Source organism: Enterococcus sp. 125944 (assembly GCF_051909435.1).
Lineage (GTDB): Bacteria > Bacillota > Bacilli > Lactobacillales > Enterococcaceae > Enterococcus_D > Enterococcus_D gallinarum.
In genome coordinates, this window is sequence record NZ_JBQASY010000022.1 from 1 (window position 1) to 42,960 (window position 42,960).

Here is a 42,960-nt window from a genome sequence, read left to right on the forward strand (position 1 = left end):
CCCTTTCTCTTTTGAGAGCCCCTCAATACCTGCTTCTCTGAAATTACGCATCCAATTGGCAATAAGCGCAGGGTTGTTCATTTCTAAAGTGCTAGCAACTTCTCGATAGGACATCTCACTTGTTTGATATAACTCTAGCGTATTTAACTTAAATTGAACAGAATATTTCTGATTTTGATGCTTTCTCAATAGACCTTCCTCTCCGTATTCACGATAGACATTCACCCAATTACTTACTTGAGACTTGCTTGAAATACCGTATTTGTTGGCAAGATACCGATATCCGCCCACGCCACTAAGATATTCTTTAACGATTTTTAGTTTTAATTCAAAAGGATATTTTGCCATACAAATAACGACCCCCAAAAGTTAGATTTTTTGGTCTAACTTTTGGGGGTCGCTTCAAAAACTGCGATCGTGCGGCTTTTTTCTTTTTTTAAAAAATACCAGACATTGTTTCGATGATCAAGCGAATGTTGAGGACTGTTAATGCGATGGCGCAAATCCAGCCCAGAGAAGTGACCCACAGAGGGTTCTTGAACTTTTCGCCCATGATTTTTTTGGAACTAGTAAAGTAAACCAATGGAATCATTGAGACTGGTAATGCAATACTCAAAAAGACCTGTGAATAGATCAAAAGATTATCTAGTGCCTGTTCATTACCGCCAAAGTAGAGGGTACATAGTAAAACAGGTACGACAGAAAGGCCACGAGTGATCAATCGTCTTGCCCATGTTGGAATCTTCATATGGATGAAGCCTTCCATGACGACTTGTCCTGTCAGTGTTCCAGTGATAGTTGAGTTTTGTCCGGAAGCCAGTAATGCTACGGCAAAAAGAACACTAAGGGCTGGACTAGCCACCGCTCCCGCGATCGCTGAATTTTGTAAGGCATCATACAGCGCTGAAAAAGTACCGACTTCTTCGCTGTGACCGAAGAACAATGCGCTCCCTAAAATCAGCAACAGACAATTAACGACAAAAGCAGCCGAAAGCTGAATATTTGAATCCCATGTGGCAAAGCGAACAGCTGTAGCGACTTCTTGCGGATTCGTCCGATCAATCTTTCTTGATTGTGAAATCGACGAATGCAAATACAAATTATGGGGCATGACGGTCGCGCCAACGATCCCTAATGCCATGGTCAGCTGTCCAGGGTTCAATACTTGTTTTTGGGGAATGAAGCCTTGAACAAGTGCCGGAAGATCAGGTTGGGCAATAATCACTTCGTAAACAAAAACAAGCAGAATCACCAATATTAAGGTCATTACGATGGCTTCGATTTTTCGAAAGCCTAATTTCATCAAGAAAAGCAGTAAAAAGACATCGAAAATCGTCAAAAAGACCCCTACAACTAATGGTAGACCGAATAATAGATTCAAAGCAATTGCTCCACCGATTACTTCGGCGATATCTGTTGCCATGATCGCCAACTCGGTAATAATCCAAAGGAAAAAGCCCAGCTTTTTACTGGTGTGTTTACGGGTTGCTTGTGCGAGGTCCATATGGGTGACAATCCCTAGTTTAGCTGCCATGTATTGGAGCAACATCGCAATCAGACTTGAAATCAAGATGACGGATAGCAGGAGATAACCATATTCGGCACCACCCCCGATTGAAGTGATCCAGTTACCAGGATCCATATACCCAACCGCGACTAACGCTCCGGGACCAGAAAAAGCTAAAAGATTACGCCAAAAATTCCCATCCTTGGGAATAGCTACGGTATTGTTTATTTCTTCCAAGCTAGGTCCATTTGCTGCCTGGATCAATTTTTTTTCTTCATTCATTCTGTCACATCCTATCTTTTTAGGTGTACCTAAAAACAATCTTATTGTATTCCTTGTTTATGAATTTTTCAAGAGAAAAACTTCTGAAAGTTTGCATTAACTAAAAAAACAGATATTAGAAAAGGACAGATTTCGTTTGCCAAGGTGATTGGTGATTGTTGGATTGATCAATCCTAATCTAAAATAGGGAATGTTGCTCTACATAGAATTGATGAATGAAGGAAATCTATTTGATCCCACTTGTTTAGAAAGACCGAAAATTTTCTTAAGAAACATAAAAAAACAAGAAGCACTCAAAATTGATGATTTTGAGTGCTTCTTGACGCTGGATTGTATGTCGAGGATGAATGAACTTTTATCAGGATCTTTTTTATATTCTTATTATGTCAAAAGAACAAGAAGAGCAGCCTTTAGAATGTTAATAACCAAGTTTATTAATCAAAGAACAGCCAAGAGGCTGCCCACTATTGTGCGACGTGTATGGCTATCAATAATAAAAAGTATCATTGTTTTGTGTTGTTGCTGATAAAACACTGTGTCAGCGTGTCTACAAATTCATCGAAGGTGGTTATGGCACTTAATTTATGAATGTTTTGTTCATCTGTACAAATCATGGCCAGATCATCAAAAATTTCCCGAAACACATGACGGTTATGGTAATTGATGGAAATCAAAAAAACCAATGTGACACGATTATTTCCCCACTGGATCCCCTTTGGATTGACGGCAATCGCAACCCCCGTACGATTGGCATTCATTGTCAGTGAATGTGGAATAGCCACTGAACCAAAGGCAGTAGAAGAAAGTTGCTCCCTCTCAATTACTTGTGGATAAAAGGTCTCGTCCACGATTCCTTCTTCTTTCATTTGACCACATAATTGTTTGAGCAATTCTGCGGAGTTTTGATTTTCAGTTGTATATGAGAATCGCTTTTTATCAACAAGCGATAGAAAGGTTTTCACAAATTGTTCTTTTCGTTTTTTTTCTTTGATATCAAAGATCTTGGCGGTAATTTGTTGCCGATCTTCAAGGGTAAAAAAAGGATTAATGATCACGTATGGGGTAGCGATCACTTGCTTCAGTTTAACAGCAGACACAATCAGTTCTGTATCTACATACTGCAACTCTTTTTCACTAGTAAGAATATTCTGGATCTCAAGGTCATCAGAGAAATTTTTCTGAAGCTTTTCCATCACCTGAATATTCATGTTGTAGTAATGAGGCACTAGAATCGTGCAGTTTATTTTATTCGTACGCTGTTTTTGAATTTCTAACGCATAGCCTAAATGAAAAGCTATGTAGGCAATTTCGTCTTCACTAATCGTATAACCGATTTCTTTTTGAATGACATGAGAAACCTGGACGGCACAATCATAGATGAGCGGACATTCTTTTTTTAGTGTTTCTGTCATTGGGTTTCTACAAGAGTAGCCGTTATTGATCCGATACAGTAAATTCTTTATATGGAGGGCAAATCGAATGAAGAACTCAGGTTCATTGCCATCAATAAAGTATAATTCATCCACTTTTGCTAGAATTTTTCTTACTAAGTCAAGGCAGTTTTTGTCCGTGACCTTCTCTAACTCATCAGGTGAAATTTGAGTGAAATTCACGCTAGTTCCATTCGCTGAAATTAGGATAGCTAAATCACGAATTTCTTCTTTGGGAAAACGAATACCGTACCGTTCCGCTACTTTTTCCGCGATTTTTTCGGAAATTTTTAGTACTGTCGGATGGATTGAGTGAGGCGCTTGAGCTTCTGCTTCAGGAGACTGAAAATTTCCTTTCATACGGTCTACGGCAATTGCTAGATGAATAACTATATTTGTTAACGCATAATCATTCGTGAAAAAATCATAGTCTGAAAAAAGTTCGGCAATAATTTCCTTGATATAATCAAGGTCAAAATCTATAAAACTTTCTTGTAGCTTAGTCATATCAACGAAATGATTATCCAATTCGGATAGCAATGTCTGATGGATTAATTGTCTTTTCGCTTTTTCTGTCCCAATCAACTGTAGTGTATCTTTGGTTAGTCTGACTTCGATAGCCAGTTCAGAACATTTTTTTTTAAGTTTTTTTGCATCACTCAATAATGTGGACTCGCTGATAAATAGTTCTTCTGCTAGATCATAAACAGATAGAGCTTCCTCGGTTGAAATCAGTCGCAAAAGGAGATAAGCAGTTCGTTCAGTAGGTGTTTCAGGGACACTTGTTTCTGTGTTATTGAAAAAAGTGACCAGATTACTTGCTATCACTCGATAGCCTTTGTTTGAAGAAAGGATCAAATCAGATTCATTGTCTTGAATATCTGCGATATACGATTTTATCGTCCGTTTGGATAACCCAAATTTTTCCGCTAATTGAGTGGAGGAAACCCAATTGTCTTGCTCATTTAGATAGTGAAGAAGTTTTATATACTTTGCTTTCATTGGCTGACACCCTCTCTTTCACCACTGCAGTGCAAAAGAATATTTGTTTCACCGCTGTAGATTGACTATAGTATAACTGTAATTGATAGCGCTATCAATGAAAATTGAATTGGGGGAGAAAAATCATGAAAAAATTGAATGTTTTACTTGTGTGTGGATCTGGAGCCAGCTCAGGTTTTATGGCTGCTAATATTCGCAAAGCTGCTGCTGAAAAAGGATTGGACATAAAAATTACTGCTCGCGGTGAAAGTGAGATTGAAAACTACATTGACGACATTGATGCGTTAATGGTTGGTCCCCATCTGGCGTATATTTTGGATGAAGTAGAAGAATTTGTTGGTGATGCACCAGTGAAAGTGATTTTGATGAAGCCTGAATACTATGCCACATTAAACGGAAAACAAGCTTTGGATCACTTGTTGGAAGAGGTACAGTAGCTTTCAGAATGGAGGGAATAAAATGCAATCCTTAATTAACTGGCTGGAAAACAGCTTTACGCCCAAAATGAATAAAATCAATCATAACGTTTGGATCGTGACTCTTAAAGACTCAATCATGCAGGCTTTGCCATTAATTTTCTTAGGATCGGTCTTTTGTATGCTGGCAATTTTAAATGATTATTTTCCAAGTTTACCCAATTTCTGGACGCCATACGGATGGACGATGGGGATGATCTCACTTGTCATATCTTTTCTGATTCCTTTCAACTTGATGGAGAAAAAAAGACTGCGTAAGCAAAGAATCAATGCTGGAATGTCTGGAATCATCTTATTTTTGATTATTATTTCTCCACAAGTCATTGCTGACGGAGAACCTGGTTTTAGTCATAGTGCGCTTGGTGCAGGGGGAATGTTTATTGCAATTGTTGCAGGACTATTCGCTGGTATGGTGTTGAATTTATTTGGAAAGTTTTCTTTTTTCAGTGAGGAATCGGTGATTCCCGATTTTGTCCGCTCTTGGTTTGATGCTATGCTGCCAATCGGTATTGTTGTCCTTACCGGATGGATCTTCGTTGATCTTCTTGGCTTTGATGTCTACAATGCTGTTCTAGCCATCTTTATGCCATTACAAAGTGTGATTGAGACGCCATGGGGCTTTTCATTGATGATGTTGATTGTTTGTTTCCTCTATTCGTTGGGAATTTCAACATGGGTATTAACGCCTGTTTTAAATCCAGTTTTATTGACTGCTATTCAAGCAAATATTGACGGAAAGGCAATGAATTTAGTAACTGATCCAACTATTTATTCTGCTTATCTATGGATTGGCGGTATCGGCTGTACAATGCCTCTTGTTTTTATGTTGATGCGCTCCAAATCAAAAAAATTAAAAGCCTTGGGTACGGCTTCGGTTGCTCCGACGATTTTTAATATCAATGAACCGATTGTTTTTGGCTGTATTGCTTGGAATCCACTATTGATGGTCCCGATGTGGTTACAAGGGTTGATATTGCCATTAATTGTCTGGTTATTTACGAAAGTCATTGCTTTTGCACCTATTCCAACAGTCATGTTTCAAATGTGGTACTGTCCATTTCCGATTGCCACTTGGCTAACTACCGGAACAATTTCAGGCATTCTGCTAATGCTGATTGTTTTTGTCGTGGCGGCAGCGATTTGGTATCCATTTTTTAAAGCCTATGAAAAACAAGAATGCGAAAGAGAAGCTGCTGAAGCAACTGAAAGAGTATAGAAAGATAATTGTGAAAGAAGGTCTTAGAATGGTGAAAGAACAAATCGTTCAACATGCCATGCAGATAATTCTACATGCTGGAGATGCCAGAAAGCATTGTATGGATGCCTTGAAAGCGATTGAATCATATGATTTTGCACTGGCTGAAGTGGAAATAAAGCAAGCAAATGAGGAGATTGTACAGGCACACCGCATACAGACAGATGCAATTACGGCTGAAACATCTGGTGAAGATGGAGAGTATTCTGTGTTGTTCGCACATGCACAGGATACATTGATGACTATTTACAGTGAGATAAATATTGCTAAACGCATGCTGGCAATTTTTAAAGCCTATGATCGGCGCATTGAGCAATTGGAGAGTAGACTGGAAAGAGAGGAAGAAAATGACTAAAATACCTGAAGGTTTTCCAAAAGATTTTTTATGGGGCGGTGCTATTGCAGCTAATCAAGCTGAAGGTGCGTGGGATGTAGACGGAAAAGGCTGGTGTGTGGCAGATATTAATGAGTTTCTTCCAGATGTTGACTTAGAAAAGAAATCTAATATGGAAATAACGACAGCTTATATCAAAGAAGCAATGAACAGTACAGAGCGAATTTTTCCAAAACGGTGGGGAATTGATTTCTATCACACGTATAAAGATGACTTGAAATTGCTTGCTGAATTAGGGCTAAAAACATTTCGGACTTCTATCAACTGGGCAAGAATTTTTCCAAACGGAGATGAGTTGGAGCCGAATGAAGCGGGTTTGCAGTTTTATGACGATTTATTTGATGAAATAATAAAAAATGGTATGGAACCAATGATCACAATGTCTCACTATGAAATGCCACTTCATTTGACAACTTCGTATAAAGGCTGGTATTCAAGAGAAGTTATTGATTTCTTTGTCCGTTATGGTCAAGTTCTGCTAGATCGCTATCATGACAAAGTAAAGAAGTGGATAGTGGTTAATCAAATCAATTTAATTGTCCATGAATCGTTCAATCATCTTGGAATTCCTGAGGATGCAGTAGAGGATTTGCTTTCTGCTAAATATCAAGGAGTACACAATGAAATGGTTGCTAGTGCATTGATTACAAAATATGCGCATGCACATTATCCAGATAATGAGATCGGCATGATGCTTTGTGGCGGTCCATCTTATGCCGCATCTAGCAAGGCGGAAGATGTTCTAGCTGCATTAAAATTAAATCAAATGGAGTATTTCTTTGCAGACGTCTTACTTCGCGGCCGCTATCCTGGTTATGCTTTCCGTTACTTTGATGATAAAGGCATTCATGTAACTTTTGGAGAAGATGACGAAGAAGCACTGAAGCATACGGCAGACTTTATGTCTTTTTCTTACTACTATACACAAATATGCGATCAAGACTCTTACGATAAGGATTTAGGACCACACAGAAATAAGGAACTACCAGCAAATCCTTGGGGGTGGACAATTGATCCCATTGGCTTGAGAATTCTTTTAAATGAGTTTTATGATCGCTATCAGTGTCCAATTTATATCACTGAAAATGGGATTGGCTATTTTGATAAATTGGAAAATGGGAGCATTCATGATTCCTATCGTATAGAGTATTATCGAGATCATATTCGAGCCATGAAAGAAGCAATCAAAGATGGTGTGGATCTGCGCGGTTACTATGCTTGGGGACCCATTGATATAGTCAGCTGTTCGTCTAGTGAAATGAGCAAACGCTATGGATTTATTTATGTAGATAGTGATGATTATGGAAAAGGCAGTGGCGAAAGAATCAAAAAAGATAGCTTTGCTTGGTATCAAAGAGTTATCCGCAGTAATGGAGAAATCATTGACTAAGATTAAAGAGAGTTAAAGAGAATAGAAGATAAGTGCTGGCTGCTCTAGCTGAATGCTTTCTTTTAGTGGAAGCAGACCATCCACAAACTCAAAGGAGCAGTCCTCTATAACCCGGATTTTCAGGTTACAAAAGAGCTTATCGCAGGCATAAAACAAAAAGTACTCGAAAATGACTTTTCGAGTACTTTTTGTTTTGCTGAGAGCACCATTAACTGACAGCTGCAATGCTCTCTTTAGCTGTGACTAGTTAGAAAGAATTAATCTGCCCGCAAAGCGATCGCAGCATCTTTTTTTGCTGCCATCCGTGCTGGGATATGGCCGCCGATCATGGTTAGGATCGTGCTGACCAGAATTAAGATCAATCCATGGACTGGATTCAGTTGTGCAACATTTTCCAGATCAGTCATATTGTATAAGACCGCGTTGATTGGGAAAGTAGCTAACCAAGCAATCAAGACACCTAATGCACCAGAAGCAATCCCAAGGATACATGTTTCAGCATCGAAGACACGAGTGATATCTTTTTTACGCGCACCTAAAGCTTTTAGGACGCCGATTTCTTTCGTACGTTCCAAAACTGAAGTATAGGTGATGATACCGATCATAATCATGCTCGTCACTAATGAGATAGCGGCAAAAGCAATCAGAACATAAGTGATGGCATCCATCAAGCCGCCGGTCAATTGCGTCATGGTTCCAGCTAAATCAGAATAAACGATTTGATCTTTACGATCTTTGCCTTTGTTGTAAGCATCAAGATAGTCCAAGATTTTTTCTTTGGAACTAAAATCATTTGGATAGATCATAATACTGTTTGGCAAGTCGCTGCCACCTAAGTAATCGATTAGAGAATCGCGCGTGCTAGCATCGATTTTTTCGTTGGTCATAACATTGATATCACTGTCTTTTTGGGCTTTGACGATTGCCGAGTTTTTGTTTTCTTTGATAACTTCTTGGGCTAATGCATCGCTATAAGCGATCCCGGTAGAAAGCAAATTCATCGTAGATTTTTCTTTGATACGTAAAATCCCGCTGATTTTTAATTCTTTATTTGCACTGTTGTCATAAACAGCTGTTAAATCTTGATTTGGGATAAAGTTCCCAGTTGGCAATTCAGTATAAAAGGCATCGTTAAGTGCCAACTTGACTGTTGTTCCTACGATATCATCGAAAGACACTTTATCGCCGTCTTTGATATCAAATCCTAAGTTGATCAATGCGTTGACGTTCGTCACGTTGTTCTCGTCAACGATCAGTACAACGTCATTTGCTGATGCAGGATATTCTCCCTGCAGCAAATCATAGTTGTCTTTCAGGAAGTTGCCGTTTTCCTCAGATAGTTGTTCTGGGAAGGTTGAAACGCCGATTCCCGTCGAAGCACTCATTGCGGACATCATGGCATTTGTCTGCTCGTTATCAGCTGAAGCATTTGAAAAGCTGACTTGTTCTACTTTATCATCGACCTTACGCAGTAAGTTCAACGAAGTCGAACGAGTGTAGCCAATGTTGTTGCTTAACTCAGGATCAATTTTATTGAGATAGTCAAGAAAGTCCTGATCAATATTATTGATATGGGTTGCCCGGTCAGCGTCACTCAGTTTTGCGGTCACTTCTTTAGTGGACGGGAAATTCTCTTCTTTAGTACGAGTACTGATTGCAGAAGGGTCTTGTTCCGTCGTTACTTTAGAGATCGTGATCGGGAAACGGGCCAATGTTTCAGACTGTGTATTATCGATTTGCTTTTGGAATCCGGTCGATAAAGACAAGACGATGGCAATGCCGATGATCCCAATGCTTGAAGCAAATGCCGTTAAGAAAGTTCTGCCTTTTTTTGTCCGGATATTATTGAAAGAAAGACGCAATGCAGTGAGGAAACTCATCTTCGTGTGCTTTAATTCAAATTGATCTTTCTTTTGTTCTTCAATATGCGGGTTAGAATCTTTTAAGATTCGACCATCCTTGAACTCAATGATTCGATCCGCATACTGATTCGCTAGTTCCGGGTTATGGGTAACCATGATTACGAGCTTTTCATTGGAAAGCTCTTGGATCAGCTTCATGATTTGGACGCTAGTCTCTGAATCCAACGCACCCGTCGGTTCATCACAAAGCAGAATATCTGGGTCGTTGGCTAATGCTCGGGCAATCGCTACCCGCTGCATTTGCCCACCAGAAAGTTGATTTGGCTTTTTGTGCATATGGTCCGCAAGACCAACCCGTGTCAGCGCATCTTCGGCTTTCGCTCGTTTGACTTCTTTTGAAACACCGCTTAGTGTCATTCCTAGCTCAACGTTATCAATAATCCCCAAATGACTGATTAAATTGTAACTTTGGAACACAAAACCGATCGAATTGTTCCGATAGGCATCCCAATCACGGTCCTTGAAAGATTTGGTCGATTTTCCATTAATGACCATGTCTCCAGAGTCGTAGTTGTCTAATCCACCGATCACATTTAGCATGGTGGTTTTTCCAGAGCCGCTTGGTCCCAAAATGGCTACAAACTCTTGTTTTCGGAAAGCAACCGAGACACCGTCCAATGCTTTGGTGGTACTTGATCCTACTTTATAATACTTCTTGATATCTTTTAATTCTAGCATGCTGTCACTCTTTTCTTGCCATTTTCATGTTTTTTTCATCCTGTTTAAAAGCTATCATAACAGTTAACAAAAATCAACAATCGTTATTGTTTTGCAGAAGTTCTTATACTAAACTATAGAGAAGAAAAGAGGGAGAAAATGACAAAAGCGATAGAGAAGTTTGATATATCAGTATTTGCAGAAGTTTTCTCACTACTGGGAAACCTTTTGTTTGAAGAAGTTGGGTTTGAAGATTTAAAATTGACAAAGATGGAAATACTTGAATTGGTTATCATCGCAGCTAATGAAGGGATGACGATGTCGGAATTAGCAAGACAAATCGGCACATCGAAGGTCCAGATTAGTCGTTCGATTGCTGGATTGGAAAAAGCTGGGTTTGTCATTCGCAAAACCAATGAAACGAATCGGCGCAGCGTCAATGTCTTTATGTGTGAAGCGGGAAGAGAATTGTTTAGTCGCAAAAAACAACAAATTGAGGATCGCTTGAATGAGAAGGTTTCGGCAATGCGCCCTTCGGATTTTACAGAGCTTTATCAGGCGCTGACTACAGTGATTGGTTTGTTGCGGAAGTATGACATTTTAAAAGAACACGCTTGCTCGAACAATTCTAAACCAAGTAAATGATCCCCAATTTATAGCAATGCAAACGATTGCTTCGTTTGTGTTATTTGATGTTTCTATTATATTTCTCGCCCTTTTGTAAAAAGAAGAGGATAAAGCAATCGATTGCATATTTTGCTTGTATTCTCTTCTTGTGTGTGGGAAAATAGAGGCAACAAATAATTAAAGGAGTCTGCTATGAATACTACTGCTATTTATCATCGTCCAGAAAGTGAATTTGCTTATTTATTTGAAAAAGACAAAATGCACATTCGGCTGCGCACAGCTCGTCAAGATGTGCGTCACGTGCAATTATTATGCGGGGATCCGTATACCTTATACAAAGAAGCTTGGTACCAACGAAGGATCGAAATGGATAAAATCTTGTCTACGGACTTGCATGATTATTGGCAAGTGACTGTAAGTGCAGAATTTCGCCGATTGTCTTACGGCTTCTCAATTGAAAGTTTTGACGGTCTCCATGTTTTTTATGGGGATCATGGGGTCTATCCTTTTGAAGAGCAATACTTAGAAATGAACAACAATTATTTCCGGATGCCTTACTTTCAAGAAGCGGATCGGTTCAAAGTGCCGGAATGGGTCAAAGAAACCGTCTGGTATCAAATTTTTCCGGAGCGCTTTGCCAATGGCGATCCATCGAATGATCCTGAAGGCACATTGCCCTGGGGGTCCAAAAATCCTGATCGGCAAGATTTTTTTGGTGGAGATTTACAAGGTGTGATCGACCATCTGGATTATCTCGTTTCGCTAGGGATCAATGGGATATATTTCTGTCCGATTTTTGAAGCCTACTCCAACCACAAATACGATACCATCGACTATTTAGCGATTGATCCGGCATTTGGGGATAACGAGACCTTTAAACGGTTGGTGGAGGAATGTCATAAACGAGGAATCAAGGTCATGCTTGACGCAGTTTTCAATCACATAGGAGATACTTCCCACCAATGGCTCGATGTCATTAAGAATGGTGCAGATTCTCCCTTTGCCGATTGGTTCCATATCAATGAATTCCCTGTCAATTATAAAGAAGGCGAAGATTTTGAAGATGCTTATGATATCACGTATGATGTGTTTGCATTTACCCCGCATATGCCGAAGCTGAATACAGAGAATCCGGATGTTCAAGACTATCTCCTGAAAATTGCTCGTTACTGGATCGAAGAATTTGATATCGATGCTTGGCGCTTGGATGTAGCCAATGAGGTGAGCCATAATTTCTGGAAGAAATTTCGTCAGGTCTGTGATGAAGCCAAAGACGATTTTTATATTTTAGGAGAGATATGGCATTCTTCTCAAAGATGGCTCCAAGGGGACGAATTCCATGCAGTCATGAACTATGCTTTTACAGATGCAATCATTGAATACTTCGTCAAAGGCGAAATATCAATGACAAAGATGGTCTCGGAACTAAATAATCAATTGATGCTTTATCGGGACCAGACAAATCAAGTCCAATTCAATATTTTGGATTCTCACGATACGCCGCGTCTATTGACATTGGCACGAGGCGATAAGGACCTGATGCGGCAGGTGATGGCTTTTACCTACTTGCAGCAAGGGGTTCCCTGCCTGTATTATGGCGATGAAATCGGCTTGACCGGGGATATGGATCCGGATTGCCGGAAATGTATGGTTTGGGAAGAAGAAAAACAAGACCGCGATTTGTTGCGCTTCACAACTGATTTGATTCATTTGCGCAAGAGTCATCAAAAAATCCTTTCAGAGGGCTCTTTGAATTGGAACGTGATTTCTGAAGAAGAAGGATTGATCATTTTTGAGCGGGAATTAGGTGCGCAACGAATCATTGGAATCTTTAATACCGGGGAAGACCAACTCACATTGTCTTGCCCAGAGGAAATTTTATTAGATCAGTTTATGCAGATCGAAGATGAGACAATGATCATTGATAATAAAGGATTTGTCATTGCAAAAATCAACAATGAAATCAGCAATAATTAAAAAATAAAATGAGGCAAGATCTGTTAAAACAGGTCTTGCCTCATTTAGGCTGATTGGGTTTTATTTCCCCATGCACGTTGGAAAGAATCTTCCCCAAAATTCTTTCTACTAATATTATAGCCTATAACCCGTAGATGTGACAAATAATAACAGTCGAAAAATAACCCTTTTTTGAAAAAAAGCGAAAGAAGAGGGAATTTTCAGATTTTTTCTTTTTCTTTCTGAGAATGCTTATGTAAGGTCTTTTCTTTTTGCTTAAATATGATAAACTAGTAAAAATGTATTTTTATTCGAGGAGTGATCAAATGGATAGAGGGTACCGGGTAGCTGTTGTTGGTGCGACTGGCGCAGTTGGAACAAAAATGATTGAGATGTTAGAAAAGACTACATTGCCGATCAAGGAATTGATTCTATTGGCTTCAAAGCGATCAGCTGGGAAAACCTGTGTCTTCAAAGGAGCCACTTTGGTCATTCAAGAATTAACTACGACCTCATTTATTGGAGTAGATTTGGCTTTATTTAGTGCTGGCGGCAGTATCTCCAAGCAATTTGCCCCAGAAGCGGTTAAAAGCGGTGCGGTCGTAATCGACAATACGAGCTACTTCCGAATGGATCCGAATGTCCCTTTAGTGGTTCCCGAAGTAAATGCTCATGCTTTAGCAAAACACCAAGGGATTATCGCAAACCCAAATTGTTCAACGATTCAGATGATGGTGGCATTAGAACCGATTCGGCAACACGCAGGTTTATCGCGGATCATTGTTTCGACGTATCAAGCTGTTTCAGGTGCCGGTGCTAAGGCAATGGCAGAATTGACACGGGAATCTCAAGCTTACTTGTCAGGAACACCAGCTGATCAGTTGGCACCAGAGATCATGCCAGCGGGCGGTGACAAGAAACACTATCCCATCGCATTCAATGCCTTGCCGCAGATCGATGTTTTTGCGGAAGATGATTACACCTATGAAGAGTGGAAAATGATTAATGAAACCAAAAAGATCATGGAAGACTCAGCGATCCAAGTAGCGGCTACTTGTGTTCGGATCCCAGTCTTTAGCGGGCACTCAGAATCTATTTATATCGAAACAAAACAACCTGCGGAATTGACTGCAGTCAAAGAGTGGATCAAAGCAGCTCCCGGAGCAGTTCTGCAAGACGATCCAAGTCAGCAGATTTATCCACAAGCACTGACGAGTGTCGGTAAGACAGAGACCTTCGTCGGTCGGATTCGAAAAGATTTAGATGTAGCGAATGGTCTGCACCTTTGGGTGGTAGCGGACAACTTGCTGAAAGGTGCTGCCTGGAACTCTATCCAAATCGCAGAATCGCTGCATGAACAGTCTCTAGTTCGAGTGTAAATCATAAGTTTTTCAGAAAAGTGTAGCGAATGCCACGCTTTTCTTTTTTTTGTTGTATAATGAAAGAGACGGCTTAGGCTAGGGAAATAAATAGTGTAAAAAAATCAAGAGGTGAATAGATTGGAAACTATCAAAATCATTCCTCTCGGTGGTGTACGTGAAAACGGAAAAAATATGTACATTGCTGAAGTTGGAGAGGATATATTTGTTCTGGATTGCGGTGTCCGTTATCCAGAAAACGAGTTATTGGGAATCGATACGGTCATTCCTGATTTCACGTATCTAGAAGAAAACGCAGATCGCGTAGCGGGGGTCTTTTTGACTCATGGACATGCCGACGCCATTGGGGCGCTGCCCTATTTCTTGGAGAATGTTCCAGTTCCGGTGTTTGGAACAGAGCTAACGATCGAATTGGCAAAATTGACCGTAGCAAAAAACGAAGCAACAAAGAAATTCAAAGATTTCCATATCATTGATGAACATTCAGAAATCGATTTTGGTCATGCAACCATCAGCTTTTTCCGGACAACGCATTCGATTCCTGATTCTGTCGGAATCAGCGTCAAAACCAGCGCTGGAAATATCGTCTATACAGGGGATTTCAAATTTGATCAAACAGCTATCCCAATGTATCAAACGGATTTCGGACGTTTGGCAGAGATCGGTAAAGAAGGCGTTCTGGCATTGCTGAGCACCTCAACAAATGCAGAAAACCCAGCACCGATTGCTTCTGAATTGACGATTCAAGATGAAGTGTTTGACAACATTCGCTATTGGGAAGGTCGGATCATTGTGGCAAGTGTAGCCAGCAATCTGCAGAGGGTTCAACAAGTGCTGGATGCAGCATATCGTTCCGGACGAAAAGTAGTTTTGACTGGTCAGGACTTTGGACGGATCATCCGCACTGCGATGAAGTTGGGTAAACTAAAATTACCAGCAGAGGATTTGCTGATCACCCAAAAAGAAATGAAAAAGTATGCCAATGAGCAATTGCTTATTCTAGAGACTGGCCGTATGGGTGAACCGATCAAAGCATTGCAGAAAATGGCGAACGGAACACATCGTACATTACGGATTCAAGAAGGGGATCTCGTTTATATTACGACGACGCCTACGACAGCTATGGAAACGGTCGTTGCCAAAACGGAAGATATCATTTACCGAGCGGGTGGAACCGTGAAGCAAATTTCAGATAATTTTCGTGTTTCCGGTCATGCGAATCCGAATGATCTGCAATTGATGCTGAATTTAATGAAGCCAACGTATTTCCTACCAATCCAAGGAGAATATCGTCAGTTGGCAGCACATGTGGACTTGGCTCATGAAGTGGGCATTCCGTTGAAGAATATTTTCATTACCGCACGCGGGGATGTTTTAGAATACAAAAAAGGCGAAATGCATTCAGCTGGTGCTGTACCAGCTGAGAATGTCATGATCGATGGGATCGGTGTCGGTGATATCGGCAATATTGTTTTACGCGATCGTAAAGTCTTATCTGAAGACGGTATTTTCGTCGCAGTCGTAACGATCAACCGTCGCGAAAAGAAAATCATTGCAGCACCGCAAATCACTTCCCGTGGCTTTGTTTATGTCAAAGCAAGTCGTGATTTGATTCGGGAAAGTGGTGAGATCGTTGCAGAGATCGTTGAAAAACATTTGCATGATGAAGAGTTTGAATGGAGTAAATTGAAACAAGACATTCGAGATCGCTTAAGCCGCTTCTTGTTTGAACAGACAAAACGCCGACCAGTGATCTTGCCTGTGATCATGGAATCCAGTCAAAGAAATCGATCACGCAAATAAAACATCCAGAAAACTAGGACGCCAGCTACAAACGTCCTAGTTTTTGCTTTGATTTTTGTGGTGTCTCTTTAGATACATAGCGCAGAAATACGAGAACATTGTCCGATCGATAATATCTAGGTCTTCATTGACAGGGTGTTGTCTAAAGCAAGTGTTCCAATAACCAAACATTGAAATTGCTCCTGTTTTCCGGTGCGGATTGGTGGGGTCTCTCAAGGCGTGTCAGTTATTTTTGTTAGTCTGGCTAATTTGACTTGTCCGAATGCTGGAGTGATGTCTGGATAAAAAACAATTCCACGAAGAAACTCGTGTTAAAAGAAAATTGATTGGATCGAAAGGATGGTTTTGAGTGAAAAGTTATCAAGAAGATACGCTTGTCCAGCAGAGAAAATGGTGGATCTTGATTGCTGTTGCGATGTTCACGTTTATGTCTACATTAGACGGCAGCATCGTGAATATTGCGTTGCCGACGATATCGGCAAATATGTCCGTACCCATGAACCAAGCGGAATGGGTCGTGTCGGTTTATTTGATGGTGGTTTGTGCTTGTTTGTTGCTATTTGGTAAGATTGGCGATAGTTGGGGGAAAATCAAGGTCTTTCGTCTCGGCATGTTGATTTTTACCATCGGTTCTTTATTGTGCGGGTTCAACCATTCGTTGGCTTTTTTGCTCTTTGCACGAGTCGTCCAAGCGATCGGTGCAAGTATGACGATGGCAACAAATACTGGAATCATTACGGAAGTATTTCCTATTAGTGAGCGAGGACGGGCACTGGGGATGATCGGCGCTTTCGTGTCGCTAGGATCAATTGCTGGTCCAGGACTAGGCGGGATCATATTGTCTCATTTTTCATGGCCTTATATTTTTTGGATCAATGTTCCTGTCGGAATTCTGACTATGATTGCCGGGGAGAAAATTTTACCCAAAGATATCACCATGAGCCGCAACTCCATCGATAAAAGTGGATTTGGTCTATTCTCTGTGGCGATCTTGACCTTTTTCGGTGGAATTTTCATCGGTCAGGAGCAAGGCTTCTTGACATGGTTGCCATTAGTATTGATTTTCGTTGCAATCATTGCTTTTATTGCTTTTATTCAAGTAGAAAAACGGGTGGCGATGCCGCTGATTACTTTCAGCATTTTCCGAAATAAAATTTTTACGTTAAGTTTGTTTACGGCACTTCTGATCTTTTCTGCTAATTTTTTTGTTAATGTCGTGATTCCATTTTATCTGCAAAATGCCCGTGGGTTGACTCCAAGTGTAGCCGGGATGTTGATGATGGTCTTTCCTTTGATGATGGTTATCGGATCGCCTATCAGCGGTTATTTGACAGACCAAGTCGGTCCAGAAATCTTGGTGTTGATTGGCTTGGCCTTACTATCGATTACCCAACTGATGTACATGTTTATGAACCAGCATACACCTATTTGGTATTATGTGGTGGCTACAGCAATCATGGGATTAGGAAATTCCTTGTTCCAATCGCCGAATAATACCATGGTCATGAGCAGCGTGACCAAAGAAAATTTGGGAGTGGCCGGTAGCTTGAACTCTTTTGCTCGTAATCTAGGCATGGTGCTAGGGATTGCAATGTCCACAACGATTCTATATTCTGCGATGAGCAGTGCCTATGGTCAGCATGTGACGACATATATCAATGGACGACCAGATATCTTCAATTATGGAATGAAAGTTACTTTCTTCGGTGCGTTTCTTTTATGTGCTGTGGCCCTATTGATGACTATGTGGCGTATCAAAAAACAAGGTGGCTTCCAGAAACATTCTCTGTAAGCTGCGAACCTAAAAAAACTGTTCTAGTTCTTTTTTCTGAAGACTAGAACAGTTTTTTTGTGATTTCTTGACTAAGAGAAGAATAACGTCATGAATGAAATGGATACACCGAATTGATTGTTTGGAATTTTGTATTAGTCTGTTATAATAGAAAATATTAGTCTGTATTACTTATGAATAGGAAAGGGGTAATTGTTGTGAAGATTACTTTTCATGGACACGCGGTTCTTTCGATCGAGTTGGAAGATGGACAAAAGTTGTTGTTTGACCCTTTTATAAATGGAAACGCTATGACTGATCTGGATGCAGAAACAGTTGATCCAGACTGGCTGCTGATCACTCATGGGCACAGCGACCATGTAGGAGATATGGTGGCGATTGCCAAACGTACAGAAGCACCTATTATCAGTGTAGTGGAAGTTTGTCAGTATGCAACAAGTAAGGGAGTAACGAAGACTCACGGTATGAATATCGGCGGCTCATATACTTTTCCCTTTGGCAAGGTACGGTTCGTTCAAGCTCAGCACAGTTCCGGTCTGGAAGAAGACGGCAAGATGATCTATATGGGAAACCCAGCGGGAATCATTTTAGAAGCGGAAGGCAAAACAATATATCACGCGGGGGATACAGCCCTCTTTGGTGATATGGCACTGATTGGCGAACAATTTGCGATCGATGTGGCTTTCTTGCCGATTGGTGATAACTTCACTATGGGACCTAAAGATGCAGCCGCAGCTGCCCACTTATTGAAAGCAAAAAAAGTTGTACCAGTTCACTACAACACATTCCCACTGATCAAACAAGATCCCGCCGCTTTTATCGACTTGCTGCCTGAGGGAGTAGGCACCGTTTTGGCTGTGGGAGAATCGATTGATTGTTGACCGTCTGATTGACGGATTTTATTAACTAGGAGAAAATTATGGCGACGAAACATGACTTGATTTTAGCGCATATCGAAAGTTTGCCGGTAGGAGACCGTATTTCAGTACGGGGAATCGCAAAGGATTTAGGTGTCAGTGAAGGAACCGCCTATCGGGCAATCAAAGATGCAGAAAATATCGGTCTGGTCTCTACCATTCAACGGGTAGGAACCATTAGGATCGAGCGTAAGTTAAAAAAACATATTGAAAAATTGACCTTTGGAGAAGTCGTACAAATCATTGAAGGAGAGGTTCTAGGAGGCGCAGCCGGTCTAGATAAGGACTTGAATAAGTTTGTTATCGGTGCGATGAAAGAATCAGCAATGGAACGATATATCACCCCGGGATCGCTCGTGATCGTAGGGAATCGAAATGAAGTTCACCAATTAGCATTAGAAGATGGTGCTGCTGTCTTGATCACTGGTGGGTTTGAAACATCAGAAGAAAACTGTCGTTTGGCCGATAAGCTGGAACTGCCAATATTGCAGACGACTTATGATACGTTTACCGTTGCAACGATGATCAACCGGGCATTGAGTGACCAGCTGATCAAAAAAGATATTATGCTCGTTAGCGATATCTATATGCCGCTGGAAAAAACAAAGTATCTGCATACGTTTGACACTGTCAAAGACTATAAACGTCTTTCAGAAGAAACCAATCATTCTCGCTATCCGGTAGTTAACAAGAACATGCGCGTGGTTGGGATCATTACGGCAAAAGATGTTTTGGAAAAACCCGATACGCAAATCATTGAACGAATCATGACTCGTGAACCGCGAGTCGTGAAAAAAGAGATGAGTGTTGCTTCTGCCAGTCATCAAATGATTTGGGATGGCTTGGAAGTGATGCCAGTAGTAGCAGATGACTTATCTTTGATCGGAATCGTGACTCGGCAAGACATTATGAAGGCGATGCAACTAGTCCAAAGACAGACCCAGATTTCCGATACGATCTCTGATCAGATTTCTGGTCAGATCCAAATCATTGAACAAGATTTTGAAGGCAATAAATTGGCACAGCCAAACTTTCGTTTCGCTGTGACTCCACAAATGGTCAATGAAGTAGGAACGATTTCTTTTGGTGTGCTCAGTGAAGTGATCGCCAATGCTGCCAAACGAACGATGCAAGTCAATCAGCGGCGAAACAGCTGGATCGAACAAGTGAATCTACACTATTTCCGCTTGATCCAATTAGAAAGTGAGATCATTATTCAGCCCAAAATTTTGGAGCTGGGGCGCCGATCTGCTAAGATCGATATTGAAGTCTATATCGAAAATTCCATGGTAGCTAAAGCAATTGTCGTCTGCCAAGTAATGGAGCGCCCTTAATTCGAACAGCAGTCATCAGATAAATGCTTAGAAAATGGAGATATGCAATGAACGTACAAGAGGAAATATTGACAGCAATTAAGGAATATCAGACAATTATTATTCACCGCCATCAGCGACCTGATCCGGATGCACTAGGGTCACAAGTTGGATTGGCAGAAATTTTACGAGCTAGTTTTCCTGAAAAAGCGATCTATCAAGTGGGAGGGCCTGTTGAAGGGCTAGACTACTTAGCAGAAATGCAGGAGATTTCGGATGAAGTCTACAAAAATGCCTTAGTGATCGTGACCGATACCGCCAATTCACCAAGAGTCAGTGATCAGCGCTATGCCAATGGTGCAAAATTGATCAAAATCGATCACCATCCTAATGACGAACCTTATGGAGATTTGGTCTGGGTGGATACTACTGCTAGCAGCTGCAGTGAAATGATTACGGCATTCTGGAAAATGTTCGCTGAAGAACTTACTATGTCGCAAGAAGCTGCGCGCCTGCTTTATGCCGGAATCGTAGGGGATACGGGTCGTTTCCTGTACCCAGCAACGACCTCCGCGACATTGCGTTACGCAGCTGATTTGTTGGATTATGGTTTTGATGCACCAAAAATCAATCGTGAGATTGATCAGGTTTCGAGAGCAGTGGCTCGTCTTTCCGGCTATGTCTTTGAAAATTTAGAAGTTGATTCACTAGGAGCTGGCAAAGTGATTCTGACAAATGAGATTCAGCAGCGTTTTGGCGTTGTTGATTCAGAAACATCTGCTATCGTGTCCTTACCAGGGAAGATTGAAGATGTCTTAGCATGGGCAATTTTTGTTGAGCAGCCAGAAGGCTATTATCGGGTCCGGATGCGTTCGAAAGGACCTGTGATCAATGAGATCGCCAAACGTCATCATGGTGGCGGACATCCGCTTGCCAGCGGAGCGAATGCAGCGGATCTGGAAGAAGTGGCAGCCATCTATCAAGAAATCCAGACCGCAGTTTCAGCTTTTCGAGAACAAGCATAGACTTTATTCGTCGTGATCAGTGTTCTTTTGCAGAAGAAAAAACCAACAGCGAGGAATCTTAGGACTTGCTAGGGGAATGATCGGTGAGTTTTTGATTGTAGTAAATAACTGTAGTAAAAAATTACGCAAATAAAAAAAGCGTATGACTCGCGGGTCATACGCTTTTTTGCAAGTTGCAACAGGCGAGATCAGCCCCGCAAGTCGTCAAGAAACTCGGTTTTACTAGCCGTCTTTTCATCTTTCATCTTGATGACTTTAGCCGGGGAACCAGCAACTACAGCCCCTGCCGGTACATCTTCTGTGACTACAGATCCAGCAGCAACCACAGCACCTTCACCGACACGAACACCTTCAAGGACTACGGCATTGGCGCCGATCAACACATGATCTTCGATAATCACTGGGCTAGCTGAAGGTGGCTCTAAGACACCAGCTAAAACAGCCCCAGCTCCGATATGGGCTTTTTTACCGACAGTAGCCCGGGCGCCTAAAATCGCCCCCATATCGATCATTGTTTCTTCGCCGACAACGGCACCAATATTGATGACCGCTCCCATCATGATGACCGCATTCTTCTCAATGATTGCTTGATCACGAATGAAAGCCCCTGGTTCGATCCGAGCATCGACTGTTGTTAAGTCCAACAGAGGGATCGCAGAATTCCGACGGTCATTTTCTAAATAGAAATCAGTGATTTTATCTTGATTGGCCGTTAGAAAATCAGCTACTTCTTGACTGTCTCCAACAATAAAGTAAAAGGAGCCAGCCCCAAAAATTTTCAGTGTCTCGGAAGAACAGGTAGATAGATCACCATTCAAATAGACTTTGACTGGGGTCTGCTTATTGGCTTCTTTGATGTATTTGGCTAATTGATAAGGATCAGAAAATTGTAATTCAGTCATACGTTACCACCTTTACTTGTCAAGTAGATTTTCCATGTCATATAGTCCAGCAGGTTGTTGTGCAAGATATTCGGCAGCCTTCAACGCACCATTGGCAAAAATATCCCGTGATAATGCGGTATGTTTCAGCTCAATGATCTCGTCTGCTCCTGCATAGATCACCGTGTGTTCGCCCGGGATCGTGCCACCGCGAACAGCGTGAATACCTAATTGTTTTCGATCATTGGTCAGATCGTTGCCAGAACGGCCATAAAGATATTCTTTTGGTTCTTGACAACTTTCATTGATGCTGTCTGCCAGTAACAATGCAGTTCCGCTTGGCGCATCGATTTTTTGATTGTGATGTTTTTCAATGATTTCAATATCGAAATCTGCTTCCAAAGGTGGGGTGATCGCTTTTAGGGCTTTGATCAATACATTGATCCCCACGGACATATTCGCAGAATAAAAAACAGGAATCTTTTGAGCAGCGGCGACCATTTTTTCTTGGGTTGCTTGACTTAAACCAGTCGTAGCCACAACGATGGGCAGTTGGTTGGCAACACAGAAGTCAAGGAGGCCTGCTACATTGCTATGATGTGAAAAATCGATCACCAAATCAACAGGTTCTTTGACTGCTTCTGGTGCAGAATAGATTGGAAAGTCGCCAGTTGCTTCCGTGTGACGGTCTAATCCAGCACTGATCACAAATTCAGCATGTCCAGCAATCATGTGCTGCAAAACTTTTCCCATTCGACCATTGGCACCGCTCAATAAAATATGTCTCACTTGATTGCCTCCTTATAAAAGCCCATAAGCGGACATTTCTTTTTTTAGACGGTTGATTGTTTCTTTCTCAGGCGGTCCTAATGGCAACCGATAGTGCAAGTCAGACTTTCCTAATAAGGAAACTGCCGCTTTGATGGGCACTGGATTGACTTCACTAAAAATCGCATCGATCAAAGGTTTTTGTCGTAACTGCTCCTGAATCGCTGCTTGAATATTTCCAGAAAGAAAATCTGCCACCAAAGTCGCTGTTTGTTTAGGGGCAATATTACCGATCGTCGAAATCACACCAGAACCGCCTAATGCTAAGATTGGTGTGACTTGATCATCATTGCCGGAATAGAGAGAAAATTCATCATCCACTAGTTGCGCGATAGACGCAATTTGTGAGATATCTCCACTGGCCTCTTTGATTCCTTTGACATTCGGAATCTCTTTTAATTCAGCAACCATGTCGTAAGTCAAGTTCATTCCTGTTCTTGATGCGACCGAATATAAGATGACAGGCAGTTCAACGCTTTGACAAATTGCCTTGTAATGAGTAACCAAACTCTTTTTTGTTGCTTTGTTGTAATAAGGGGTTACAACCAATAATGCGTCGGCACCGACACGCTCTGCTTCTTGGGAAAGATGGATCCCATGTTGCGTATTGTTTGAACCAGTGCCACCGATCACAGGAATGCGGCCCGCAGCCTGCTTGACAACCGCCTCGATAACAGCAATGTGTTCTTCATCGTTCAATGTTGAGGCTTCACCGGTCGTTCCACAAGCGATCAATGCATCGCTACCTTGCTGGATATGCCACTCAACCAGTGACTTCAACTTGTCGAAATCCACCGAACCATCATGAAACATCGGGGTGATCAATGCAACGCCAGAACCTTTAAAAATCGTCAAACTACTCCACATCCTTTCAACCTTTTTATTCTTTCTCTAATTGTACTAAAAATCAAAAAATTTTGATTATTTATACTATAGATTATTCGAATTATATACTATAATATTATCCAATATCAATGGAAATGTGGATATCCATACATTTTCAGCCGATATTGCTGATCAAATGAAAGAAAGGTGCCCACGAATGCAATTATCTCAAGCAGTAATGAAATTAACCGAAGACGTGGTTCGTTTTCGACGGGAACTACATAAGATTCCCGAGTTAGGATTAGAAGAATTCAAAACGAAGGAATATTTGCTTAAACAGTTGCAGTCTTTCGGGATCAAAGAAATTTATCCGGTTCTGGATACCGGATTGATCGCTGTTTTTCGCAGTGAAAAACCAGGGAAGACGTTAGCATTCCGCACGGATATCGATGCATTGCCTATCAAGGAAGAAACGAATGCTCCTTTTGCCTCGCAACATCTCGGCAAAATGCATGCTTGTGGACATGATGGACATATGGCGACGCTTTTAGGTTTTGCAAAGTACTTATCCGATTACCCGGAAGCTGTTCGCGGGACCATTGTGTTGATTTTTCAGCCAGCAGAAGAAGGCCCTGGTGGTGCGCAGCTAATGATTGATGAAGGAATCTTAACCGATTTTGCGATTGATCAGATTATCGGTCTGCATGTTTTTCCAGACTATCCTGAAGGTGTGATTGCTTGCCGCAAGGGACCAATGATGGCTCGAAATGGCGAGATCACGATTCGAGTCCTGGGAGAAAGTGCTCACGGGGCCCAACCTCATCAAGGCAGCGATGCGATCTTAGCGGCAGCTGCGGTCATTCAAGGTCTCCATGCAATCGTTTCTCGCAACATTAGTCCATTGTCTTCGGCCGTCATTACATTCGGCAAGATTCGCGGAGGAGATGCAGAAAATATTATTCCCGGAGAAGTCGTGTTGAACGGAACGATGCGGGCTTTTGAAGATGGGGTCTATGAAACATTGACGCAACGAGTAAAATTGGCGGCTGAAGAGATTGCTAAAGGGTATGGCTGTTCAGCAGAAGTTTCTTTCGAACACTTGTATCGGGTGGTAGACAATGATCCAGACATGGTAGATGCTGTTCGGTATGTTGCTGGCGACAGTTATATCGAGACACCGCCGTACATGTTAGCGGAAGATTTCTCCATGTACCAAAAAGAGATCCCTGGTGTCTTTTTCTTTGTCGGGACTCGGGATGAAGAAAAAGGGTATACCTATCCGCTGCACAGCAGCAAGATGAATTTTGATGAGAAAGTCTTATTAGGAGGCATTGAGTGCTACCTGCGATTGATTGAAAGATTGAATCAGAGTCAGGTACTAAGAGAGGAGCGCAGTAATGATCAAAGAGATTAAAGACAATCACCTGTTTTGGGATGGATGCGATACAGTGGCATTAGCAAAAGAATTTGGCACACCCTTGTACGTTTTTTCGGTGACCGAGATTCGCACTCAATGTCGTGCTATTCGCGAGGAATTTCTGTCTCGCTATGAAAACACCCGAGCTGCCTATGCTTCGAAAGCCTTCAATACACTAGCCATGCTGCGGTTGATTGATGAGGAAGGCCTGTCTTTGGATGTTGTTAGTGGCGGTGAACTATACACAGCCATCCAAGCAGGATTTCCAGCGGAACAAATCGAATTCAATGGCAACAATAAATCTATTGATGAATTGGCATTAGCGATCGATTATGGTGTAGGTCGGATCATTGTCGATGGCAGTCAGGAGATCGGTTTGATTCGAGCGCTATGTCAAGAGAAACAGCGGAAAGCAAAAGTGATGTTCCGAATCACACCAGAAGTGAATGTCCAGACCCATGCGTTTATTTCAACTGGACAGAAAGATTCGAAATTTGGGATCCCATTGGATGAAGAGATTTTATTTCCTTTGATTGAAGAAGTGATTGACGCACCGGAAATCGATTTTTATGGGTTGCATTTCCACATCGGAAGTCAATTGTCTGACAATCATTCCCATATTGCTGCGACAGAGGCTGCGCTAGCATTAGTTCTAGAAATCCATCATCGATTTGACTATACTGTTAAAGAGTTGAATGTTGGCGGCGGATTTGGTGTCCGCTATACGGAAAAGGATATTCGTCAACCCTATTCTTACTTTTTGGATCCGGTGATGGCGACGATTGAAACGTTTTGCCAAGCGCATCAGCTCCAACGTCCGACTGTGGTGATCGAGCCTGGGCGTAGTATTGTAGCGGAAGCAGGTATCAGTCTGCATACTATTGGTACGATCAAGACATTGCCACAGATTCGAACCTATGCCAGTATTGATGGCGGCATGACAGATAACATTCGTCCCGGTCTTTATCAAGCTGAATATACGGGGATTCTAGCCAATCGGGCAGCAGAAGCTGCCACAGAGACAGTTACGATTTCTGGCAAGGCTTGTGAAAGCACGGATATCTTAGTCAAAGATCTGCAATTACCCAAAGTAGAGACGGGAGATCTTTTTGCGACTTTTGCGACGGGAGCATATGGTTATTCAATGGCTAGCAATTACAATAAACTTGCGATTCCAGCGGTAGTTTTTGTTGAAAAGGGGCACGCGGAATTGGTGGTTGAACGTCAGACTTTCCAGCAGTTGATTCAAAATGAACGTATCCCTTCGTTTTTGATGAAAGAATAAAAAAAAGCAGGTGAAATCATGGAAATCGTTTATACCAAGATGCAAGGTGCCGGAAATGATTTTATTGTGATCGACAATCGTCGCTATAATTTTTCTTCGAAACAGTTGGCTAAGTTAGCGGCTCAAGTTTGTCAGCGGAAATTTTCAATCGGCGCAGATGCGTTGATGGCTGTCGATCATCCCGAAGGAACGGGAGATTTCCGCATGCGTTTTTATAATGCGGATGGTACGGAAGCGGAAATGTGTGGCAATGGTGCACGCTGTATCGCTCGCTATGCTTATGAAAATAAGGTTGCTTCAGAAGCAATGGTGATCGAGACCGTTGCAGGACCTGTTCCTGCTTGGCGATTGGATCGGCAACAGTACAAAGTGACGTTAAATCCCCCCACCGTTGCGAAGTTTGACCAACCTTTCGCTGACAGAGAGGTTCCTGTCGTTGATTATATCGAGTTAGGTGATCCAGGAATCCCTCATGCGGTGGTGAAGTATCCCGGTCTGCAAGAAACATCCCTCGATGCATTGACAGATTTAGCACAACGGATTCGCTATTGGTCAGCATTTCCTAAAGGCGCCAATGTGAATTTCTACGATGCCGATTCAGCTGGGGAGCTCGTTGTCCGCACCTATGAACGGGGAGTCGAGGGCTTTACGTATGCTTGTGGGACCGGCTCTGGGGCAACTGCTTATGCGGTGGCGCGACGCCGGGAACAAACGCAAGCCAATCTTGTGCTGCATGTTTTAGGCGGAGAGCTGCGAGTCGAAGTTGCATCAGAAGAGCTCCAACTGATTGGGGATGCGATTTTTGTTTCTGAAGGGCGTATTTTAGACGAAAATCTATTTTTAGACTGAGGGTGGTCTTGCGACGGAATTATCCTGTTCATAGAATCATTTAGGCGACAGTTCTTATGGAAGCCTTATTCTTAGAAGCCATCTTTAGCTAGAACTGAGAAGATCATCAAATGCAATCGATAGAACTTAGTTTGTTCTATCGATTGCATTTTTTTGTGCAGGATATTGCAGGATAGTCAGAAATTTTGTATGCTACAGTTATATTTATTTTTTCACGATCGTGCTCGATCGTTGAATAAACACAGAATACATCACTATGAGGAGTAAGAATATGTCTCAAATTCCAAATTGTCCAGTTTGTCAATCCGCCTATGCATATGAGGATCGCGGCTTGTTTGTCTGCCCTGAATGTGGCAATGAATGGCAGGAAACAGAAGAAACTGCTGCTGTCGTCAAAGATGCCAACGGAAATGTTCTTCAGGATGGCGATGCCGTGACGGTCATCAAAGATTTGAAAGTCAAAGGTGCTTCTGGTGCCATCAAACAAGGAACCAAAGTCAAAAACATTCGTCTGGTAGAAGGGGATCACAATATCGACTGTAAAGTCGATGGTTTCGGTGCCATGAAATTGAAGTCAGAATTTGTAAAAAAACTTTAAAAACAGAATCTTCCATACCTCTTCATAATATTTTCATCCATTTAATGGTAAAATAAGGTCAAAGACGAAAGGGAGGGATTTCATCGTGTATGGAATCGGTGGATACGGTTTTGGTTGGTTTTATGATCCAACATTCATTTTAGTCATTATCGGGATGGTGATCTCGATGGCGGCTTCAGCATACGTTAAAAGCACGTTTAGCAAATACGATAAAATAAGCAGTAGAAACAATATCACCGGGACCAAGGCGGCTCAGTATATTTTGGAAAGCCAAGGCATCAACAATGTCGGCGTCCAAGCTATCGCAGGAGATTTGACTGATAATTATAATTCCGGCAACAAGATGCTAAGTCTATCTCAAGCAACTGCACAATCAACTTCTGTGGCAGCGATCGGAGTGGCAGCCCATGAATGCGGGCATGCTGTGCAAGATGCTAAAGGGTATCTCCCATTGCGTATCCGGCATGCGATCGTCCCAGTAGCTAATATTGGTTCCGCGGTGTCGATCCCGTTGATTTTGATCGGGGTTCTTTTGAGAGGGTCCTTCCTAATCAATCTGGGGATATTAGCATTCTCGTTAGCATTTATTTTCCAATTGGTGACGTTGCCAGTCGAATTTGATGCTTCAAGACGAGCGTTACGGATTTTAGTCGATGGCGGTCTCTTAACGGAAGAAGAAGTACCGCAGGCCCGTAAAGTATTGTTTGCTGCAGCCTTGACTTATGTGGCAGCTGCAGTTGCGACATTGCTGCAATTACTACGTTTGATTATTTTATTCGGCAATAACAATCGCCGCGACTAATGAAAAGAAGGAGACTTGAGAATGCTCAAGTTTCCTTTTTTTGAAATTGTCGTTATAATAAAAAGAAAAAGGTGGGGAATAAATGAAAAAAGAAACATGGCTGCGGTCGCTTTTTGCGTTGATCGGGGTAGCTATCATCGGTTTTGGCGCCTCCTTGCTTCGCGTAGGTGGCGTCGGGCTGGATCCGTATACAGCTGCCAATATTGGAACAGGTGAACGGTTAGGTCTTTCATTAGGTGTTTATCAATTAATGATCAATCTCGTTTTGTTGATCTTGATTTTCTTTTTTGGTCGTCGGCATATTGGGATCGGCACAGTGATCAATATGGTCTTGACGGGCTTTTTTATTGATTTTTATACGAAAATCTTTGAACTTTTCGCAGTTTCTCCGGAAGGTTGGCTGCAAAAAGGGCTCTTTTTAGTGATCGGTATTCTGTTCTTTACCTTTGGTGCTTCCTTCTATATGTCAGCAAAAGTGGGAAGTGCGCCTTATGATGCGATCGCACCGACGATCGTTGATCGAACGAAAGCGAATTATCGGGTCGTCAGAGTGATCCAAGATGTGGCTTTTGCGACACTCGGCTGGATCACAGGTGGACCGATCGGGATTGGGACATTTATCAGTGCCTTTCTAGTTGGTCCGCTGATCAAGTTCTGGGATGATTACGCCTCAGTGCCGTTCATCGAAAAGACCATCAAGAAATCTTTATTTAAATGAGCGCGGACCTATCGAAACAACAATGATAAGTAGCAGATGATAGATACCAGCAGTACAAAAAAACACTGTAGATATGCTATTGATCGATTTCAACGATACCTACAGCAATAACGAAAGACTGTGACAAAATCAGCAGTGAATGGGCAATGGATAGCGTAAATCGTTTTCGAACGAACGATCCTTTGCTGACCTATTTTAGGTTTGATTTCCTTCTGTTGATTTTTGTCACATTTTTTTTTCAAAATTGCCTGACGCTACTTGCACAATCGCTGAGCACTCGCTATGATAAGAGAGCTTAGGAGGGATCATCTTGAAATTACCAGCAGCATTCATTACCAAATATCAGCAGTTACTAGGAGCCGAAGCGGCGGCCTTTTTTACTGCTTTAGAAACAGGGCATCCAGTAAAAGGATTTCGCTTGAATCTGTTGAAGCCACAAGCCGTCTCGATGCTGGAAATGTTTGGACCGGATAAAAGTCCAGCACCATACGCAATGAACGCCTATATTGGAGAAGTCAAAGGGAAATCACTGCTTCATCAAGCGGGGTATGTCTACAGTCAGGAACCAAGCGCGATGATCGTTGCGACGATCGCAGATGCACAACCAGGAGAAAAAGTGCTCGATCTTTGTGCAGCGCCTGGAGGGAAAACCACGCAATTAGCAAGTCAGATGCAAGGCAAAGGTTTATTGGTTTCCAATGAGATTTTTACTAAACGCGCAAAAATCTTATCGGAAAACGTTGAACGATGGGGGATCAGTAATGTGGTGGTGACGAACCATGCGCCGCAAGAACTGACGCCGCATTTTCCACAATTTTTTGACAAAATCGTGGTGGATGCTCCTTGCTCAGGAGAAGGAATGTTCCGCAAAGATCCTGTGGCCATCGCGGAATGGCAAGCTGATTCGCCACTGCAGTGCGCTCAGCGCCAGAAGGAGATTTTGGCTGAAGCGGTTGCGATGTTAAAGCCTGGCGGACAGTTGATCTACTCTACTTGCACGTTTGCACCTGAAGAAAATGAAGCCATCATTGAATGGCTGGTCTCAGCATATCCTTTTTCCATTGAACCGATTGAATTGGAAAATGTGTCTCATGGACGCCACGATTGGGCACCGATGAACGACATTGAAAAGACGATTCGGTTATGGCCTCACAAAAATCAAGGGGAAGGTCATTTTGCCGCAAAGCTGACCTATCTTGGATCGGAGAACATAGCCAAACCAAAGAAAACCAAAAAAACCAAAAAAGCTTCTGGGATTGATTCTGTCACGCGATCACTTTGGCAATCTTTCCAAGAAAACTATCCATTTTTAAAAGAGACTGCTGCCGATATCCAGCTTTTTGGGGATCATCTGTGGTTAGTACCTAGTGAATTACCATCACTAAAAGGGGTTCGCGTATTACGTCCAGGGCTTCACGTAGGGACTGTGAAAAAGAATCGTATCGAACCGAGTTTTGCATTGGCAATGGCGATCAAAGAAAATGATGAAGCACCTTTCTTGTCAATTGAGTTAGCTCAGTGGCAGAAGTACGTGGCTGGTGAAACGATTACGGTACCTGGAAATGAAGGCTGGGTCGTCTTGAAGGTGGCTGAGGTCCCGATTGGCTTCGGCAAACAAGTGCAAGGTGTGGTGAAAAACTTCTTCCCGAAAGGATTGCGGTTCACTCTGGAATAAACGAAATAGTATTTTTATTTGATCGGTCGTGCTATCATAGAAGTAGCAAATAAAGGGAGCTGATCGATATGAAAACATCAACAAAAGTAACGATTGGATTAAGTATTGCGGCAATTGCTGGCATCTCAACAGCAGTCGTTGTCTCAGACAAAGTCGTGAACAAAGTACGCTTCGCTTGCAACCGTCACAAAGTGAAAAAGTTTGTTGACGACAAATTTAATGGCAACGAAAAATTATTAGGTGTCGTCGATGATTTGACGGATAAAGATTTAGATGCATTGCTCGGCGTCATGAAGAAAGTCAAAGACAGCCGTCATAAAGTCTCGGTTTATGGAGATAACGTCAAAGATGCAACAGAGAATGTCAAAGACAAGTTGACTAGCTTCATTGATGCAGTCTTTTAAGCTAATATCTCCTTGGAGAAAATGCTGTTAGAAGCGGCCAGAAGATCGTTGAAAGAACCTGCCAGTGGTTGTCCTGCCATAGCAGTTGTTTGACTAGGCTTCATTTGGCGCTTCTTTTTTGTTCAGAGAAAAGGAAAATAGGAATTGGGAGCCATAGCAACTGGAACAGGTACGGCTACTGAATGACTGCGTTAAAAAATTGCCAGAGCTTTTCTATAGAGTCAGTGTCAGCTTTCCATGTTTATCCCAATTGAGAATTGAAAGGAATCATTTTGAAGAAAGAAAGTACCCTCACACAAAGTGAAAAAGAATATTTTATGCGTGAAGCACTGAAAGAAGCGCAAAAAGCGGAAGCAATCGCCGAAGTCCCCATCGGGGCAGTTGTCGTCTTAGAGGGGCAAATTATTGGCCGAGGACACAACTTGCGGGAAAAACAGCAAGAGGCAACAGCTCATGCCGAAATGTTTGCCATCCAACAAGCCTGCCAAGCCATCGAAAGCTGGCGCTTAGAACAAGCGCAGCTATTTGTTACATTGGAGCCTTGTCCTATGTGTAGTGGTGCAATGATGCTGGCTCGTGTCGAAGAAGTTTACTTTGGCGCCTACGATCCAAAAGGCGGTGCTGCCGGTTCTTTGCTGAATCTGTTGGAAGATGAGCGTTTCAACCATTGGTCCTACGTAGAAGGCGGGATCTTGGAAGAAGCGTGCGGGCAAGTGCTAAAAGATTTTTTTCGGGCATTGCGCCAAAAGAAAAAACAAAAAAAGTCTGGTAATCTATAGAAAAATACGTTATACTAAATTTTGCCGAAAGGCTAGGACAATGGAGGTCTTGTGAAGCGTGTCAGATCCGGAAGGAAGCAGCACTAAGCAGGAGTCTCCATGTGTCTGATTTTTTTTAATTAACTATTAGCTGATGAAAATCAGCTTTTTTTGTTGCCAAAAAGCAGAACTGCGACTTCTCTAAGTGAGTTCTTCTGAGGGGGTAGACAAACGCCCTTTTTTTATATCCTTCATTCAATAATAAATAAAAAAAGGGGCTGTTCCATAAGTCTCCTACAAGTGAAATCCGAACATGATATAGTATTGCTCTTGCGGTGCAGGAGTTCCTCGTCGCAAAAGTCAGAGAAATCTATCGCAATAGAATATGATACGGTTTCACTTGTTGGATGATGACTTATGGCATAACCTCTTGCTAAAAAGTAACTACTGGAATAGTTATCTGTCTAATCTCATATAAATTAGTGGATATGGATTGCCTTGTTCGTCAAACGCTGTTTTTTTATAAACTTCAAATCCCATGTGTTCATAAAAATCTTTTGCAAGCGGGTTTTGTTCATTCACTGCTAAATCATTAACCAAATATTTTTCTATGCCGTATGTAAGCAATTCTTTGCCTAACCCTTTTCCTCTTTCTTCGTTAGCAATAAAAAGCATTTCAAGATGTTGCTCCACGATCCCCATAAAGCCAACAGGTGCTTGATTTTCGTTTTCTATGAGAATTAAATAGGGGATTTCTTTTAATGCTTGTGGTACATACGTCTTGATTTCTTCTATTTCATGATCTGATAGAAAGAGATGCGTTGCTCTTACAGCACTTTCCCAAATGGTTAATAGCTGTTCTATCAATGGTGCCGTTCTTTCTTTTACCTCTATAATTTTCAAGTTCTTGACCTCCAAAACCTCCGATTTTTTTAATTATATCAAAGAAAAAAGATAAAAACGAAGTGCTGTATATCCAACAGATATACAGCACTTCATGACACGAATGAAGTTAGTTGCAGTCTGAGAACCACTACACCTATAAGCGAGGGGTTCTATTATTGTTTGTAGCAGATCGAATTAGATATAGTCTTCATGCCGAGGGCCATTCCTGCGGATCTCTTCTTGTTCTTCAGCGGATAATTCAGTGAAGATATCACTACCGTCTAAAAACGTGTTCCAATCTGTCCCCATCATCTCATGAAGTGTCTCTGGATCCTCGTCGGATAAACGATGGGAGGTCTCTCCATCCACCGTTTGTTGTTTCTCAGAGGAAGAAGTGTACTTGTGGCCAAAAAGTTTTTCCCACTCTGCTCGTAACTGTTCTAACATCGAAATCCCTCCTTTTTTTTTATTGTAGCACAAGGTCTTTAGAAAGGCGGTCCAAACGCTGGAAACAAAACCTGAATCGAAAAGCATCCCTCTGGTACCTCGCAAAAATTGTGCTATTCTAATAGTAGTTGGAACATTAAGCTGAAGACTTATCAAATAGCCGACAGCAAATGGGTGAGAAGAGGGATAAGATGGAAAAAATCACGCTAGTACACACGAATGATTTGCATTCACATCTGGAGCATTGGCCTAAGATCCGCCGTTATCTTAATCAACGGAAGCAAGAAGCAGATTCGAGTCAAGAAACAGTGATTTCTTTGGATCTAGGAGATTTTGTGGATCGGTGGCATCCATTGACTGAAGCAACGAACGGACAAGCCAATATTGAGCTGATGAACCAAGGACACTATGATGCAGTGACTATTGGCAACAATGAAGGTGTGGGAAATTCCAAAGAAGAGCTTCAGCATCTTTATGATCAAGCGGAGTTTCCTATCTTATTGGCGAACCTTTTCGATAAGAATGATTTGAAACCACCAAAATGGCGGCAGGATTACCAGATCATCGAAACGAATCAAGGGACGAAAGTCGGGCTGATTGCTTTTACGGCACCCTTTCCTTTGACCTATTCACCAAACGGCTGGGATATTCGTGAACCCTTGGAATTGCTGCCTTTATTGATCAATCATTTGCAGCCCCAAGTCGATATTTTAGTCTTGATGAGTCATTTGGGAATCAATGCAGATCGAGCGATCGCGGCTGAGTTTCCTCAGTTGGATGTGATTTTAGGCTCTCATACGCATCACTTATTCGAGACCGGCGAAATCGTCAATGGCGTACAATTGGCAGCAGCGGGGAAATTTGGCTTTTATATTGGTGAAGTAACGATTACGTTAGATGATCAAGGGCAAACTATCGAGCGTTCTGCCCGAGTGATCCCTACAGAGCAGCTTTTAGCTTTTCCGCAAGATGAAGAAGAGATTGCTGGTTATCTTTCTATTGGTCATCGTTTGCTGAAAACGAAACAAGTCGCACAACTTCCGTGGGCGCTTCGTTGTGAAGGGAACGAAGATTCGATTATCCAAGAAGCATTGGCGGCGCTTTGTGTTAGAGGACAAACGGAAGCTGCTGTGTTGAATAGCGGTTTGTTTTTAGGTGATTTACCGGCAGGGCGCATCGACCAGGATCAACTGCATACCATCTTGCCTCATCCGATGCACTTGATTCGAGTGACATTGAAGGGAGCAGATGTGATCCGTTTTGTTTTAGAAATGGAAAAAAATCGGCGCTTTTTACGGAACTATCCAATTGTTGGGATGGGATTTCGTGGGAAAATATTTGGTGAACTGGTTTATAAGGGGATCTCTTATGATGCCATCAATCACCAAGTATTGTGGCAAAACAAAGTAATCAATCCGGTGGAAGAATACCAGATCACATTAGTGGATCATTATTTGTTTATTCCTTTTTTTCCCACGATCGAGATAGCCGGACGCTGTGAATTTTTATTTCCAGAATTTATTCGTACGGTCTTTGGCAGCTACTTAGCACATAAATATCCGATCCAGTAATGAAAAAGTCGGAGGGGAATCTGATACAAGCACGACTATCATTACGTATTAAAACAAGGTATAATAGACAACAGGTGGTGAAAAGATGACCGAAAAACAAACAATTACAGACGAGATCACTTCGGTACTCGAGGAGATCATCGAAGAACCAGAGAAACAGCCGCAAAAAGGCGAACTGGTTACGCTTGTTAATGAAGATGAATTATTGATCGGTACACGCCAATACAAATTGGTGGTAGATTATCGCGAAGGATTTGATCCCCAAAAATTGGGCGAACGGTACAGTGAAGTATTGGCTCGCTACGATTACATCGTAGGGGATTGGGGTTATGAACAGTTGCGTCTAAAAGGTTTTTTTGACAAAGACAATCGCAAAGCATTACCGGATCAGCGGATCGACATGCTAGAGGATTATTTATATGAATACTGTAATTTCGGTTGCGCTTATTTTGTAATTCAACGAGTTGGCGGCAAGAAAGAAAAGAGTACGACCCGACGCCGTAAAAAGAAACCAGCAGCTCAAAGCAATCAAACACGTCCGGCACACATCGATGAGAAACAAGAAGTTGTTTCTCAAAAACAGGTGAAGCCAACGATTAAAAATCGAAAACCAAAAGAAAAAAAGGCGCGATCGACAGAAACGACAGTGAAAAAAACAAATAAAAAAGAATTCACGATCCGTCAACGGGAAGAGTAATTTATGAAATATAAGGGATATTTGATTGATTTAGATGGCACGATCTATTTAGGGAAAGAGCCGATACCAGCAGGCAAACGCTTCGTTGAAGCTTTGCAGAAAAAGGAATTGCCTTTCCTTTTTGTCACAAATAATACGACCCGCAGTCCAGAAACAGTCGCACAACGATTAGCGGATGAATTCGCCATTCATGTGGCGCCTGCAACAATTTATACGGCAAGTTTGGCGACGATCGACTTTATGAAAGACCACGGTCGCGGCAATAAAGTCTTTGTGATCGGCGAAGCAGGATTGATCGACTTGATTTTAGCGGCCGGTTTTGAATGGGATGACCAAAATCCGGATTATGTCGTCGTTGGTTTAGACAATGATGTCACCTACGAAAAGTTTGTCTTAGCCACATTAGCGATTCAAAAAGGGGCTACCTTTATCGGCACCAATCCAGATAAAAATATCCCTACCGAACGGGGATTGTTACCTGGAGCCGGTTCTTTGATCGCAATGGTGGAGACTGCGACACAGACACCGCCGATTTTCATCGGTAAACCGGAAGCAATTATTATGGACAAAGCCGTGGCACACCTTGGTTTACCAAAAGAGGAAGTCATTATGGTGGGAGATAACTATGAGACGGATATTTGCTCGGGGATTCGGAATGGCATTGATTCCCTATTGGTACTATCCGGTTTTACACCGAAATCTGCTGTGCCTCGTTTACCGGAACCCCCAACTTATGTCATTGATTCCTTAGATGAATGGGATTTTGACCAATGAGAAAACAAGTATGGATCGAGCGGCTAGGGATGCTGTGTTTGTTTTTATTTCTGATCAGCTTAGCAATTACGGTAACGATCAATTTTCGCTGGCTATATCATTTTGATATTCAACAGTTGAATATTTTAGATTATACCGACATTTCAAAAGAAGAATTGATAAAAAATTATGGGTTGTTGCTGGATTTCTTGAACAATCCATTGAATACGACATTAGCTTTGCCAGATTTTCCGATGTCAGCGGCAGGAACTGGACATTTCTATGATGTGAAGAAACTATTTTTATTAAACTATGGTGTACTGCTCGTAACGTTGATCCCCAGTTTCATGCTTCTTAGATCTTTTTGGAAAAATGACCAGCGCTGGCGGTTGTTGCGACCATTGCAGTGGGGGATGCTGCTGCCGATTTTCTTTGGTTTCTTGATGGCAATCGGGTTTGATCGATTTTTTGTGACGTTTCATGAGATTTTCTTCAATAATGACGATTGGCTTTTTGATCCAGTAACGGATCCCATCATCAATGTTCTGCCGGAGACGTTCTTCATGCACTGTTTTATTTTATTTTTTGTACTGATTGAACTGTTTTTCTTTGTGATTTACTGGTGGGCAAAACAAAGTCAAAAAAAGACTATTTCATAAGTGAGAAAAGACCTAGAGGATAGCGGGAACGTCAGTCATACTGGCGTTCCTTGCTAGTATCGCGTAACGATTTACACGGTAGTCCCTTCAGGTGTTTCAGACTTGTGGGATAGTCTTTTTTCGATAGTAGCTGATTTTTACAAGTTTATTGAGTGATGTAATGAGACTTGCTTGGATGCTGGTGCGCCAAACGACTAGCTGCCGAAGCTGCGATTGCACCTACAATATCATCTAAGAATGTATGGACCCGGGGGCCTTCATGACTGTTTAATTCTTTTAAAATACCTGGCTTCACTTTATCGATGTAGCCATAGTTGGTGAAACCGATCGAACCGTAGACATTGACAATGGAAAGTGCCAAAATCTCATCGATACCATACAACCCTTCATCATCTTTGACGATTTCCTGCAATGGATGCAAAAGGCTGTTTTCTTCTGCCAATATATCTAACTGGATACCAGTCAAAATCGTGTTGTGAACCTCACGTTTACTGAGGACTGCGTTCACACTTTCAATGCACATATCTAATGTAATACCTTCGATATAATCTTTTTGTAAAAATAAAACAAGTTCGCCGATATCCTGAAGTGATACGCCGCGCTCTGAAAGTAGTTCTCTTGCCTTATCTTCAAGTGTTTTATTCTCTAATACCATGTGATTCCCTCCAATTCTTTTTTCTTACTTCTATCCTATCTTATCTTGCCCGTGGAATCAAAAAATACCGACGAACAGCAACGTAGTCGTTTCTGAACTGTATGAAAAAAAGTCGCAGAGAAATCCTGCGACCGTTCTTTTTATAGCTTTTTTACTTTTTTATACTAGCTCTTTTTTAAGCTGTTTTTTAATATAGTAGTTTTTGCTTTTTTGGTTTTTTTAATATAGTAGTTTTTGCTTTTTTGGTAAGTAGCTTTTTTTGCAATTGTTGTTTTGCGGCAACTGCCCAAGGGTGGGCCACTAGCAAATCACCAGCAAACAGCCAGTCAAGATAACATAATGCTGCCGCTTCTAAAGAGTTATCAAGTGCAGCCAGTAGCTCCTCTAAAAAAGGTGCCGCATCTGCGCGATCCCATTCGATTTTATCTGCTAGGAAAACAATGAGATCCAGCTTTGAAAAATTTTCCTTAAGTGTCGTGTGGCAGGTAATGGCAGACAAAATCTCAGGGTCAGTGATCCCAAAGAGCTCTTTTGCCAAAGTAGCCGATTGTTTTTGATGCAGCAATAATGGTACTTTTCTTTCTTCCGGCACTATCTCCAAACCGTAATATTCTTGAAATGCGAGACGTTCATCATTGGGAATGACCATGCTGATATCATGAAACAATCCAGCAATCGTTGCTTTCTGGCAGTCGCCACCGAAACGTTTGGCAAGTTGCTCAGCGGCATTGGCTACTTCGAGATGATGTTGGACAGTCGATACTTGGTCAAAGGCTTCTAAGTAAACACGCATTTGGTTTGCAAGGGACGCATCAGGTAAATCAATTTTATACCGACTCAGCATGGTCTACTCCTTGAACAAACTAGTGCTGTGGGCAGGTTGTGTCCGGTTTTTAGGATCAATGTAATGAAGCGCATTGTTGACGGCAGTGGGGGCTTCCCCGAAACCAGTAGCAATCAAATCTACTTTGCCATCGTATAAGACCACATCCCCGCAAGCGTAGATTCCTGGAATGGATGTCCGCATATCTGATGTAACGAATACGCCTTGTCGAGTGCTTTTTAGTCCCCACTCTTTAATGTTCAAAGTCGAAGAAAAACCGTAATTAACGATCAAAGAGTCCACTTGCAAGGAAACAGATTCATCTCCTTTGACTTGCTGCAAAGCAATTTCAGTTAGACGTTTTTCTCCACTGATATCCTGGATAACATAGGGAGTTAGAATGTTGACAGAAGAAGCGCGCAGTTTGTTGACACTATGTTCATGCGCTCGAAATTCTGGGCGACGATGGATCAAATAAACTTCACTAGCGATTGGTTCAAGCATGAGCGCCCAGTCAATCGCTGAATCGCCACCCCCAGCGATAGCAACTTTGCGGCCCGCATACTTCATCAAGTCAGTTACGAAATAGTCGAGTCCATTGCCTTCAAAACGTTCACTGTCGGGTATAGACAGTTTTCTTGGCTGGAAGGAACCATTGCCTAAGGCTAAAATCACTGCTTTGGAATAGTGATTGCCTTTATCTGTGATCAGTTCTAGGTAGTCTTCGTGCTTTTCGATCTGTAAGACGGTTTCCTCCAAACAGTATTGATGATTGAAGGTAGTCAGTTGCTTTTCAAGATTTTGAACCAATTCACCGGCTTTGATCTTTGGATAACCCGGAATATCATATATATATTTCTCAGGATAGAGCGTGGCCAATTGGCCGCCTAGCTGAGGCAGACTGTCGATCAGTTTGGTTTTTGCGTTGCGCATACCGGCGTAGAAGGCAGAGAACATGCCGCTCGGCCCAGCACCAACGATGGTAATATCATATATCTCCATAGTGCATCTCCCTCTGTTGATTGATTATTCTACAGTATCACCTGGACGAATAGCTTCATTATAGCAAAAATTGTCTTAACTAGCATTTTTTCATTTTTCTGCTATCATTGTTTTAGTATTTAGTATAAACAAGGAGGCGTTAAGTGTGTCTGAATTTCCACAGCTACATTTAAAAGAAACAGGTCATAAAGCAGTTATCAAAACGAATCGGGGAGATATCACAGTAGTGCTCTTTCCAGAATTGGCCCCAAAAACCGTGAAAAACTTCGTCGAACTTGCCCAAAAAGGATATTACGACGGTATCATTTTCCACCGCGTTATTCCTGATTTTATGATTCAAGGCGGCGATCCTACCGGTACTGGTATGGGTGGCGAAAGTATTTACGGGGGCAGCTTCGAAGATGAGTTTTCAAAAGAGCTCTTCAATCTTCGCGGAGCATTATCAATGGCTAATGCCGGCCCAAATACAAACGGCAGCCAATTCTTTATTGTCAACAATCAAAACGTACCAGCGAATATGCTTGGTCAATTAGAGGGAGCAGGTTATCCTTCCGAAGTGATCGAAGCATATCAACAAGGTGGAACGCCGTGGTTAGACTTCCGTCACACTGTTTTTGGTCATGTTGTAGATGGCATGGATGTAGTGGACGAAATCGCAAACGTTCAACGAGGACCGCAAGACCGTCCTGTTCATGATGTTGTGATCGAAACAATTGAAATCAGTGCATAAAAAAGAACCCCGCGGGGTTCTTTTTTATTGTTTCAGTTCTGTGAATGCAGCAGCAATTTGCAGGAGACCTTTTTGCAGCGTTTCTCGAGGACAAGCCAAGTTGATCCGCATATGTTGCGTTCCGGATGGGCCAAAGTTGATACCTGGATTCAAGACCACTTTTGCTTCTTTGATCAATTTGCGTTGTAACTCTCGGTCAGAAAGACCGTAGGCAGAGAAGTCTAGCCACATAAGATAGGTGCCTTCTGGCTTTTGAAACTTGATTTCAGGTAATTTTTCTACCAAAAACTCACAGGTCCATTCGATATTGGCTGAAAGATAGTTAAGCAATTCATCCAGCCATGCTTCTGACTCTCGATAGGCTGCTTCTGTTGCTACAATACCGAATGTATTGATTTCACTTTGAACATTTTTTTCTTGAACAGTTATGAATTGTTTTTTCAAATCCAGATTTTTGATAAAGATCATTGAATTTTTGATGCCGGCCAAGTTGAATGTTTTGGTTGCTGAAGTTAAAACAATGGAGAAATCAGCAAAAACAGGATCAACTGTCTGAAATGAAACAAATGTATTCGGAGCAAAAACGATGTCTTGATGGATTTCATCGCTGACCACGAGAACATGATGTTTTTGACAGATCGACCCAATTGTTTGCAGCTCCTCTTTTGTCCACACACGACCACCAGGATTGTGTGGATTACACAAAATCATCAGTTTGACATGGTTATCTACAATAGCAGATTCCATTGCAACGGAATCGATTTCGAAATGCCCGTTTTTTTCGATCAACGGGTTGCGCACAAGTTGACGCTGATTTTTTTCAACAACGTCAGCAAATGGTGGGTACACTGGATCATGAATCATTACACTGTCGCCTTCATTGGTATAGCTCTGCACAGCTAATGCGAGACTAGGGACAACACCACTGTTGAACAAAATCTCCTCTTTTTGTAGCGAGTAGTTGTGTTTTCGTTCTTGCCAAGAAATGATTGCTTCGTACAAACTTTCAGGGAAAACAGTATAGCCGTAAATTCCTTGATCAATCACTTGCTGCAGGGCATTCTTGACCGGCTTAGGTGCCAAAAAATCCATGTCGGCTACCCATAACGGCAGTAAACCTTCTTCCTTATAGGTCGTAGCAATACTGTCCCACTTTACACTATTGGTATTTAACCGTGAATGGACATTGTCAAAATTCGTCATATGTACCCCTCCTAGATCGTTTTTTTCTACTACTTCAAATCTAACACTAGTTCAAGTATAATAAAAGATGAAAAGAGAGGAAATCATATGGACTATCAAATCGGAACTATTATTGACGGAACGGTCACAGGTATACAACCATACGGCGCCTTTGTGTCGCTCGATAAAGAAACACAAGGCTTGATCCATGTTTCTGAGATCCAGTCTGGATACACGAAGAATATTCATGATGTTTTGCAAGTGGGCCAGGAGGTGCGCGTACAGATTATCGATATCGATGAATATAGCCAAAAAATCAGTCTGTCCCGCAGAACATTAGAACAAAAATTTGTTCAGCTTCCTTATAAGCGCAAAAGGTATTTTACGAATAAAAACAAACGAATCGGTTTTCGGACGATTGCTGAAGCCTTACCAAAGTGGACAGCAGAAGCCAAAGAGATGCTGGAAAAAGAAAACGGAAAGAGATAATCGTGCATATTTTCTGAAAATGTGCTAAAATTGATTTACAATCAGTTGAATAACCGAGGTGGGTATTTTGGGATCCAAAAAAGTGGCAGGAACAGTTATGATGCACTTGGCAAATGGCTCGAAAAAGTTTTTGATGCAGACGCACGAAGGTACCGCAGAACTGGCATCTACAGACTTCTCTGAAGATAAGACCGGTCTAGCAAATATTTTACAATTGTTTAAAGACAGTATTCATTTAGACGTGACAGCGATCGATCTTGTTGAATTAACCAATGGTTCGATTGATGCTGAGAATATTCCACTTTTTGTTTTTGAAACCCAAGAATCAGGACAAGACAAACAACTACCTGATGGTTATGCGTGGGAAGAACCGAATGTTTTCAGACAAATTATTGAAGATTACAAAATAGAAGGTATGCCATTCTTCTAATCAAATGGATAGAAGACAACTACATAAAAAAGCCGTTGATACGGCTTTTTTTCTTTTCAGAAAATTTATTGGAGAAAAACAGAAAATATGCTTGACCCTCAGATAGAATAATGGTAAATTTATCAACGTTGGCAAAACACACCGACAGTCAAAACCTTTCAAAAAAACTTTTTGAAAAAAGGGCTTGACCAAAACGGAAACAGATGATATTATAACGAAGTCGCAAATTTAAGAAATCAATTTGGTGCTGATGCAGCAACAAAAAAGATTGAAAAAAGTTGTTGACAAATAACAATTCATTTGTTATTCTAATGAAGTCGCTGATGACGCACAGGAAGTTGTTGAATAAACACTTTCGAAAAAAACTTTTAAAAAAAGAGTTGACATTCACTTGTTGATCTGATATGATTTAAAAGTTGCTAACGCAGCGCAGTAGACCTTTGAAAACTGAACAAAGCAAGCAAACGAAC

The 42,960-nt window shown here is 41.7% G+C and carries 41 protein-coding genes and 1 other RNA gene; 29 read left to right on the forward strand and 13 right to left on the reverse strand.

Features of this window, described 5'->3' with window-relative positions; all coding sequences use genetic code 11:
• The 3 genes from ACTFWY_RS15290 to ACTFWY_RS15300 all read right to left on the reverse strand — a co-directional run.
• Window positions 1-348, reverse strand: a 348-nt coding sequence (locus ACTFWY_RS15290) for a helix-turn-helix domain-containing protein (protein ID WP_142434593.1), incomplete at its 3' end; no start/stop codon positions are given.
• Window positions 349-436: 88 nt separating this feature from the next.
• The gene (locus tag ACTFWY_RS15295; protein WP_003128741.1) at window positions 437-1,789 is read right to left on the reverse strand and encodes an Nramp family divalent metal transporter; all 1,353 of its coding nucleotides are present in this window, start codon (window positions 1,787-1,789) and stop codon (window positions 437-439) included.
• 503 nt (window positions 1,790-2,292) lie between these two features.
• The gene (locus ACTFWY_RS15300; RefSeq protein WP_005472654.1) at window positions 2,293-4,221 is read right to left on the reverse strand and encodes a BglG family transcription antiterminator; all 1,929 of its coding nucleotides are present in this window, start codon (window positions 4,219-4,221) and stop codon (window positions 2,293-2,295) included.
• A gap of 125 nt (window positions 4,222-4,346) precedes the next feature.
• Here ACTFWY_RS15300 and ACTFWY_RS15305 point away from each other — a divergent pair, with 125 nt between their 5' ends.
• From ACTFWY_RS15305 to ACTFWY_RS15320, 4 genes are read left to right on the forward strand one after another with little or no spacing between them, the layout of a single operon-like run.
• Entirely contained in the window at window positions 4,347-4,658 is a 312-nt protein-coding gene (locus ACTFWY_RS15305) for a PTS sugar transporter subunit IIB (protein ID WP_005472652.1), read from the forward strand.
• A 22-nt stretch (window positions 4,659-4,680) separates the two neighbouring features.
• Complete coding sequence (locus ACTFWY_RS15310) at window positions 4,681-5,913, forward strand: PTS sugar transporter subunit IIC (protein ID WP_003128746.1); 1,233 nt, start codon at window positions 4,681-4,683, stop codon at window positions 5,911-5,913.
• 31 nt (window positions 5,914-5,944) lie between these two features.
• Window positions 5,945-6,307, forward strand: a complete 363-nt coding sequence (locus ACTFWY_RS15315) for a PTS lactose/cellobiose transporter subunit IIA (RefSeq protein WP_003128748.1) — start codon at window positions 5,945-5,947, stop codon at window positions 6,305-6,307.
• Complete coding sequence (locus ACTFWY_RS15320) at window positions 6,300-7,736, forward strand: glycoside hydrolase family 1 protein (RefSeq protein ID WP_005472648.1); 1,437 nt, start codon at window positions 6,300-6,302, stop codon at window positions 7,734-7,736. The genes ACTFWY_RS15315 and ACTFWY_RS15320 overlap by 8 nt, the downstream gene beginning before the upstream one ends.
• Before the next feature lie 257 nt (window positions 7,737-7,993).
• On the opposite strand, the gene ACTFWY_RS15325 is transcribed toward ACTFWY_RS15320, so the two are convergent.
• Window positions 7,994-10,336 carry an ABC transporter ATP-binding protein/permease gene (locus ACTFWY_RS15325; protein ID WP_003128750.1) on the reverse strand — a complete coding sequence of 781 codons (2,343 nt, stop codon included), beginning with the start codon at window positions 10,334-10,336 and terminating at the stop codon, window positions 7,994-7,996.
• Window positions 10,337-10,474: 138 nt separating this feature from the next.
• On the opposite strand from ACTFWY_RS15325, the gene ACTFWY_RS15330 reads away from it, so the two are divergent.
• The 8 genes from ACTFWY_RS15330 to ACTFWY_RS15365 all read left to right on the forward strand — a co-directional run bounded on the left by ACTFWY_RS15330 (window position 10,475) and on the right by ACTFWY_RS15365 (window position 21,127).
• Complete coding sequence (locus ACTFWY_RS15330) at window positions 10,475-10,960, forward strand: MarR family winged helix-turn-helix transcriptional regulator (protein WP_003128751.1); 486 nt, start codon at window positions 10,475-10,477, stop codon at window positions 10,958-10,960.
• 174 nt (window positions 10,961-11,134) lie between these two features.
• Window positions 11,135-12,919, forward strand: a complete 1,785-nt coding sequence (locus ACTFWY_RS15335) for a glycoside hydrolase family 13 protein (RefSeq protein WP_003128752.1) — start codon at window positions 11,135-11,137, stop codon at window positions 12,917-12,919.
• Between the two features lie 305 nt (window positions 12,920-13,224).
• Window positions 13,225-14,277: an aspartate-semialdehyde dehydrogenase gene (locus ACTFWY_RS15340; RefSeq protein WP_005472640.1), complete on the forward strand. Its 1,053-nt coding sequence runs from the start codon at window positions 13,225-13,227 to the stop codon at window positions 14,275-14,277.
• A gap of 120 nt (window positions 14,278-14,397) precedes the next feature.
• The gene (locus ACTFWY_RS15345) at window positions 14,398-16,080 is read left to right on the forward strand and encodes a ribonuclease J (RefSeq protein WP_003128755.1); all 1,683 of its coding nucleotides are present in this window, start codon (window positions 14,398-14,400) and stop codon (window positions 16,078-16,080) included.
• 349 nt (window positions 16,081-16,429) lie between these two features.
• Window positions 16,430-17,872, forward strand: a complete 1,443-nt coding sequence (locus tag ACTFWY_RS15350) for an MFS transporter (protein ID WP_003128757.1) — start codon at window positions 16,430-16,432, stop codon at window positions 17,870-17,872.
• 197 nt (window positions 17,873-18,069) lie between these two features.
• Entirely contained in the window at window positions 18,070-18,753 is a 684-nt protein-coding gene (locus ACTFWY_RS15355) for a metal-dependent hydrolase (RefSeq protein WP_003128759.1), read from the forward strand.
• 38 nt (window positions 18,754-18,791) lie between these two features.
• Window positions 18,792-20,123 carry a DRTGG domain-containing protein gene (locus ACTFWY_RS15360; protein WP_003128761.1) on the forward strand — a complete coding sequence of 444 codons (1,332 nt, stop codon included), beginning with the start codon at window positions 18,792-18,794 and terminating at the stop codon, window positions 20,121-20,123.
• A 47-nt stretch (window positions 20,124-20,170) separates the two neighbouring features.
• Complete coding sequence (locus tag ACTFWY_RS15365; RefSeq protein WP_003128762.1) at window positions 20,171-21,127, forward strand: DHH family phosphoesterase; 957 nt, start codon at window positions 20,171-20,173, stop codon at window positions 21,125-21,127.
• Between the two features lie 188 nt (window positions 21,128-21,315).
• On the opposite strand, the gene dapD is transcribed toward ACTFWY_RS15365, so the two are convergent.
• Genes dapD through dapA form a run of 3 tightly spaced genes read right to left on the reverse strand, consistent with a single transcriptional unit; the run spans window position 21,316 to window position 23,691 of the window.
• A complete protein-coding gene (dapD, locus tag ACTFWY_RS15370; RefSeq protein WP_003128763.1) occupies window positions 21,316-22,029 on the reverse strand; it encodes a 2,3,4,5-tetrahydropyridine-2,6-dicarboxylate N-acetyltransferase in 714 nt (237 codons plus the stop codon).
• Between the two features lie 12 nt (window positions 22,030-22,041).
• Window positions 22,042-22,797, reverse strand: coding sequence for a 4-hydroxy-tetrahydrodipicolinate reductase (dapB, locus tag ACTFWY_RS15375; RefSeq protein WP_003128764.1), 756 nt, complete (start codon window positions 22,795-22,797; stop codon window positions 22,042-22,044).
• A gap of 12 nt (window positions 22,798-22,809) precedes the next feature.
• Window positions 22,810-23,691: a 4-hydroxy-tetrahydrodipicolinate synthase gene (dapA, locus tag ACTFWY_RS15380; protein WP_021149191.1), complete on the reverse strand. Its 882-nt coding sequence runs from the start codon at window positions 23,689-23,691 to the stop codon at window positions 22,810-22,812.
• Between the two features lie 187 nt (window positions 23,692-23,878).
• On the opposite strand from dapA, the gene ACTFWY_RS15385 reads away from it, so the two are divergent.
• The 10 genes from ACTFWY_RS15385 to ffs all read left to right on the forward strand — a co-directional run bounded on the left by ACTFWY_RS15385 (window position 23,879) and on the right by ffs (window position 32,311).
• A complete protein-coding gene (locus ACTFWY_RS15385) occupies window positions 23,879-25,075 on the forward strand; it encodes a M20 metallopeptidase family protein (RefSeq protein ID WP_041120440.1) in 1,197 nt (398 codons plus the stop codon).
• Entirely contained in the window at window positions 25,059-26,363 is a 1,305-nt protein-coding gene (lysA, locus tag ACTFWY_RS15390; RefSeq protein ID WP_003128767.1) for a diaminopimelate decarboxylase, read from the forward strand. Before ACTFWY_RS15385 ends, lysA begins: the two co-directional genes overlap by 17 nt.
• Window positions 26,364-26,381: 18 nt before the next feature.
• Window positions 26,382-27,212, forward strand: a complete 831-nt coding sequence (dapF, locus tag ACTFWY_RS15395) for a diaminopimelate epimerase (RefSeq protein WP_003128768.1) — start codon at window positions 26,382-26,384, stop codon at window positions 27,210-27,212.
• 271 nt (window positions 27,213-27,483) lie between these two features.
• Window positions 27,484-27,810: a zinc ribbon domain-containing protein YjdM gene (locus tag ACTFWY_RS15400; protein WP_041120438.1), complete on the forward strand. Its 327-nt coding sequence runs from the start codon at window positions 27,484-27,486 to the stop codon at window positions 27,808-27,810.
• A gap of 85 nt (window positions 27,811-27,895) precedes the next feature.
• Window positions 27,896-28,612: a zinc metallopeptidase gene (locus ACTFWY_RS15405; protein ID WP_124018841.1), complete on the forward strand. Its 717-nt coding sequence runs from the start codon at window positions 27,896-27,898 to the stop codon at window positions 28,610-28,612.
• Window positions 28,613-28,694: 82 nt separating this feature from the next.
• A complete protein-coding gene (locus tag ACTFWY_RS15410; RefSeq protein ID WP_003128773.1) occupies window positions 28,695-29,330 on the forward strand; it encodes a YczE/YyaS/YitT family protein in 636 nt (211 codons plus the stop codon).
• 310 nt (window positions 29,331-29,640) lie between these two features.
• The gene (locus tag ACTFWY_RS15415) at window positions 29,641-31,005 is read left to right on the forward strand and encodes an RsmB/NOP family class I SAM-dependent RNA methyltransferase (RefSeq protein ID WP_041120434.1); all 1,365 of its coding nucleotides are present in this window, start codon (window positions 29,641-29,643) and stop codon (window positions 31,003-31,005) included.
• 68 nt (window positions 31,006-31,073) lie between these two features.
• Window positions 31,074-31,409: a hypothetical protein gene (locus ACTFWY_RS15420; RefSeq protein ID WP_003128776.1), complete on the forward strand. Its 336-nt coding sequence runs from the start codon at window positions 31,074-31,076 to the stop codon at window positions 31,407-31,409.
• 272 nt (window positions 31,410-31,681) lie between these two features.
• On the forward strand, window positions 31,682-32,188 hold the full coding sequence (gene tadA, locus ACTFWY_RS15425) for a tRNA adenosine(34) deaminase TadA (RefSeq protein WP_005472626.1): 507 nt from the start codon (window positions 31,682-31,684) through the stop codon (window positions 32,186-32,188).
• A 24-nt stretch (window positions 32,189-32,212) separates the two neighbouring features.
• An RNA gene (ffs, locus tag ACTFWY_RS15430) (signal recognition particle sRNA small type) lies at window positions 32,213-32,311 on the forward strand.
• A 312-nt stretch (window positions 32,312-32,623) separates the two neighbouring features.
• Here the strand turns inward: ffs and ACTFWY_RS15435 are convergent.
• Window positions 32,624-33,070 carry a GNAT family N-acetyltransferase gene (locus ACTFWY_RS15435; RefSeq protein ID WP_005472624.1) on the reverse strand — a complete coding sequence of 149 codons (447 nt, stop codon included), beginning with the start codon at window positions 33,068-33,070 and terminating at the stop codon, window positions 32,624-32,626.
• A 177-nt stretch (window positions 33,071-33,247) separates the two neighbouring features.
• Window positions 33,248-33,499 (reverse strand): hypothetical protein, encoded by a 252-nt coding sequence (locus ACTFWY_RS15440; protein WP_005472623.1) that lies wholly within the window; start codon window positions 33,497-33,499, stop codon window positions 33,248-33,250.
• Window positions 33,500-33,690: 191 nt separating this feature from the next.
• On the opposite strand from ACTFWY_RS15440, the gene ACTFWY_RS15445 reads away from it, so the two are divergent.
• From ACTFWY_RS15445 to ACTFWY_RS15460, 4 genes are all read left to right on the forward strand, one after another.
• Window positions 33,691-35,070 (forward strand): bifunctional metallophosphatase/5'-nucleotidase, encoded by a 1,380-nt coding sequence (locus tag ACTFWY_RS15445; protein ID WP_003128780.1) that lies wholly within the window; start codon window positions 33,691-33,693, stop codon window positions 35,068-35,070.
• An 85-nt stretch (window positions 35,071-35,155) separates the two neighbouring features.
• Window positions 35,156-35,767, forward strand: a complete 612-nt coding sequence (locus ACTFWY_RS15450; RefSeq protein WP_003128781.1) for a YutD family protein — start codon at window positions 35,156-35,158, stop codon at window positions 35,765-35,767.
• 3 nt (window positions 35,768-35,770) lie between these two features.
• Window positions 35,771-36,541: a TIGR01457 family HAD-type hydrolase gene (locus ACTFWY_RS15455; RefSeq protein ID WP_003128782.1), complete on the forward strand. Its 771-nt coding sequence runs from the start codon at window positions 35,771-35,773 to the stop codon at window positions 36,539-36,541.
• Window positions 36,538-37,179: a TIGR01906 family membrane protein gene (locus tag ACTFWY_RS15460; RefSeq protein WP_423121613.1), complete on the forward strand. Its 642-nt coding sequence runs from the start codon at window positions 36,538-36,540 to the stop codon at window positions 37,177-37,179. The genes ACTFWY_RS15455 and ACTFWY_RS15460 overlap by 4 nt, the downstream gene beginning before the upstream one ends.
• A gap of 145 nt (window positions 37,180-37,324) precedes the next feature.
• On the opposite strand, the gene ACTFWY_RS15465 is transcribed toward ACTFWY_RS15460, so the two are convergent.
• The 3 genes from ACTFWY_RS15465 to ACTFWY_RS15475 form a co-directional block, all read right to left on the reverse strand.
• Window positions 37,325-37,834 carry a phosphatidylglycerophosphatase A family protein gene (locus ACTFWY_RS15465; protein WP_003128785.1) on the reverse strand — a complete coding sequence of 170 codons (510 nt, stop codon included), beginning with the start codon at window positions 37,832-37,834 and terminating at the stop codon, window positions 37,325-37,327.
• Window positions 37,835-38,021: 187 nt separating this feature from the next.
• Entirely contained in the window at window positions 38,022-38,678 is a 657-nt protein-coding gene (gene yqeK, locus ACTFWY_RS15470; RefSeq protein WP_003128787.1) for a bis(5'-nucleosyl)-tetraphosphatase (symmetrical) YqeK, read from the reverse strand.
• 3 nt (window positions 38,679-38,681) lie between these two features.
• Window positions 38,682-39,659, reverse strand: a complete 978-nt coding sequence (locus tag ACTFWY_RS15475; RefSeq protein ID WP_003128789.1) for an NAD(P)/FAD-dependent oxidoreductase — start codon at window positions 39,657-39,659, stop codon at window positions 38,682-38,684.
• A gap of 145 nt (window positions 39,660-39,804) precedes the next feature.
• Here ACTFWY_RS15475 and ACTFWY_RS15480 point away from each other — a divergent pair, with 145 nt between their 5' ends.
• Window positions 39,805-40,389: a peptidylprolyl isomerase gene (locus tag ACTFWY_RS15480; protein ID WP_003128790.1), complete on the forward strand. Its 585-nt coding sequence runs from the start codon at window positions 39,805-39,807 to the stop codon at window positions 40,387-40,389.
• Window positions 40,390-40,413: 24 nt separating this feature from the next.
• Here the strand turns inward: ACTFWY_RS15480 and ACTFWY_RS15485 are convergent, their stop codons facing one another.
• On the reverse strand, window positions 40,414-41,592 hold the full coding sequence (locus ACTFWY_RS15485) for a MalY/PatB family protein (protein ID WP_003128791.1): 1,179 nt from the start codon (window positions 41,590-41,592) through the stop codon (window positions 40,414-40,416).
• An 87-nt stretch (window positions 41,593-41,679) separates the two neighbouring features.
• Between ACTFWY_RS15485 and ACTFWY_RS15490 the strand changes: the two genes are divergently transcribed.
• On the forward strand, window positions 41,680-42,060 hold the full coding sequence (locus ACTFWY_RS15490) for a CvfD/Ygs/GSP13 family RNA-binding post-transcriptional regulator (protein WP_003128793.1): 381 nt from the start codon (window positions 41,680-41,682) through the stop codon (window positions 42,058-42,060).
• A 67-nt stretch (window positions 42,061-42,127) separates the two neighbouring features.
• On the forward strand, window positions 42,128-42,490 hold the full coding sequence (locus tag ACTFWY_RS15495; protein ID WP_021149210.1) for a hypothetical protein: 363 nt from the start codon (window positions 42,128-42,130) through the stop codon (window positions 42,488-42,490).
• Window positions 42,491-42,960: the final 470 nt, after the last annotated feature.

Bases quoted from the DNA above. Each gene is read 5' to 3' on its own strand.
- ACTFWY_RS15400 (WP_041120438.1), top strand. From the start codon at position 27,484: ATGTCTCAAATTCCAAATTGTCCAGTTTGTCAATCCGCCTATGCATAT.
- ACTFWY_RS15490 (WP_003128793.1), top strand. From the start codon at position 41,680: ATGGACTATCAAATCGGAACTATTATTGACGGAACGGTCACAGGTATA.
- ACTFWY_RS15475 (WP_003128789.1), bottom strand. From the start codon at position 39,659: ATGGAGATATATGATATTACCATCGTTGGTGCTGGGCCGAGCGGCATG.
- ACTFWY_RS15330 (WP_003128751.1), top strand. From the start codon at position 10,475: ATGACAAAAGCGATAGAGAAGTTTGATATATCAGTATTTGCAGAAGTT.
- ACTFWY_RS15340 (WP_005472640.1), top strand. From the start codon at position 13,225: ATGGATAGAGGGTACCGGGTAGCTGTTGTTGGTGCGACTGGCGCAGTT.
- ACTFWY_RS15300 (WP_005472654.1), bottom strand. From the start codon at position 4,221: ATGAAAGCAAAGTATATAAAACTTCTTCACTATCTAAATGAGCAAGAC.
- ACTFWY_RS15440 (WP_005472623.1), bottom strand. From the start codon at position 33,499: ATGTTAGAACAGTTACGAGCAGAGTGGGAAAAACTTTTTGGCCACAAG.
- ACTFWY_RS15420 (WP_003128776.1), top strand. From the start codon at position 31,074: ATGAAAACATCAACAAAAGTAACGATTGGATTAAGTATTGCGGCAATT.
- dapD (WP_003128763.1), bottom strand. From the start codon at position 22,029: ATGACTGAATTACAATTTTCTGATCCTTATCAATTAGCCAAATACATC.
- ACTFWY_RS15455 (WP_003128782.1), top strand. From the start codon at position 35,771: ATGAAATATAAGGGATATTTGATTGATTTAGATGGCACGATCTATTTA.
- ACTFWY_RS15310 (WP_003128746.1), top strand. From the start codon at position 4,681: ATGCAATCCTTAATTAACTGGCTGGAAAACAGCTTTACGCCCAAAATG.
- ACTFWY_RS15445 (WP_003128780.1), top strand. From the start codon at position 33,691: ATGGAAAAAATCACGCTAGTACACACGAATGATTTGCATTCACATCTG.
- ACTFWY_RS15460 (WP_423121613.1), top strand. From the start codon at position 36,538: ATGAGAAAACAAGTATGGATCGAGCGGCTAGGGATGCTGTGTTTGTTT.
- lysA (WP_003128767.1), top strand. From the start codon at position 25,059: ATGATCAAAGAGATTAAAGACAATCACCTGTTTTGGGATGGATGCGAT.
- ACTFWY_RS15360 (WP_003128761.1), top strand. From the start codon at position 18,792: ATGGCGACGAAACATGACTTGATTTTAGCGCATATCGAAAGTTTGCCG.
- ACTFWY_RS15320 (WP_005472648.1), top strand. From the start codon at position 6,300: ATGACTAAAATACCTGAAGGTTTTCCAAAAGATTTTTTATGGGGCGGT.
- ACTFWY_RS15295 (WP_003128741.1), bottom strand. From the start codon at position 1,789: ATGAATGAAGAAAAAAAATTGATCCAGGCAGCAAATGGACCTAGCTTG.
- ACTFWY_RS15485 (WP_003128791.1), bottom strand. From the start codon at position 41,592: ATGACGAATTTTGACAATGTCCATTCACGGTTAAATACCAATAGTGTA.
- yqeK (WP_003128787.1), bottom strand. From the start codon at position 38,678: ATGCTGAGTCGGTATAAAATTGATTTACCTGATGCGTCCCTTGCAAAC.
- ACTFWY_RS15325 (WP_003128750.1), bottom strand. From the start codon at position 10,336: ATGCTAGAATTAAAAGATATCAAGAAGTATTATAAAGTAGGATCAAGT.
- ACTFWY_RS15305 (WP_005472652.1), top strand. From the start codon at position 4,347: ATGAAAAAATTGAATGTTTTACTTGTGTGTGGATCTGGAGCCAGCTCA.
- ACTFWY_RS15465 (WP_003128785.1), bottom strand. From the start codon at position 37,834: ATGGTATTAGAGAATAAAACACTTGAAGATAAGGCAAGAGAACTACTT.
- ACTFWY_RS15365 (WP_003128762.1), top strand. From the start codon at position 20,171: ATGAACGTACAAGAGGAAATATTGACAGCAATTAAGGAATATCAGACA.
- ACTFWY_RS15410 (WP_003128773.1), top strand. From the start codon at position 28,695: ATGAAAAAAGAAACATGGCTGCGGTCGCTTTTTGCGTTGATCGGGGTA.
- dapF (WP_003128768.1), top strand. From the start codon at position 26,382: ATGGAAATCGTTTATACCAAGATGCAAGGTGCCGGAAATGATTTTATT.
- ACTFWY_RS15335 (WP_003128752.1), top strand. From the start codon at position 11,135: ATGAATACTACTGCTATTTATCATCGTCCAGAAAGTGAATTTGCTTAT.
- ACTFWY_RS15385 (WP_041120440.1), top strand. From the start codon at position 23,879: ATGCAATTATCTCAAGCAGTAATGAAATTAACCGAAGACGTGGTTCGT.
- ACTFWY_RS15450 (WP_003128781.1), top strand. From the start codon at position 35,156: ATGACCGAAAAACAAACAATTACAGACGAGATCACTTCGGTACTCGAG.